48 protein-coding genes (1 of these 48 cut by a window edge) are annotated in these 47354 nt (G+C 65.1%); 33 read left to right on the forward strand and 15 right to left on the reverse strand.

Annotation, left to right across the window (positions count from 1 at the left end; all coding sequences use genetic code 11):
- Nucleotides 1-549 carry the 3' portion of a DMT family transporter gene (locus V8U06_RS20865; RefSeq protein ID WP_427142329.1) on the forward strand. 381 nt of this gene lie to the left of the window's left edge, so only the last 549 of its 930 coding nucleotides appear in the window; its start codon lies off the left edge, out of view; the stop codon is at nucleotides 547-549.
- Between the two features lie 256 nt (nucleotides 550-805).
- Here the strand turns inward: V8U06_RS20865 and hemW are convergent, their stop codons facing one another.
- Genes hemW through rph form a run of 4 tightly spaced genes read right to left on the reverse strand, consistent with a single transcriptional unit; the run spans nucleotide 806 to nucleotide 3804 of the window.
- A complete protein-coding gene (gene hemW / locus V8U06_RS20870; RefSeq protein ID WP_427142330.1) occupies nucleotides 806-1999 on the reverse strand; it encodes a radical SAM family heme chaperone HemW in 1194 nt (397 codons plus the stop codon).
- A 6-nt stretch (nucleotides 2000-2005) separates the two neighbouring features.
- Nucleotides 2006-2650 (reverse strand): RdgB/HAM1 family non-canonical purine NTP pyrophosphatase, encoded by a 645-nt coding sequence (gene rdgB, locus V8U06_RS20875; RefSeq protein WP_427142331.1) that lies wholly within the window; start codon nucleotides 2648-2650, stop codon nucleotides 2006-2008.
- A 7-nt stretch (nucleotides 2651-2657) separates the two neighbouring features.
- Complete coding sequence (locus V8U06_RS20880; protein WP_427142332.1) at nucleotides 2658-3074, reverse strand: VOC family protein; 417 nt, start codon at nucleotides 3072-3074, stop codon at nucleotides 2658-2660.
- A 13-nt stretch (nucleotides 3075-3087) separates the two neighbouring features.
- Complete coding sequence (gene rph, locus V8U06_RS20885; RefSeq protein ID WP_427142333.1) at nucleotides 3088-3804, reverse strand: ribonuclease PH; 717 nt, start codon at nucleotides 3802-3804, stop codon at nucleotides 3088-3090.
- Nucleotides 3805-3955: 151 nt separating this feature from the next.
- Here rph and hrcA point away from each other — a divergent pair, with 151 nt between their 5' ends.
- From hrcA to V8U06_RS20900, 3 genes are all read left to right on the forward strand, one after another.
- On the forward strand, nucleotides 3956-5038 hold the full coding sequence (gene hrcA, locus V8U06_RS20890; RefSeq protein WP_226920801.1) for a heat-inducible transcriptional repressor HrcA: 1083 nt from the start codon (nucleotides 3956-3958) through the stop codon (nucleotides 5036-5038).
- Between the two features lie 134 nt (nucleotides 5039-5172).
- Nucleotides 5173-5784: a nucleotide exchange factor GrpE gene (gene grpE / locus V8U06_RS20895; protein WP_427142334.1), complete on the forward strand. Its 612-nt coding sequence runs from the start codon at nucleotides 5173-5175 to the stop codon at nucleotides 5782-5784.
- 220 nt (nucleotides 5785-6004) lie between these two features.
- A complete protein-coding gene (locus V8U06_RS20900; protein ID WP_427142335.1) occupies nucleotides 6005-6751 on the forward strand; it encodes a sulfite exporter TauE/SafE family protein in 747 nt (248 codons plus the stop codon).
- A gap of 80 nt (nucleotides 6752-6831) precedes the next feature.
- Here V8U06_RS20900 and ptsN read toward each other — a convergent pair whose 3' ends face one another.
- The 6 genes from ptsN to lptC all read right to left on the reverse strand — a co-directional run bounded on the left by ptsN (nucleotide 6832) and on the right by lptC (nucleotide 11923).
- Nucleotides 6832-7296 (reverse strand): PTS IIA-like nitrogen regulatory protein PtsN, encoded by a 465-nt coding sequence (gene ptsN, locus V8U06_RS20905; protein ID WP_226920795.1) that lies wholly within the window; start codon nucleotides 7294-7296, stop codon nucleotides 6832-6834.
- A 73-nt stretch (nucleotides 7297-7369) separates the two neighbouring features.
- Nucleotides 7370-7945, reverse strand: a complete 576-nt coding sequence (gene hpf, locus V8U06_RS20910) for a ribosome hibernation-promoting factor, HPF/YfiA family (protein WP_226920793.1) — start codon at nucleotides 7943-7945, stop codon at nucleotides 7370-7372.
- A gap of 250 nt (nucleotides 7946-8195) precedes the next feature.
- Nucleotides 8196-9728, reverse strand: coding sequence for an RNA polymerase factor sigma-54 (gene rpoN, locus V8U06_RS20915; RefSeq protein WP_427142336.1), 1533 nt, complete (start codon nucleotides 9726-9728; stop codon nucleotides 8196-8198).
- A gap of 133 nt (nucleotides 9729-9861) precedes the next feature.
- Nucleotides 9862-10647 carry an LPS export ABC transporter ATP-binding protein gene (gene lptB, locus V8U06_RS20920; protein WP_427142366.1) on the reverse strand — a complete coding sequence of 262 codons (786 nt, stop codon included), beginning with the start codon at nucleotides 10645-10647 and terminating at the stop codon, nucleotides 9862-9864.
- Nucleotides 10648-10686: 39 nt separating this feature from the next.
- Nucleotides 10687-11247: an LptA/OstA family protein gene (locus tag V8U06_RS20925; RefSeq protein WP_427142337.1), complete on the reverse strand. Its 561-nt coding sequence runs from the start codon at nucleotides 11245-11247 to the stop codon at nucleotides 10687-10689.
- A 7-nt stretch (nucleotides 11248-11254) separates the two neighbouring features.
- Nucleotides 11255-11923, reverse strand: a complete 669-nt coding sequence (gene lptC / locus V8U06_RS20930) for an LPS export ABC transporter periplasmic protein LptC (protein WP_427142338.1) — start codon at nucleotides 11921-11923, stop codon at nucleotides 11255-11257.
- Nucleotides 11924-12133: 210 nt separating this feature from the next.
- On the opposite strand from lptC, the gene sppA reads away from it, so the two are divergent.
- The 3 genes from sppA to V8U06_RS20945 all read left to right on the forward strand — a co-directional run bounded on the left by sppA (nucleotide 12134) and on the right by V8U06_RS20945 (nucleotide 13820).
- On the forward strand, nucleotides 12134-13075 hold the full coding sequence (sppA, locus tag V8U06_RS20935; protein ID WP_427142339.1) for a signal peptide peptidase SppA: 942 nt from the start codon (nucleotides 12134-12136) through the stop codon (nucleotides 13073-13075).
- 9 nt (nucleotides 13076-13084) lie between these two features.
- Entirely contained in the window at nucleotides 13085-13402 is a 318-nt protein-coding gene (locus V8U06_RS20940) for an integration host factor subunit beta (RefSeq protein ID WP_158565422.1), read from the forward strand.
- A 73-nt stretch (nucleotides 13403-13475) separates the two neighbouring features.
- Entirely contained in the window at nucleotides 13476-13820 is a 345-nt protein-coding gene (locus V8U06_RS20945; RefSeq protein ID WP_226920783.1) for a hypothetical protein, read from the forward strand.
- Between the two features lie 23 nt (nucleotides 13821-13843).
- Here V8U06_RS20945 and V8U06_RS20950 read toward each other — a convergent pair.
- Both V8U06_RS20950 and V8U06_RS20955 read right to left on the reverse strand, forming a co-directional pair.
- A protein-coding gene (locus V8U06_RS20950) for an IS5 family transposase (protein ID WP_427142340.1) occupies nucleotides 13844-14604 on the reverse strand; the annotation gives its coding sequence in 2 pieces (ribosomal slippage) (nucleotides 13844-14277 and nucleotides 14277-14604; 762 coding nt in all).
- A 78-nt stretch (nucleotides 14605-14682) separates the two neighbouring features.
- The gene (locus V8U06_RS20955) at nucleotides 14683-15132 is read right to left on the reverse strand and encodes an SRPBCC family protein (RefSeq protein WP_226920781.1); all 450 of its coding nucleotides are present in this window, start codon (nucleotides 15130-15132) and stop codon (nucleotides 14683-14685) included.
- 132 nt (nucleotides 15133-15264) lie between these two features.
- Here V8U06_RS20955 and V8U06_RS20960 point away from each other — a divergent pair, with 132 nt between their 5' ends.
- The 5 genes from V8U06_RS20960 to V8U06_RS20980 all read left to right on the forward strand — a co-directional run bounded on the left by V8U06_RS20960 (nucleotide 15265) and on the right by V8U06_RS20980 (nucleotide 21004).
- Nucleotides 15265-16350, forward strand: a complete 1086-nt coding sequence (locus tag V8U06_RS20960; RefSeq protein ID WP_427142341.1) for a class I SAM-dependent methyltransferase — start codon at nucleotides 15265-15267, stop codon at nucleotides 16348-16350.
- Complete coding sequence (locus V8U06_RS20965; protein ID WP_427142342.1) at nucleotides 16347-17201, forward strand: TrmH family RNA methyltransferase; 855 nt, start codon at nucleotides 16347-16349, stop codon at nucleotides 17199-17201. Before V8U06_RS20960 ends, V8U06_RS20965 begins: the two co-directional genes overlap by 4 nt.
- Nucleotides 17198-17689: a signal peptidase II gene (gene lspA, locus V8U06_RS20970; RefSeq protein WP_226920776.1), complete on the forward strand. Its 492-nt coding sequence runs from the start codon at nucleotides 17198-17200 to the stop codon at nucleotides 17687-17689. The genes V8U06_RS20965 and lspA overlap by 4 nt, the downstream gene beginning before the upstream one ends.
- Nucleotides 17690-17745: 56 nt before the next feature.
- Nucleotides 17746-20031, forward strand: coding sequence for an ATP-binding response regulator (locus tag V8U06_RS20975; protein WP_427142343.1), 2286 nt, complete (start codon nucleotides 17746-17748; stop codon nucleotides 20029-20031).
- 94 nt (nucleotides 20032-20125) lie between these two features.
- Entirely contained in the window at nucleotides 20126-21004 is an 879-nt protein-coding gene (locus V8U06_RS20980) for a GNAT family N-acetyltransferase (protein ID WP_427142344.1), read from the forward strand.
- Nucleotides 21005-21157: 153 nt separating this feature from the next.
- Here V8U06_RS20980 and V8U06_RS20985 read toward each other — a convergent pair whose 3' ends face one another.
- Complete coding sequence (locus V8U06_RS20985; RefSeq protein ID WP_427142345.1) at nucleotides 21158-23443, reverse strand: NADP-dependent malic enzyme; 2286 nt, start codon at nucleotides 23441-23443, stop codon at nucleotides 21158-21160.
- Between the two features lie 138 nt (nucleotides 23444-23581).
- Between V8U06_RS20985 and mutS the strand changes: the two genes are divergently transcribed.
- The 19 genes from mutS to trmB all read left to right on the forward strand — a co-directional run bounded on the left by mutS (nucleotide 23582) and on the right by trmB (nucleotide 44882).
- Nucleotides 23582-26317: a DNA mismatch repair protein MutS gene (mutS, locus tag V8U06_RS20990; protein WP_427142346.1), complete on the forward strand. Its 2736-nt coding sequence runs from the start codon at nucleotides 23582-23584 to the stop codon at nucleotides 26315-26317.
- A 94-nt stretch (nucleotides 26318-26411) separates the two neighbouring features.
- Nucleotides 26412-29255: a [protein-PII] uridylyltransferase gene (locus V8U06_RS20995; RefSeq protein ID WP_226920767.1), complete on the forward strand. Its 2844-nt coding sequence runs from the start codon at nucleotides 26412-26414 to the stop codon at nucleotides 29253-29255.
- A complete protein-coding gene (gene murJ / locus V8U06_RS21000; RefSeq protein WP_226920764.1) occupies nucleotides 29252-30838 on the forward strand; it encodes a murein biosynthesis integral membrane protein MurJ in 1587 nt (528 codons plus the stop codon). The genes V8U06_RS20995 and murJ overlap by 4 nt, the downstream gene beginning before the upstream one ends.
- Nucleotides 30835-31227: a VOC family protein gene (locus V8U06_RS21005; protein ID WP_427142347.1), complete on the forward strand. Its 393-nt coding sequence runs from the start codon at nucleotides 30835-30837 to the stop codon at nucleotides 31225-31227. Before murJ ends, V8U06_RS21005 begins: the two co-directional genes overlap by 4 nt.
- 127 nt (nucleotides 31228-31354) lie before the next feature.
- Nucleotides 31355-32422: a tryptophan--tRNA ligase gene (gene trpS / locus V8U06_RS21010; protein ID WP_427142348.1), complete on the forward strand. Its 1068-nt coding sequence runs from the start codon at nucleotides 31355-31357 to the stop codon at nucleotides 32420-32422.
- Between the two features lie 39 nt (nucleotides 32423-32461).
- A complete protein-coding gene (locus V8U06_RS21015; RefSeq protein ID WP_427142349.1) occupies nucleotides 32462-32953 on the forward strand; it encodes a universal stress protein in 492 nt (163 codons plus the stop codon).
- Between the two features lie 141 nt (nucleotides 32954-33094).
- Nucleotides 33095-33664: a NifU family protein gene (locus V8U06_RS21020; RefSeq protein WP_427142350.1), complete on the forward strand. Its 570-nt coding sequence runs from the start codon at nucleotides 33095-33097 to the stop codon at nucleotides 33662-33664.
- A gap of 30 nt (nucleotides 33665-33694) precedes the next feature.
- Complete coding sequence (gene tsaB / locus V8U06_RS21025) at nucleotides 33695-34342, forward strand: tRNA (adenosine(37)-N6)-threonylcarbamoyltransferase complex dimerization subunit type 1 TsaB (protein ID WP_427142351.1); 648 nt, start codon at nucleotides 33695-33697, stop codon at nucleotides 34340-34342.
- A 1-nt stretch (nucleotide 34343) separates the two neighbouring features.
- On the forward strand, nucleotides 34344-34838 hold the full coding sequence (locus V8U06_RS21030) for a GNAT family N-acetyltransferase (protein ID WP_226920750.1): 495 nt from the start codon (nucleotides 34344-34346) through the stop codon (nucleotides 34836-34838).
- Nucleotides 34839-34876: 38 nt separating this feature from the next.
- Nucleotides 34877-35302, forward strand: coding sequence for a Fur family transcriptional regulator (locus tag V8U06_RS21035; protein ID WP_427142352.1), 426 nt, complete (start codon nucleotides 34877-34879; stop codon nucleotides 35300-35302).
- Nucleotides 35303-35342: 40 nt separating this feature from the next.
- Nucleotides 35343-36131 carry a lysophospholipid acyltransferase family protein gene (locus tag V8U06_RS21040; protein WP_226920746.1) on the forward strand — a complete coding sequence of 263 codons (789 nt, stop codon included), beginning with the start codon at nucleotides 35343-35345 and terminating at the stop codon, nucleotides 36129-36131.
- Nucleotides 36132-36176: 45 nt separating this feature from the next.
- Nucleotides 36177-37568, forward strand: a complete 1392-nt coding sequence (gene miaB, locus V8U06_RS21045; RefSeq protein ID WP_427142353.1) for a tRNA (N6-isopentenyl adenosine(37)-C2)-methylthiotransferase MiaB — start codon at nucleotides 36177-36179, stop codon at nucleotides 37566-37568.
- A gap of 27 nt (nucleotides 37569-37595) precedes the next feature.
- The gene (locus tag V8U06_RS21050) at nucleotides 37596-38648 is read left to right on the forward strand and encodes a PhoH family protein (protein WP_427142354.1); all 1053 of its coding nucleotides are present in this window, start codon (nucleotides 37596-37598) and stop codon (nucleotides 38646-38648) included.
- Nucleotides 38649-38664: 16 nt separating this feature from the next.
- A complete protein-coding gene (gene ybeY, locus V8U06_RS21055; protein ID WP_427142355.1) occupies nucleotides 38665-39174 on the forward strand; it encodes an rRNA maturation RNase YbeY in 510 nt (169 codons plus the stop codon).
- 9 nt (nucleotides 39175-39183) lie between these two features.
- The gene (locus tag V8U06_RS21060; RefSeq protein ID WP_427142356.1) at nucleotides 39184-40353 is read left to right on the forward strand and encodes a hemolysin family protein; all 1170 of its coding nucleotides are present in this window, start codon (nucleotides 39184-39186) and stop codon (nucleotides 40351-40353) included.
- Between the two features lie 231 nt (nucleotides 40354-40584).
- Complete coding sequence (gene lnt / locus V8U06_RS21065; protein WP_427142357.1) at nucleotides 40585-42165, forward strand: apolipoprotein N-acyltransferase; 1581 nt, start codon at nucleotides 40585-40587, stop codon at nucleotides 42163-42165.
- A gap of 144 nt (nucleotides 42166-42309) precedes the next feature.
- Entirely contained in the window at nucleotides 42310-42729 is a 420-nt protein-coding gene (locus V8U06_RS21070; protein WP_427142358.1) for a helix-turn-helix domain-containing protein, read from the forward strand.
- A gap of 205 nt (nucleotides 42730-42934) precedes the next feature.
- Nucleotides 42935-44173, forward strand: coding sequence for a methionine adenosyltransferase (metK, locus tag V8U06_RS21075; protein WP_427142359.1), 1239 nt, complete (start codon nucleotides 42935-42937; stop codon nucleotides 44171-44173).
- 7 nt (nucleotides 44174-44180) lie between these two features.
- The gene (trmB, locus tag V8U06_RS21080) at nucleotides 44181-44882 is read left to right on the forward strand and encodes a tRNA (guanosine(46)-N7)-methyltransferase TrmB (RefSeq protein WP_427142360.1); all 702 of its coding nucleotides are present in this window, start codon (nucleotides 44181-44183) and stop codon (nucleotides 44880-44882) included.
- 17 nt (nucleotides 44883-44899) lie between these two features.
- Here the strand turns inward: trmB and V8U06_RS21085 are convergent, their stop codons facing one another.
- Nucleotides 44900-45157 (reverse strand): DUF1150 family protein, encoded by a 258-nt coding sequence (locus tag V8U06_RS21085; protein ID WP_427142361.1) that lies wholly within the window; start codon nucleotides 45155-45157, stop codon nucleotides 44900-44902.
- 131 nt (nucleotides 45158-45288) lie between these two features.
- Nucleotides 45289-45720 carry an Hsp20 family protein gene (locus V8U06_RS21090; protein WP_427142362.1) on the reverse strand — a complete coding sequence of 144 codons (432 nt, stop codon included), beginning with the start codon at nucleotides 45718-45720 and terminating at the stop codon, nucleotides 45289-45291.
- 181 nt (nucleotides 45721-45901) lie between these two features.
- Between V8U06_RS21090 and V8U06_RS21095 the strand changes: the two genes are divergently transcribed.
- Both V8U06_RS21095 and V8U06_RS21100 read left to right on the forward strand, forming a co-directional pair.
- Nucleotides 45902-46843: a nucleoside hydrolase gene (locus V8U06_RS21095; RefSeq protein ID WP_427142363.1), complete on the forward strand. Its 942-nt coding sequence runs from the start codon at nucleotides 45902-45904 to the stop codon at nucleotides 46841-46843.
- Nucleotides 46843-47202 (forward strand): hypothetical protein, encoded by a 360-nt coding sequence (locus tag V8U06_RS21100; protein WP_427142364.1) that lies wholly within the window; start codon nucleotides 46843-46845, stop codon nucleotides 47200-47202. Before V8U06_RS21095 ends, V8U06_RS21100 begins: the two co-directional genes overlap by 1 nt.
- Nucleotides 47203-47354 lie beyond the last annotated feature (152 nt).

A 47354-nucleotide genomic window follows, 5' to 3' on the forward strand; every position in this document is an offset into this window, starting at 1 on the left:
CGGCTTGCCGGCGTGCTGGTCGGCTTCCTCGGCGTCGCCCTGATGATCGGCCCGTCGGTCCTTTCGGATCTCGGCACCGATGTGCTGGCGCAGCTCGCCGTGCTGGGCGCCGCCTTCTCCTATTCGCTCGCCGGCATCTTCGGCCGCCGCTTCCGCAGGATGGGCCTGCCGCCGCTGCTGCCGGCCGCGGGGCAGGTGACGGCCTCCGCATTGCTGATGCTGCCGGTGGCGCTTGTCGTCGACCGCCCCTGGACACTGGCCATGCCCTCGGCCGAGGCCTGGGCAGCGCTCCTCGGCCTTGCCCTTCTCGCGACGGCGCTCGCCTATGTCATCTTCTTCCGCATTCTGGCGACGGCGGGTGCGACGAACCTGATGCTCGTGACCTTCCTCATCCCCGTCAGCGCCATCCTGCTCGGCGCGCTGGTTCTGGGCGAGGTGCTGGCGCCCAAGCATTTTGCCGGCATGGCCCTGATCGCCCTCGGGCTGGCGGCCATTGACGGGCGTGTGCTGAGGATGTTTTCGGACAAGCGCCGGGCCGTGGATGCCTAGAGTTTGTCAGGGAGAAGTGGGAACCGGTTTTCCCGAAAAGACAAACGAAAACAAAAGGATTTAGAGCATTTCCAGCCGAAGCGGGATCGCTTCGGCGTCGGAGAATGCGGTAAAAACAAAAAGCTAGAGCATTTCCGGCGAACCGGATTTCACCGCAAATGCTCTAGCCGGATCCGCCGTAGAAATGCCGGGCGCTCCCGCGTCCGGCAGGCTGAGCCCGGGGAGCCGGGACGTTCTCGCGATTGAAGGCAATGTCCTAGCAGGCAAGGTCCGCGACGACGGCGTCGAGGATCAGCATGCCGGCCGGCGTGCAGCGCAGGCGCGAATTGCCGAGCCGTTCGATGAAGCCGTGTTCGATGAGGAAACGTTCGCGATCCGGGTCCGGGTCGCGGCCGGACAGCATCTGCCAGCGGGCAAGGTCCACGCCCTCCTTGAGGCGAAGCCCCATCAACAGCAGCTCGTCCGCCTGCGCCTCACGCTCCAGGATTTCCTGGTCGATCATGCCGTGGCCCTCTGCCTCGACGAGCTCCAGCCAGCCTTCCGGCTTGCGCTCCGTGGCGGTCGCGAGCTTCACGCCGCCCGTCGTCAGGCGGCCATGGGCGCCGGGGCCGATGCCGACATAGTCGCCATAGCGCCAATAGGTGAGGTTGTGGCGGCTTTCCGAACCGGGACGGGCATGGTTGGAGACCTCGTAGGCCGGCATGCCTTCCCGCTCGGTGATCTCCTGCGTCACCTCGTAGAGCACGGCGGACTGCTCGCCGTCGGGCACGATCAGCTTGCCGGCCTTGTGCAGGCCATAGAAGGGCGTGCCCTCCTCGATGGTGAGCTGGTACAGCGAAAGATGGTCGACCGCGTAGGACACGGCCTCCTTCAGTTCGCGGTCCCAGTCCTCCACCGTCTGGTTCGGACGGGCATAGATGAGGTCGAAGGACATGCGCGGGAAGATGTCGCGCGCCAGGCGGATCGCTTTCAGCGCATCGGCGACGTCATGCAATCGGCCGAGGAATTTGAGGTCGCGGTCGTTCAGCGCCTGCACGCCGAGCGAGACGCGGTTGACGCCGGCGGCGCGGTAGCCGCGGAAGCGCTCCGCCTCCACGCTGGAGGGGTTCGCCTCCATGGTGATCTCGATGCCGTCGGGCACATGCCAGTGACGGGCAATGCCATTGAGAATGGCGTCCACCGTCTCCGGCGCCATCAGCGAGGGCGTGCCGCCGCCCATGAAGATGCTGGTGACGCTGCGCGAGCCGGTCAGCCGGCGCATCGTCGCCATTTCCTTCAGGAAGGCCTGCACGAAGCGCGGCTGGTCGACCGGCTGGTGGCGCACATGGCTGTTGAAGTCGCAATAGGGGCATTTGGCGGCACAGAACGGCCAGTGCACATAGATGCCGAAGCCGGGATCGGAAAGGTCCGAACCCATGCTCGGCCGGATATCGAAGGGCACCGCCGTCATCGCGCCTCAGGCCTTCAGGCAGGTTTCGACGAAGATCTTGAAGGCGCGGGCGCGGTGCGACAACGCCGTCGCGTCGCCCGGCTTCCAGCCATGCTTTTCTTCCGCGCTCATCTCGCCGAAGGTCGTCTCGTAGCCCTCCGGCTGGAAGACGGGATCGTAGCCGAACCCCTTGTCGCCGCGCGGCGGCCAGACGACGTGGCCTTCCACCTCGCCGCGGAAGAGTTCGGTATGGCCGTCCGGCCAGGCGAGGCAGAGCACGGAGACGAAGCGCGCGGTCCGGTCCTTCGCGGCTGTCGCGCCCTTGTCGGCCAGCGCCGTCTCGACCTTCTCCATGGCCATCGCGAAGTCGCGCGTGCCGTCTTCCTTTTCCGCCCAGTTGGCGGTGTAGACGCCCGGCGCGCCGTCGAGCGCGTCGATCACGAGGCCGGAATCGTCCGAGAGGGCCGGCAGGCCCGAGGCTTTCGCCGAGGCGAGCGCCTTGATCGCGGCGTTTTCCTCGAAGGTCGTGCCCGTCTCGTCCGGTTCCGCGAATTTCAGTTCGGCGGCGGACCTGGCGGAAAAGCCGAAGGGGCCGATCAGGTCCTCGATCTCGCGGATCTTTCCGGCATTGTGGCTGGCGACGACGATCGTCTTGGTATCGAGCTTGCGCATAAGGGTCCTAAGCGATGTTCCAGAGGCCGGGCTCGGCACATTCGAGACTGTTGCCGGCGGGGTCGCGGAAATAGATGGAGCGGGCGCCGTTCGGCCAGCGAAAATCCGCTTCGATGGCGATGCCGGCTTCTTCCAGCTTTTTTACCCAGAAATCAAGCGCGGGGCCGGGAACGCGGAAACAGGCATGGCCGGGGCCGTTGGCGCCATGCACCGGTACGGGAAAGGCCTGTGGCGGTGGCGGAACGGCGGTCTCCGTCGCATTGAAGATCAGGAGAACGCCGGCGCCGCAGCGAAAGAAGACGTGGCGGTTGCCCTGCCGCGTGATCCTCTCAAGGCCGAGGATGCCGCCATAGAAGGCTTCCGCCGCGTCGAGGTCGTCCGCATAGAGCGCGGTTTCGAGAATGCCTTCGATCGCGGCGGTCATGGTTCTGCCCTTCTCAGGCGATCGCCTGCTTCTGCAGGGCGACGAGGTCGGCGATGCCGGCGCGGGCGAGCGCCATCAGGCTGGAGAACTCCTCCTCCGTGAACGGCTTGCCTTCCGCGGTGCCCTGGATTTCGACGATGCCGCCCGAACCGGTCATGACGAAGTTGGCATCGGTCTCGGCGGCTGAGTCTTCGAGATAGTCGAGGTCGATCACCGACTGGGCGGCGAAGATGCCGCAGGAGATCGCGGCGACATGGTCCTTCAGGACTTTCTCGACCTTGATCATGTTGCGCGCTTCCATCCACTTCAGGCAGTCGTGGAGGGCGATCCACGCGCCGGTGATGGAGGCGGTGCGGGTGCCGCCATCGGCCTGGATGACGTCGCAATCGACGGTGATCTGGCGTTCGCCCAGGGCTTCGAGGTCGACGATGGCGCGCAGCGAACGGCCGATGAGGCGCTGAATCTCCTGCGTGCGGCCGCCCTGCTTGCCGGCGGCGGCTTCACGCTTCATGCGGTCGCCGGTGGCGCGCGGCAGCATGCCGTATTCGGCCGTCACCCAGCCCTTGCCGCTGTTGCGCAGCCACGGCGGGGTCTTGTCCTCGAGGCTCGCCGTCACCAGCACATGTGTGTCGCCGAACTTGACGAGACAGGAGCCTTCGGCATGCTTGGAAACGTTGCGCTCGAAGGAAACCTTGCGCATCTGATCGGTTTTTCTGCCGGACGGCCGCATTGCGAACTCCTGTCTGAGATATGTGTGTGGCTGCTTTAGACCACTTCGCCGGGCGAGGGAATGGCGCAGGCCGGACGGCCGGGAAAATCCGTTTTGCGCTCGGCGGTGAAATCACTATATTCCCTGGAAATAATAGGGTTGCAGCGGAAAGATGGTTTTCAAGAAGTCTCCGGGTCCTGAAAGTCAGGCCGCGCTCGACGAGCGTTCGGGCGAAATCTTCCGCCGCATCGTGGAAAGCTATCTGGAAAGCGGCGAGCCGCTCGGCTCGCGCAACCTGTCGCGCATCCTTCCCATGTCGCTCTCGCCGGCTTCCGTGCGCAACGTGATGAGCGATCTGGAAGAACTCGGCCTCATCTATTCGCCCCATATCAGCGCCGGCCGCCTGCCGACGCAGCTTGGCCTGCGCTTCTTCGTCGATGCCTTCATGCAGGTCGGCAATATCTCCGCCGAAGACCGCGCCTCCATCGAGCGTCATGTGCGCCCGCATGGCCAGAAGCATACGGCGGTGGAGACCATGATGAACGAGGCGAGCCAGGCGCTGTCGGGCATGTCGCGCGGCGCGGGGCTCGTCATCACCACCAAGAACGACGCCGTTCTGAAGCATGTCGAGTTCATCCGGCTGGAGCCGACCAAGGCGCTGGTCGTGCTGGTCGGCGATCACGACCAGGTGGAAAACCGCATCATCGAATTGCCGGCCGGCGTCACCGGCTCGCAGCTCACCGAAGCGGCCAACTTCCTCAACGCGCATCTTGCCGGCAACACGCTGCTGGAAGCGCGCTCGCAGCTCGAGCGCCTGCGCGGCGAGATCAGCAGCGAGCTCGACAAACTGTCGCAGGACCTCGTCGAGCGCGGCCTTGCCGTCTGGTCCGGCGGTTTCGAGGAGGCAAAGCCGACACGGCTCATCGTGCGCGGCCGGGCAAACCTTCTCGAAGGTCTTGCGGGTGCCGACGATATCGACCGTCTGCGTATGCTCTTCGACGACCTGGAGCGCAAGGACAGCCTGATCGAACTCCTCAATCTCGCCGAGACGGGGCCGGGCGTGCGCATCTTCATCGGCTCGGAGAACAAGCTCTTCTCGCTCTCGGGTTCCTCGCTCATCGTCGCGCCCTACCGCGACAGCGACGACAAGATCGTCGGCGCCGTCGGCGTCATCGGGCCGACGCGGCTCAACTATTCCCGTATCGTGCCCATGGTGGATTATACGGCCCAGCTTATGTCGCGGCTTTCGCGCTAAAGCATGGTTGCGCAAGCGCGTGTGGCGTCGGCATGCCATTCATTGCGCCGTCAATCCGCCCTCGGCCCTTGATTTTTCAGGCCCAAAGCTCGATATCGGGCGCAACCCCTTAGAAATGCAATTCGGAGACCGTCATGACCGACGAGAACAAGAAACACGGACCTGACGAAGCGGTGGAAAACAACGTTGCCGCTGAAGCTGATGGTACGGTCGAGGCCGCAATCCCTGCCGAGCCCGATCCCGTCGACGCGCTGCGTGCTGAAAACGCCGATCTTCGCGACCGGTACCTGCGCCTCGCCGCCGAGATGGACAACCTGCGCCGCCGCACCGAGCGCGACGTGAAGGATGCCAAGTCCTATTCCGTCGCCGGCTTTGCGCGCGACATGCTGGCCGTGTCCGACAACCTGCGCCGTGCGCTGGATGCCATTCCGGCCGAAGCCAAGGAGACCGGCGATGCCGGCCTCACCGCGCTGGCCGAAGGCGTCGAGATGACCGAGCGCTCGATGCTTGCCGCGCTCGAGCGCCATGGCGTGCGCAAGATCGAGCCGATGGGCGAGAAGTTCGACCCGAACTTCCACCAGGCCATGTTCGAGGTGCCGAACGCCGAGATCGCCAACAACACGGTCGTTCAGGTCGTGCAGGCCGGCTTCGTCATCGGCGAGCGCGTGCTGCGTCCGGCCATGGTCGGCGTATCCAAGGGCGGCCCGAAGGCGTCCGCAGGCGAGACCAGCACCGCACAGGCCTGACCGGCCCGACAAGCCCATTCCCGCGCCCGTATCCGCAAGGATGCGGGCGTTTGATTGTCTGCAAACGTCTCCCGCCCGCCGCCATCTGCGGCTTCACCTCGGCGCGACGGGAGAAGCTCGCGCCTCGGCGTTCGTCTTGCCCGGCATTGCCTCTTGCGGCATTCTCCCGGCAACCCCACTGGCCGACCGTGTCGGCATTTCCCGTCCGAAAGGATTATCCTTGCCCGAAACCGTGTGGATCATTGCGCTCGGCGCAATCGTCGCGGGCTTCGTTCAGGGTCTCTCCGGCTTCGCCTTCGGGCTGGTTGCCATGTCCTTCTGGGCCTGGACGGTGGAGTCGCAACTGGCTGCGGTGCTGGTGGTCTTCGGGGCGCTGACGGGACAGGTGGTCGGGGCCTTTTCCGTCCGGCGCGGTTTCAGCCTGCCGCTGCTCCTGCCGTTCCTTCTTGGCGGCCTTGCCGGCATTCCCATCGGCACGGCGATCCTGCCCTTGCTGGACGCGCGGCTCTTCAAGATCCTGCTCGGCCTGCTGCTGGTCGTCTGGTGCCCCATCATGCTGTTTTCCCGGGCGCTGCCGCCCGTGCGCTTCGGCGGCCGGCTTGCCGATGGCGCGGCCGGGCTCATCGGCGGCGTCATGGCGGGCCTCGGCGGCTTTTCCGGTCCCGTGCCGACGCTCTGGTGCACCCTCAGGCAGATGGACAAGGACAGCCAGCGCACCGTCATCCAGAACTTCAACCTGGCGACGCTCGCCGTCACCATGGCGACCTATTGCGCCACGGGCGTGGTCACGGCGCAAATGGTGCCGATGTTCGCCGTCGTCGCCCCGGCCATGCTGCTGCCGACGCTCTTCGGCAGCCGGCTTTATATCGGCATCAGCGAGGCGGCGTTCCGCCGCATCGTGCTCGGCCTGCTCACCGTCTCGGGCGTTGCGATGCTCGCCGCCACGCTGCCGACGTTTCTCGCGTAAGTCCGGGCGAACGAAAACCGCCGCAGGACAGAAGGTCCGCGGCGGTTTTCGCAAGCAATCGATATCGGTATCGCGCGGCCTCAGGCCGCGTTGGACGCCTGTTCCTCGCTGAGGCAGGCGTAGATGGCGCTCTCGCTGTCGGAGGCGCGCAGCTTGGCGACCATTGCCGGATCGCGCAGCACGCGGGCGATCCGCGAGAGGGCTTTCAGATGATCCGCGCCGGCGCCTTCCGGCGCAAGCAGCAGGAAGACGAGGTCGACCGGCTGGTCGTCCAGGGCCTCGAAGTCGACGGGAGTTTCGAGCCTCGCAAAGAGGCCGGTGATCTGCGAAAGCTCCTTCAGCTTGCCGTGCGGAATGGCGATGCCATTGCCGACGCCGGTCGAACCGAGTCGCTCGCGCTGAAGGATGACGTCGAAGATCTCACGTTCCGGAATTCCGGTGATCTTGGCCGCTTTTACCGCCAGCTCCTGAAGCAACTGCTTCTTGGAATTGGCCTTCATCGCCGGAATAATCGCACTCTGCTGCAGTAGACCTGCCAATGCCATGCTCTTGTCCTCGTGCGCTGGGTGAAGGGATTGAAGAAGCGTGGTGCCCGTCCCGGCACCACGCTCCCGTCACTCAGCCTTTGATATTGGCCGCGTCTATCCAGCCAATATTTCCGTCGTTGCGTCGGTAGACGATATTGAGCTGCTCCGATCCGGCGCTGCGGAAGAGAAGAACCGGCTCGTCCGTCATGTCGAGCGCCATGACGGCGCTTGCGACGGACATCGTCCTGAGTTTCTTCGTGCTTTCCGCAACGATGGTCGGGGCGTAGTCCTCGGGAAGCTCGTCGTCTTCGTCGGGGACCGAATCCATCACCGTGTAGGCCACTTCTGCAAAGGCGTCGTGACCATTGCCATTGTGGTGTGCCTTGAGTTTGCGCTTGTACCGGCGAAGGCGTTTTTCGATCCGCTCCGAGGCTGCCTGGAAGGCTGCCAGCGGATCGTTTGCCTCGCCATTGGCCTGCAAGGCCATGCCCGTATCCAGGTGAAGCTTGCAGTCCGCACTGTACCGCGATCCCGCTTTTTCCACGGTGACCTGGCTCGAATATCCTCCGTCAAAATATTTGGTTACGGCTTCTCCGACCTGCTCTTCAATACGCTGGCGGAAGCTGTCGCCGATTTCCATATGTTTACCGGACACACGCACACTCATGGAGGTTACCTCTCTTTCATGATTTGCGCGCACCAGTCTATTCCAACCTCATCTGCGTTCCAAGCTTTTCACGCATGCGCTGTTTGCTGCATCGCACGCTCAAGAAAAGCGGGGATATGTTTGGAAGTCCGGTATGCCTTCCCTTCGGAAGTGGGGCGCGCATTAGCCCTTCCTGTTCGCGAAGTCAATTGGCGGATTCAGTGATCGTTAACGTCTTGAGGGCTGAAACGCCGCTTATCCCGGCTTTGTTTCAGCCGCCGGCCGCCTTTGCGAGCGCCCGCTTTTCGCGCCGGCGCTGGACGGAGGAGGGGATGTTCATCGCCTCGCGGTATTTCGCGACCGTCCGGCGGGCGAGATCCACGCCGCCCTTTCGCAGTGCATCGACGATATCGTCGTCGGACAGCACGGCTTCGGGGGCTTCCTGCGCGATCATGGTGCGGATGCGGTGACGCACGCTCTCGGCCGAGTGGGAATCACCGCCCTCGGCCGAACCGATGGAGACGGTGAAGAAATATTTCAGCTCGAACAGCCCGCGCGGCGTCAGCATGTACTTGTTCGAGGTGACGCGGCTCACCGTCGACTCGTGCATCTTGATCGCCTCGGCGATGGTTTTCAGGTTGAGCGGGCGCAGATGATCGACGCCGTGCAGCAGGAAGGCGTCCTGCTGCCGAACGATCTCCATTGCCACCTTCATGATGGTGCGGGCACGCTGGTCGAGACTGCGCGTCAGCCAGTTGGCCGTCTGCAGGCAATCGTTGAGGAAGGTGTAGTCGGCGCTGTCGCGGCTCGTGCGGCGGGAGACGGCGGCGTAGTAGTCGCGGTTGACGAGGACGCGCGGCAGCGTGTCGGCGTTGAGTTCGACATGCCAGGTGCCGTCGGGCGCGGCCCGCACGATGATGTCGGGCACCACGGCCTCCGAGGCGCTGGTCTCGTAGCGCGTGCCGGGCTTGGGATCGAGCTTGCGGATTTCCGCCAGCATGTCGAGCAGGTCTTCTTCGCCGACGCCGCAGAGCTTCTTCAGCGTCGCGAAGTCGCGCCGGGCGAGCAGTTCGAGATTGTCCAGCAGCACGGCCATGGCCGGGTCCAGCCGGTCGAGCGCCCGAAGCTGGATGGCGAGGCATTCGCTGAGCGTACGGGCGAAGACACCCGGCGGGTCCAGTTCCTGCAGGCGGGCGAGCACGCGCTCGATGTCGGCAGCGGGCTTGCCGAGCTTCAGCGCCGTCTCCGCCGTGCTGCCCTGCAGGTAGCCGGCCTCGTCGAGCTGGTCGACGAGGTGCTGGGCGATCAGCCGGTCGACGGGGTCGGCGAGCGCGAAGGGGATCTGTTCGTTCAGCACGTCGCGCAGCGTCTTGCGGCTCGCCACGAACGCGTCGAGGTCGTAGCCCTCGCCATCCTCGCCGCCGCCCGGCATGGATTTCCACTGGCCGAGAAGCTCCGGGGCATCCGCCGCGCGCGGACCGGCATCGTCGGGAAAGACATTGTCCAGCCCGCCATCCAGCGTCTCCGGCGCGCTGCCGGCGCTGCCCGCCGTCGCGGTCTCATAGAGGTCGGGCTGGGCGCCGTCGTCGCTTTCGCTGTAGGTTTCCCCTGTAAAGGGCTCGTCGGCGCCGCGCCCGTCCTCGCCGGCGGAGATTTCCAGCAGCGGGTTCTTCTCCACCTCCTGCTCGATGAACTGCGTCAGCTCGACATGCGTCATCTGCAGAAGCTGGATCGACTGCATGAGCTGCGGGGTCATGACCAGCGACTGGTTCTGGCGCAGGAAAAGGCTGGCGGCGAGGGCCATGCGGACGCTCTGTTCTCCGGCAAGGGCGGCCAGCGACCGTCACGGCCGAAGGCGGCAAAATCCAACTGGCCCGAAAATTGCTTTTTTGAGGGGTTTGGTCAAGTCGCAGCCGCGAACGTGGTGAAGAGCCGCCTCAGAGGCTGAAATTGTCGCCAAGATAGAGGCGGCGCACATCCGGGTTGCTGACGATGTCGTTCGCCCGGCCATGGGTCAGCACTTCACCGGCATGGATGATATAGGCACGGTCGATGAGGCCGAGCGTCTCGCGCACATTGTGGTCGGTGATGAGAACGCCGATGCCGCGCGAGGTGAGGTGGCGCACCAGCGCCTGGATGTCGGCGACCGAGATGGGGTCGACGCCCGCGAAGGGCTCGTCGAGCAGCATGAAGGTCGGATCGGTGGCCAGCGCGCGGGCGATTTCGAGGCGGCGGCGTTCGCCGCCCGACAGCGCCACGGCCGGTGACTTGCGCAGATGCGCGATGGAGAATTCGGCAAGCAGGCTGTCGAGCTTGGCTTCGCGCCGCGCCTTGTCCTTGTCGTGCACTTCCAGAACGGCGCGGATGTTCTCTTCCACCGTCAGGCCACGGAAGATCGAGGCTTCCTGCGGCAGGTAGCCGACGCCGAGGCGGGCGCGGCGATACATCGGCATGGTGGTGACGTCGTGGCCGTTGATCTCGATGGAGCCTTCGTCGACCGGCACGAGGCCGGTGATCATGTAGAAGCAGGTCGTCTTGCCGGCGCCGTTGGGGCCGAGCAGGCCGACGGCCTCGCCGCGGCGCACGACCAGCGACACGCCGTTGACGACGCGCCGGTCGCGATAGGTCTTCGTCAGCCCGCGGGCAATGAGCGTGCCTTCGTAGCGCGACAGATCGGCGCTGCGCTGCGGCTCCTGCGCAGCCTTCTTCGGGCGGCGCGTCAGTCGGGTGAGCAAGGAGGAAGACACGGGGGGAGCGCTATATCAGTTCGTTTGCTTGCGGGACTTCGGGTCGAGCTGGATCATGACGCGGCCGCCACAGGCGTCGAGCTTGGCTTCGCCGGTCTTCATGGTCACGGTCAGCTGGCAGCCGACGAACACGTTCTCGCCTTCGGAAAGCACGACCTTCTTGCCCTTGAGCAGCAGCGTCTCGTTGACCATGTTGAAGGTGCCGGTGTCGGCCGTCGCTTCCTGGGTCTGGGACTTCAGGTAGACCTTGTCGAAGACGTCGATCTTCTCGATGTCGGCGTCGCCGCTGGCGACCGAGCCACCGCCGGACTTGTAATAGACGATCATGCGGCCGGCCTGCAGCGTCGTCGAACCCTGCACGACCTTCACATTGCCGGCAAATTCCGCCTTGCGCTCCTGGTCGCGGATCTCGAGCTTGTCGCTCTGGATCTGGATGGGCTGGTCGTTCGACAGCTTCATGCCCTGCATGCGGCTCGACGTCTGCTGGGCGCCGGCGGAACCTGCGGCAAGCGTGACGCCTGCGGCAAGAACGAAAAGGCTGGCGGCCCGGAGGGGGGCGGAGAGACTGGCGAACATGGCGCTCTTACTTTTCTCGGTTGCGGATGGCGACAGGGTCGACGTCGACGACGACCTTGCCTTCAAAGACGACGACCCGGCCTTTATCCGTCATTCGCAGCGACTGCGCAACAATGGATGCGGCGGAGGAATGGATTGAAACGGGCTTCTCCGTCGACATGCTCCCGCCGTTGATATCGAGATGCGCCGAACGGAACGCGGCCTCAAGGCCGGTGTTCAGCGTGATGGTGAAGGGGGCGAGCATGTCGAGCAGGTTCTTGCCGCGGTCGTAGACGCCCTTTTCCGCCACGACTTCGGCGACGGTCTTCTCGTTGACCGGCATCTTGGCGGTGATGTTTTCCAGCGTGATGACGTCGGGCTGCTTCATGTCCTGCAGCGCGCGCTCGGCCTTCATGGAATAGCTGATGCCGTCATTGTTGCGGCCGGCGATGGCCGGATAGCGCATGACGATCTTGCCGTCCTCGATCGTCGCGCTCTCGACGCTGAGGTCGGACGGGATATAGGTGCGGATGATCGAGACGACGGCGAAGATCGCGGCGATGACGAGGGCGATGACCGGCAGGGCGATCTTGAGGACGCGCACGCGCGCGGAATGGCGCGTCGCGAGGCGGTAAGCCTCGGCGGAAACGCCCATGCCCGGTGCACCCGTCGGTGCTTCTGTCACGCTGTCCAGCATTCTGCCCGCTTGAATAGTGCTTCTGGCCTTCGCCGCGCCGAGGGACGGGCCGCATGCATAACGGCCCCCATATGGCGATTATTCCTGAACAAACAATGGATGTCCAAGAAAGTTCGGCGACGATTTGCCATTTGTGCGGGGAATGCCATATCGATAGGGCCTTCGGCAAGTCACCTCGAACGCGGTGGCCACCAGCATCAAGGACAGGACATGGATCAATCCGCCATCGCCGACCGCCGGCAACTGCGCCGCAAGCTCACCTTCTGGCGCGTCGCGGCCATCCTGATCGCGCTCATCGCGCTCTTTGCCGCGGCAAGCTGGAAGTGGTCCGGCAGCCAGCCCGTCGACCATATCGCCCGGGTGAAGATCTCGGGGATCATCCAGGACGACAGCGAACTTCTGGAGCGCCTCGACCGCATCGCGCGCAACGACCGGGTGAAGGCGCTCGTGGTGACGATCTCCTCGCCCGGCGGCACCACCTATGGCGGGGAAGTCCTCTTCAAGGCGCTGCGCAAGGTGGCGGAAAAGAAGCCCGTCGTCTCGGACGTGCGCACGCTCGCCGCCTCCGCCGGCTACATGATCGCCACCGCCGGCGATACGATCATCGCGGGCGAAAGCTCCATCACCGGCTCCATCGGCGTCATCTTCCAGTATCCGCAGATGAAGGACCTCATGGACAAGCTCGGCGTCTCGCTGGAGGAGATCAAGTCCGCCCCGTTGAAGGCCGAGCCGTCGCCCTTCCATCCGGCGAGCGAGGAGGCCAAGACGATGATCCGCTCCATGGTGATGGACAGCTACGACTGGTTCGTCGATCTCGTCGCCGAGCGCCGCAAGCTGCCGCGTGACGAGGTGCTGCGCCTTGCCGACGGCAGCATCTTCACCGGTCGCCAGGCGCTTGCCGTCAAGCTGGTCGACCGGCTTGGCGGGCCGGAGGCGATCCGCGCCTATCTCGACGAGCGCAAGGTGGCGGCGGACCTGCCCTTTGTCGACTACGAGCCGACGAACCGCTCCGGCTTCCCCTTCTTCGGCAGCGCACAGGAGCTCGCCCGCTCCCTTCTCGGTCTCGACCTTGCCCCGACGCTCGAAAAACTGGCCGGCCAAAAGTTGTTTCTTGACGGTCTGGTCTCGGTTTGGCAGGTTGATCGCGATTGAAAAACAAGAATTTTTGAGGGGGATACAGTGATCAAGTCGGAACTGGTTCAGATTGTCGCCGCGCGCAATCCCCACCTCTATCACCGCGATGTCGAGAACATCGTCAACGCGGTGCTCGACGAGATCACCGATGCGCTGGCTGCCGGAAACCGCGTCGAGTTGCGCGGCTTCGGCGCCTTCTCGGTCAAGAATCGCCCCTCCCGCTCCGGCCGCAACCCGCGCACGGGCGATGCGGTCTTCGTCGAGGAAAAGTGGGTGCCCTTCTTCAAGACGGGCAAGGAACTGCGCGAGCGCCTCAATCCGGGTCAGGCCGACCAGGACGATTGATGCAATTGCGGCAAGAGCGTGAAGCGGTTTTGCTGGAATTGCGGTAAGAGGCCCCGCGCTTCAGTGAGGTGAGATGATCAAGCGAATAGTCAACGTCCTCGTGCTCATCCCGGTCGGCATCGTGCTGATCGTGCTGTCGGTGGCGAACCGCCAGTCCGTGACCCTGGCGCTGAACCCGTTCCGGCCGGAAGATAGCGTGCTCTCCGTCACCGCGCCCTTCTTCGTCTACCTCTTCCTCGCGACGATCTTCGGCCTTGTGCTCGGCGCGCTGATCACCTGGTTTGCCCAGGGCAAGTACCGCAAGCGCGCTCGCACCGAGGCGAACGAAGCGGTGAAATGGCATACGGAAGCCGAAAAGCACCGCACCCGCGCCGAGGCGATCGCCTCGCAGGCGATCGTACCCGTCTCCGGAAAATAGCCTAGGCTGTAGTGACGATTTAACTATCTGAGCCAGATGGTTATAGCCGCGATGATGACGAAGCCCCTGAAGTTTACGAGGAGTTTGTCGTAGCGTGTGGCAACGCGGCGGAATTGCTTGAGCTTTGCAAAGAAGCGCTCAACGAGATTGCGCTCCTTATAAAGCCGCCAGTTACAGGCATGTGGACGTCGTCGCTTGGGTCGTGGCGGAATAACCGGGACTGCGCCAGCGTCCAGAATAGTATCGTGGAAGTGCTCTGCATCATAGGCTCTGTCGGCGATGACGTGGCCTGGATTGAGGCCATGGAGCAATTGCTTGCCATAGATCACATCGCCACGATGTCCCGGTGCGAGCACGAAGCGCACCGGCAGCCCCAAGGCATCGACGACAGCGTGGATCTTTGTACCTAGCCCGCCACGTGAGCGGCCAAGACCTTGGGCGTCCGCTCCCCCCTTTTTTGCCGCGCACCGGCGGCTTGAGGCTGAGCACGGATGGAGGTGGAATCAATCGAAACCCAATCAAGGTCCGCTTCGCGCGCCAACGCCTCGAATAAGCTTTCCAGGACGCCCATCTCGATCCAGCGATAATAGCGTCGTTTGACCGTCTGATAGTCGCCGTAGAGTGCGGGAAGATCACGCCAGCGCCCACCAGAGCGGGCCATCCAGATCAGTGCTTCGACAAATCGGCGATTGTTGGAACGTGGTCCCCGCCGCCCTTTGCGTCCTCCCGGGACAAAGGGCTCGATCCGAGACCATTGCTCAGAACTGAGCCTATCCATATCCATGACCAACCTCCAAAAGTCAGTCTTGAATCTGATTTGCTCTCGGTTGGAAACCGTCAAACGTTAAATCGTCACTACAGCCTAGGCAGCCCCGCCGTTCAGCCTTGCGCCGAGATCGGAGAAGAACTGCGCCGCCAGTTTCTTCGAGGTGGAATCGATGAGGCGTGAGCCGAGCTGGGCAAGCTTGCCGCCGATCTGCGCCTTCACGTCATAGGCGAGGATCGTGCCCTCGGCGTCTTCGGTAAGGCGCACGTCCGCGCCGCCCTTGGCAAAGCCGGCAATGCCACCCTTGCCTTCGCCCGAGATGGTGTAGCTCTCCGGCGGGTTGAGATTGGAGAGCGTCACTTCGCCGCTGAACGTGGCCGAGACCGGGCCGATCTTGATCTTCACGGTCGCTTCCAGCTCCGTCGGCGATTTCATCGTCAGCGACTGACAGCCCGGAATACAGGCCTTCAGCACCTCGGGATCGTTGAGCGCCGCCCAGACGGCGTCGCGCGGAGCGGCAATGCGTTCTTCGCCGGACATGTCCATGATCGATCCTCCTCACCGGTTGGGAATTTATCGCAATCGGAAAGCGCTTTGCCAAGTGGGGGAGGGATGGTATGGGAGCCGCTTGTTTTCCGGCGCTGCCGGCAAGTTTCAACCGACGACGGACGAGCCACCGTGAAGGACAGACATCGCCGGCCCAAGAGTGGCCCCGCCGCGCCCGCCAAGGCGCATGCGCCCCTGAAGGCACAGGCGCAGAGGGCGCCGGCCGAAAGGACGCCGGCCCCGAAGAAGGAGCAGCGCCCGGCCCCCGAGGCGCCCGCCCGCCCGCTGATGCGCCGCGAAGGCGACAAGCCCGCCGAGCGCGTGCCCGTGATCCTCGAGACCGCCGGTTCCGACCAGTACCGCCTGATCGACAGCGGTGCCGGCGAGAAGCTGGAGCAGTACGGCCCCTACCGCATCGTGCGCCCGGAGGCACAGGCGCTGTGGCAACGCAGCCTGCCGGCCGCCACCTGGGGCAAGGCGGATGCGCTCTTCACCGGCGATACGGACGAGGACGGCATGGGGCGCTGGAAGTTCCCCCAGGCGGCGCTGGGCGAGACCTGGCCCATGCAGCTCCTCGGCGTCGATTTCCACGGCCGTTTCACCGCCTTCCGCCATGTCGGCGTCTTCCCCGAACAGCTCGCCCACTGGAGCTGGATGAAGGAGAAGGTCGAGACGGCGGGCCGTCCGGTCAAGGTGCTGAACCTCTTCGGCTATACCGGCGTCGCCTCGCTGGTCGCCGCCAGCGCCGGCGCGGAAGTGACCCATGTCGACGCCTCGAAGAAGGCGATCGGCTGGGCGCGCGAGAACCAGGCGCTCGGCCGCATGGAGAAGCTGCCGATCCGCTGGATCTGCGAGGATGCGATGAAGTTCATCCAGCGCGAGGAACGCCGCGGCAGCAAATACGACATCATTCTCACCGACCCGCCGAAATTCGGCCGCGGCCCGAACGGCGAGGTCTGGCACCTCTTCGACCATCTTCCGCTGATGCTCGACATCTGCCGGGAAATCCTGTCGCCCAAGGCCATCGGCCTGGTGCTGACGGCCTATTCGATCCGCGCGAGCTTCTATTCCATCCACGAGCTGATGCGCGAGACGATGCGTGGGGCCGGCGGCACGGTGGAATCGGGCGAGCTCGTCATCCGCGAGAGCGGCCCGGACGGCGGAAACGCCGGCCGCGCGCTCTCCACCTCCCTCTTCAGCCGATGGATCAGCGCATGAGCCAGGAACATCACGGGAGCCGCCGCGTCGGTCAGGTGAAGGAGGTCACGAGCCTTTCCAACCCGATCGTCAAGGACATCAAGGCGCTCACCAACAAGAAGGACCGCGACGAGACGAAGAGCTTCATGGCGGAAGGCCTGAAGCTCGTCATCGACGCACTTGAGCTTGGCTTCGAGATCCGCACGCTGGTCTATGCCAAGAACGTCAAGGACAAGCCGCAGGTCGTGCAGGTCGCGACGAAGACCGTGGCGCGCGGTGGACTGGTGCTGGAGGTCAGCGAGAAGGTGCTTGCCTCGATCACCCGGCGCGACAATCCGCAGATGGTCGTTGGCATCTTCACCCAGCGCTGGACGAACCTGCGGGACCTGAAGCCGAAGACCGGCGAGACCTATGTGGCGCTCGACCGGGTGCGCGATCCCGGCAATCTCGGCACGATCGTCCGCACCGCCGATGCGGCGGGCGCCAGCGGCGTCATCCTTGTCGGCGAAAGCACCGATCCGTTCTCGATGGAGACCGTGCGGGCCACCATGGGCTCGGTCTTCGCCGTGCCGCTGGTGAAGGCGAGCGCGGCCGATTTTCTCGCCTGGAAGAAGGGGGCGGGCGTTTCCGTCGTCGCGACCCATCTTGCCGGCGCGGTGGACTACCGCACCATCGATTACAAGAAGAAACCCGTCGTGCTGCTGATGGGCAACGAGCAGTCCGGCCTGCCGGAAGAGCTTGCCCGCGAGGCCGATGCGCTTGCCCGCATCCCGCAGGTCGGCCTTGCCGATTCACTGAACCTTGCCATCGCCACGGGCGTCATGCTCTTCGAGGCGCGCCGCCATCTCCTGACGCTGGATGCGCGCGCATGAGCGAACGCGTTCCCCTGATGTCCCGGCCGGTGCCGGTGATCGTCTTCATCCTGCTGGCGCTGCTGCTCGACCAGGCGGTGAAGTTCGCCGTCGAGGCTTTCCTGCCTTTCCAGGAGGCGGTGCATGTGGTGCCGATGCTGGCGCTCTACCGTACCTATAACTACGGCGTCGCCTTCTCCATGCTGTCGGGCATGGAGGGCTGGTTCATCGTCACGCTCCGCCTTCTCGTCGTCGCCTTCGTCATCTGGCTGTGGCGTCAGACGCCGAAGGCCCGCGGCCTTGCCCATGCCGGCTATGCCTTCATCATCGCCGGCGCTTTCGGCAACCTGATCGACCGCGCGCTGTTCGGCTATGTGATCGACTATGTCCTCTTCTACACCGAGACCTGGTCCTTCGCCGTCTTCAATCTCGCCGACAGTTTCATCACCATCGGCGCCGGTCTCGTCATTCTCGACGAGCTGCTTCTCCTGCGCCGCCGGGATGCGTAAAATTTTAGCGGCTTGCTGAAGCCGATTTGAACGGACCGCGTGCTATGCGGTTCGTCATGAGCGAACCCGTCAAGCTACAGAACCGGCTCAAGGCCGAATTTGCCGAAGCGCCGCGCCGTTCCGCCCGCGTCCGTTCCCGCGTGGAAACGGCGCCCGCCGTTCCCGATATCGACGTCGCGCCGCCCGCGCCGGAAAACCATGCGACGCTGCGCAGCGCCATTGCCGGCGTCGGCCTTCTCATGGCGGCGCTCGTGCTGGCGACGGGCATGGCGGCCGGATTCTACATCGCCGCCCTCGGCCTCGGCCTTGCCGGCATCGCGGGCGCGGCTTTCCTCTTCCGTTCGGCCCGGCCGGTCGCCGAAACGGCCGACGACCGGAGCTGGGAACGCAGCGAGACCTCGGAAATCCTCTCGGCCATCCATGACGTGCTCGGCGATATCGTCGTCATGCGCACGCTCGACGGCCGCATTCTCAAGGCCAATGCCGTTCTCGGCGACCTTACCGGCATCGCCGACGCCGAGGGCAAGACCTGCGAGATGCTCGGTCTCACCTTCCGCTCGCAGGGCACCGCCCATCGCTACGACGTCGACGTTAGCGGCCCCGCCGGCAAGCGCATCTATTCCTGGCACGATGTCACCGTACGTAATCCCGCCTCGGGCGACCTCGTCGTGCATTCCATCGCCCGCGACGTGACGGAGGAGCGCCGCGCCGAAGGCGAGCGCGAGCGCGCCCGCCAGCGTGCCGAGGAGGCGAGCGCCGCCAAGTCGCGCCTGCTTGCCACCGTCAGCCACGAGATCCGCACGCCGCTGTCGGGCATTCTCGGCATGTCGCATCTGATCGGCCAGACGCGCCTGACGGCCGAGCAGAAGAACTATCTAGCCGGCATGCGCCAGTCCGGCCACGCGCTCGTCCAGCTCGTCGACGACCTGCTCGATTTCTCGATCATCGAGGCCGGCCGCTTCCAGCTGCGTCCGTCGGAAGAGCCGGTGCGGCCGATGCTGGAAAGCGTAGTCGAGATGCTTTCGCCGCGCGCCCATGAAAAGGGCATCGAGATCGGCTCCTTCGTTGCGCCCGACGTGCCAGGTCTTCTCCTTTACGATGCACCGCGTCTGCGCCAGGTGCTCTACAATGTCGTCGGCAATGCCGTGAAGTTCACCCATACGGGTGGGGTCTCGCTGGAAACCACGCTGGACCGTGGCGCCGTCGTCATCCGCGTCACCGATACCGGCCCCGGCATGAATGCCGAGGAGCAGGCCCGTATCTTCGAGGAGTTCGAGCAGACAGGCAGCGCCGCCCAGCGTAGCGGCGGCACCGGCCTCGGGCTTGCCATTTCCGCTCGCATCCTGCGTGAGGCCGGTGGCGCACTGACGCTGGAAAGCGCGCCCGGCAAGGGCAGCACCTTCACCATTCGCATGCCGGTCGAGATGCAGCGTCTGCCGACCGCCGGCACCGGCCGAAAGGGCGTCTTGAAGGGCAGCCGCGTGTTCCTCCTCGCGCCGGACGGCCCCGCCTCCAGGGCGCTGGTGCGAACCGTGGATTCGCTCGGGGGCGCATGCCATCTCGCGACCTCCATCGAGGAGGCGCTGGACCTCCTCCAGTTGCTTTCCGGCCGTAAGGCGGAACTGACCGATATCATCGTCGACAACCGTCTCGCCGGCGTCTTCCGCCGCGAGCTTGCCGACATCGCCTTCCTGCGGGACAGCCGCGCCCGCCGCGTCTATCTCGTCAATCCGGAAGAGCGTGGCGGCCGGGCGATCGGCAATGGCGAGGGCTACGATTCCTGGCTCATCCGCCCGCTGCGCGAGCGCTCGCTGGTCGAGGTGCTGCGCGGCCGCATGAAGGGCATCGAGGTGCGCGACGCCATCAACGACAATCGCCCGATCCTGAAGGATCTGCCGCAGGCCGCGCCGGAACCGGACGCGAAACCGATCCCGGCGCCGTCCACCGGCGCCCGCATCCTGCTCGCCGAGGACGATCCGGTGAACGCCATGCTGGTGCGCTCCGTTCTGGAGCGGGCAGGGCACACGGTGCGCCATGTGCCGGATTATCCGGCGCTGGTGTCCGCCCTTGCCGGTGCGACGGAGGCTGGCCCCTTTGTGGCCGATCTTCTCCTCACCGATCTCGGCATGCCCGGGGGAGACGGCAAGGACATGATCGCCCGCATCGTGCAGCGCGACTATGGCAACGCCCGCCTGCCGGTCATCGTGCTGACCGCGGACAGTCGCCCCGCCCTCAAGGGCGAGCTTCTGGCCATCGGCGCCGATGCGGTCCTGGCAAAGCCTGCCGATCCGGCCGCACTCCTTGCGGAAATCGCCCGGCTCGCGCATCGCGTCGCGGGCTAGGACGGCTTTTCGCTATCCAAGCCGGCCTTGCGTCATTATCCTGTTGCAGAATCGTGGTTAAAACCACGCAGTTTCGCTTAACGGGTAGACTGCCATGACGCTCGACCTCGCCCAGACCATTGCTCCGGCGGAGATCGCCCAGAAGCCGGCCCCCATTGCCGGCCGCTCGGGAACGGATGTGCTCGGCCGCATCGGCAATCTGGAGACGCGCATCGCCCGCTCCGTCACGGAGATCGACGCCGCCCAGGCCGTGCGCTACCGCGTCTTCGCCGAAGAGATGAACGCCAAGCTTTCGCCCGATGCGGTGCGCCGCAAGCGCGACATCGACGCCTGGGACATGGTCTGCGATCACCTGCTGGTGCTTGACACGTCCATCGAGGGTGACGCGGAAGAGCAGATCGTCGGCACCTACCGCCTGCTGCGGCAGGATGTGGCGGCCGTTTCCGGCGGCTTCTATTCGCAGTCGGAATTCGACGTCGACGCGCTGATCGCCAGCCATCCGGACAAGCGCTTCATGGAGCTTGGCCGCTCCTGCGTGCTGCCGGCCTATCGCACCAAGCGCACGGTGGAACTGCTCTGGCAGGGCAACTGGGCCTATTCGCTGAAGCACGGCATCGACGTCATGTTCGGCTGCGCCTCCTTCCACGGCGTCGTGCCGGAAGAGCATGCGCTGGCGCTGTCCTTCTTGCACCACAATGTGCAGGCGAAGGACGAATGGAGCGTTTCGGCCCGGCCGGAACTCTTCCGCACCATGGACCTGATGCCGCAGGAGGCGATCGACGCCCGCCGCGCGCTCTCGGCCATGCCGCCGCTGATCAAGGGCTATCTTCGCCTCGGCGCGACGGTCGGCAACGGCGCGGTCGTCGACCACGGTTTCAACACGACGGACGTGCTGATCGTCCTGCCGATCGGCAAGATCTCCGGCCGCTACCTCAATTATTACGGCGCAGACGCGGGGCGTTTCGCCAGCTAATTATTTCCATCAAGGTCAGCATAGTCTGATTTCGCCGCCCGTTCCCGACCTCCGGGGCGGGCGGTTTTTTATCGTCCGCTGGAAGGGCAAAAGACGAGGGGCGTTTCCGCGGTCTGCGGAAACGCCCCTTTCGTCAGGCGATGACGCTTGTGGTCAGACGCCGGAATTATAGGCGGCCAGCGTCGCCATATTGACGATGTCGCTGTCCTTGGCGCCCATGGAGACGATCTGCACCGACTTGTCGAGACCGACCAGCAGCGGGCCGATGACCGTCGCGCCGCCCAGTTCCTGCAGCATCTTCGTCGAGATCGACGCCGAGTGGAAGGCGGGCATGACGAGCACGTTGCCCGGACCGGAGAGACGGCAAAATGGATACTGTTCCATGATGCGCGGGTTGAGCGCCACGTCGGCCGACATTTCGCCGTCATATTCGAAATCGACGCGGCGACGGTCGAGGATCTTCACCGCTTCGCGCACCCGTTCGGACCGCTCGCCCGAGGGATGACCGAAGGTCGAATAGGCGAGCATGGCGACGCGCGGGTCGTAGCCGAGGCGGCGCGCAAGGCCGGCCGCTTCTTCCGCGATGTCGGCCAGTTCCTCCGAGGAGGGCATGTCATGCACGGCCGTATCGGCGACCAGCACGGCGCGGCCGCGGCAGAGCGCCAGCGTGGCGCCGATGACCCGGTGGCCGGGCTTGGCGTCGATGCAGCGGCGCACGTCTTCCAGCGCGGTGGAGTAGTTGCGGGTCAGGCCCGTCACCATGCCATCGGCATCGCCGAGCGCCACCATGCAGGCCGCGAAGTGGTTGCGGTCGTTATGGATCAGGCGCTGGGCGTCGCGGTAGAGGAAACCGTTCCGCTGCAGGCGCGCATAGAGATAGTCGATATAGACGTTGTTGCGCTTGGAGATGCGGGCATTGACGAGCTCGATGCCGGCGCGGTCGAGGTCGATACCGGCCTTTTCCGCGGTCTCGCGCATCTGTTCCTCACGGCCGAGCAGGATGGCGGTGCCGAGATCCTGGTTCACGTAGGACACGGCGGCGCGCATCATCTGCTCTTCTTCGCCCTCGGCGAAGACCACGCGCTTCGGCTGGCGGCGAACGCGGGCATAGATCTGCTGCAGCGTCGAGGCGATCGGGTCGCGGCGGGCGCGCAGGTCGCGGGCATAGGCGTCGAGATCGGGGATGTTCTTGCGTGCGACGCCGGTTTCCATCGCGGCCTTGGCGACGGCGACGGGGATTGCCGAGATGAGGCGCGGATCGAACGGCACGGGGATGATGTACTGCGCGCCGAAGCGCGGGCGTACGCCCTGATAGGCGGCCGCCACGTCATCCGGCACATCTTCCTTGGCAAGCTTGGCGAGCGCCTCGGCCGCCGCGATCTTCATCGCGTCGTTGATCGTGGAGGCCCGCACGTCGAGCGCGCCGCGGAAGATGTAGGGGAAGCCGAGCACGTTGTTGACCTGGTTCGGATAGTCCGAACGGCCGGTGGCGACGATGGCGTCATCGCGGATGCGGGCGACTTCTTCCGGGGTGATTTCCGGGTCGGGATTGGCCATGGCGAAGATGATCGGCCGCGGCGCCATGGAGCGGATCATGTCTTCCGAGAAGGCGCCCTTGGCGGAAAGGCCGAACACCACGTCGGCGCCCACCAGCGCTTCGGCGAGCGAACGGCGGTCGGTCTTGACCGCATGGGCCGACTTCCACTGGTTCATGCCGTCTTCGCGGCCCTGGTAGATGACGCCCTTGGTGTCGCAGAGAATGACGTTGTCAGGCGCAAAGCCCATCGACTTGATGAGTTCGATACAGGCGATGGCGGCTGCGCCCGCGCCGTTGCAGACGAGCTTGGTCGTCTTGAAGTCGCGGCCGGTCAGCGCCAGCGCGTTGATGAGGCCGGCGGCGGCGATGATGGCGGTGCCGTGCTGGTCGTCATGGAAGACCGGGATATCCATCAGTTCGCGCAGGCGCTGCTCGATGATGAAGCAGTCCGGCGCCTTGATGTCTTCGAGATTGATGCCGCCGAAGGAAGGGCCGAGGTAGCGCACGCAGTTGATGAATTCGTCGACATTCTCGGTATCGACTTCAAGGTCGATGGAGTCCACGTCGGCGAAGCGCTTGAAGAGGACGGACTTGCCTTCCATGACCGGCTTGGAGGCAAGCGCCCCGAGATTGCCGAGGCCGAGGATGGCGGTGCCGTTGGAGATGACGGCAACCATGTTGCCGCGCGTCGTGTAGTCATAGGCGGTCGCCGGATCTTCGGCGATGGCCTTTACCGGAACGGCGACACCCGGCGAATAGGCGAGCGAGAGGTCCCGCTGCGTCGCCATCGGCTTGGTCGGCGTGATTTCCAGTTTTCCGGGACGGCCGGACGAATGGAAGTCCAGGGCTTCCTTGTCCGTAACGGTTGCCCTCTGGCGATCTGTTTTGTCGGTTCCCGGCATGTTCCCCCCTTCACACTCCTGTGGGCGATAGGCCCGTAGCTGCTGAACAGCAGTTGTTTTCTATATCGCTGCGCGGCTAGGGTGGCACCTCTTTTTTGGGAAGAACAGACCCTCCATTTTAGAAGAAACAGAATCTCCGTGAACGATCAGATCGCCCGCCCGAACGATATCCTGTCGACGGCGGAACTCGCCAGCGACGAAAGCCGCGCATCGGCAACGCCGATGATGGAACAGTATATCGAGATCAAGGCGGCCAACCCGGACAGCATGCTGTTCTATCGCATGGGCGACTTCTACGAGCTGTTCTTTCAGGACGCGGTGGATGCGTCCCGCGCGCTCGGCATCACGCTGACCAAGCGTGGCCAGCATATGGGCCTCGACATTCCCATGTGCGGCGTGCCGGTCCATGCGGCGGACGATTACCTCCAGAAGCTGATCTCCGTCGGCTTCCGCGTCGCAGTCTGCGAACAGGTGGAAGACCCGGCCGAGGCCAAGAAGCGCGGTTCGAAATCGGTGGTGCGCCGCGATGTCGTGCGCCTCGTCACGCCCGGCACGCTGACCGAGGAAAAGCTGCTCTCGCCCTCCGATGCCAACTACCTGATGGCCGTCGCGCGCATCCGCGGCGGGGCGGAACCGGCCATGGCGCTCGCCTGGATCGACATTTCCACCGGCATCTTCCGCCTGTCGGAAACGGCGCAAGGCCAGCTTCTCGCCGATATCCTGCGCATCGATCCGCGCGAATTGATCGTGCCGGACACACTGTTCCACGATCCCGATTTCCGCCCGGTTCTCGACGTCATCGGCCGCGTCGCCGTCCCGCAGCCGGCGGTGCTGTTCGACAGCGCGACGGCCGAGGGCCGCATCGCCCGCTATTTCGGCGTCTCGACGCTCGACGGTTTCGGCACCTTCTCCCGTGCGGAGCTCGCGGCGGCCTCCGCGGCGATCTCCTATGTCGAGAAGACGCAGATCGCCGAGCGCCCGCCGCTCGGCCGGCCGGAGCGCGAAAGCTCGGCCTCCACGCTCTTCATCGATCCGGCGACACGCGGCAATCTCGAACTGGTGCGCACCCAGTCCGGCGACCGCGCCGGCACGCTGCTCAAGGCCATCGACCGCACCGTCACCAGTGGCGGCGCGCGCCTGCTGGCCGAACGGCTGATGTCGCCGCTGACCGATCCCGATGCGATCAATATCAGGCTCGATTCCATCGCGACGCTCGCCGACCGCCCGTCCTTCTGCGAGGACCTGCGTCGTGCCTTGCGCCAACTCCCCGACATGCCACGTGCGCTGTCGCGCATCGCGCTCGGCCGCGGCGGCCCGCGCGATCTCGGCGCGATCCTGCAGGGCCTTACGGCCTCTGCGCAGATCGTCCGGCTGATGGCGGCGGAAGACCTTGGCGGCGAGCTGGCGGCCGCCCGTACGGCCATCGCCGCACTGCCGGTCGACCTCGCGCACCGCCTTGCCGTGATGCTGGCCGACGAGCTGCCGCTGCTCAAGCGCGACGGCGGGTTCATTCGCGAGGCGGCGAATGGCGAACTGGACGAGATGCGGGCGCTGCGCGACCAGTCCCGCCGCGTCATCGCAGGCCTCCAGCTGCAATATGCCGAGGAAACGGGCGTCAAGTCGCTGAAGATCAAGCACAACAACGTGCTCGGCTACTTCATCGAGGTCTCCGCCGGCAATGCCTCCGCGCTGACCGACGGCGACGAGGCGAAGGCCCGCTTCATCCACCGCCAGACCATGGCCGGCGCGATGCGCTTCACGACCACGGTGCTTTCCGAGCTCGAAACCAAGATCGCCAACGCGGCCGACCGGGCGCTCGCCATCGAGTTCTCGGCCTTCGACGGGCTTGTCGCGGCGGTCGTGGCGGAGGCGGAGGCCATCAAGGCGGCGGCGCGCGCCCTGGCTGTCGTCGACGTCTCCGTCGGGCTCTCGGCGCTCGCCGAGGAGCAGGCCTATTGCCGCCCCATCGTTGACGGTTCCACCATGTTCGCCATCGTCGGCGGGCGGCATCCCGTCGTGGAACAGGCGCTGCGGCGCCAGCAGGCGGCCGCCTTCGTCGCCAATTCCTGCGATCTTTCGCCGGAGGGTGGCAAGGGCCATGGCGCGATCTGGCTGCTGACTGGTCCCAACATGGGCGGTAAGTCGACCTTCCTGCGCCAGAACGCCCTCATCGCCATCCTCGCGCAGATGGGCGCCTATGTGCCGGCCGAAAGCGCCCATATCGGCATCGTCGACCGCCTGTTCTCGCGCGTCGGCGCATCGGACGATCTTGCCCGCGGCCGCTCCACCTTCATGGTCGAGATGGTCGAGACGGCAGCGATCCTCAACCAGGCGACCGACCGCTCGCTGGTCATCCTGGATGAGATCGGCCGCGGCACCGCGACCTTCGACGGCCTCTCCATCGCCTGGGCCGCCGTCGAGCACCTGCATGAGGGAAACCGCTGCCGCGGCCTCTTCGCCACCCATTTCCACGAGCTGACGGTTCTGTCGGAAAAGCTCGCCCGCCTTTCCAACGCCACGATGCGCGTCAAGGAATGGGACGGCGACGTGATCTTCCTGCACGAGGTCGGCCCCGGCGCTGCGGACCGCTCCTACGGCATCCAGGTGGCGCGCCTTGCCGGCCTGCCGCCATCCGTCGTGGCGCGCGCGAAGGACGTGCTGGCCAAGCTGGAGGACGCCGATCGCAAGAACCCGGCAAGCCAGCTCATCGACGACCTGCCGCTCTTCCAGGTGGCCGTGCGCCGCGAGGAGGCCAAGCGTTCCGGTCCGTCGAAGGTGGAGGAACTGGTCAAGGGCCTCAACCCTGACGACATGACACCGCGCGAGGCGCTGGATGCGCTCTATGCGCTGAAGAAAGAACTTGGCAAAGCTTAGCGGCTCGGATCATTGTCCTCGCATGCTGAAAGGGTCTATAGGCATGCGAACCGAACGGGCGATGGACGACAAGCGGGACGCAGGCCGGAATCCGATGGAAAACAAGCTTCTGGCGCCGGCCGAGTCCGGCCTTCTCGACGTGCCGGCGCTGCGCGCGCGCTGCGAATTCATCGCCAGCACCAATGCCGACTATCGCGACCGCATGCGCCGCGAGCTTCTTGCCGAGTTCAAGGCGGTCAACGCCGCCGGCCGCGCCCGTGCCCGCGAACTGCTCTTCGCCGATGGCAGCGGCCTGCAATGCGCCGCCCGCATTTCCTGGCTGCAGGACCAGCTGATCGCGGTCCTGCACGACTTCGCCCTCAACCACGTCTTCAGCGCCGGCCAGGTGCCGCCGGCCTCCCGCATCACCGTCACGGCCGTCGGCGGTTACGGGCGCGGCACGCTGGCGCCCGGCTCGGATATCGACCTGCTCTTCCTGCTCCCGGCCAAGCCTGCCGCCTGGAGCGAGCCGGCCATCGAGTTCATGCTCTATATCCTGTGGGATCTCGGCTTCAAGGTCGGCCACGCCACGCGCAATCTTGAGGAATGCGTCCAGCTCTCCAAGGGCGACATGACGATCCGCACGGCGATCCTCGAGGCGCGCTACATCTGCGGCTCGGTCGCGTTGTTCGACGAGCTGGCGGTGCGCTTCGACCGCGAGATCGTGCGCGGCACCGGCCCGGAATTCATCGCCGCCAAGCTTGCCGAGCGCGACGAGCGTCACCGCAAGGCCGGCGACACGCGCTATCTGGTCGAGCCGAACGTCAAGGAAGGCAAGGGCGGGCTGCGCGACCTGCACACGCTGTTCTGGATCGCCAAGTACTTCTACCACATCAAGGACCCCGCCGAACTGGTCAAGCTCGGCGTGCTCTCCCGGCAGGAATACAAGCTCTTCCAGAAGGCGGACGATTTCCTCTGGGCCGTGCGCTGCCACATGCATTTCCTGACGGGCAAGGCGGAGGAGCGCCTGTCCTTCGACATCCAGCGCGAAATCGCCGAATGCCTCGGCTACCAGCCGCATCCCGGCCTTTCCGCCGTCGAGCGCTTCATGAAGCACTACTTTCTCGTCGCCAAGGACGTGGGGGACCTCACGCGCATCTTCTGCGCGACGCTCGAGGACCAGCAGGCCAAGGAAGCGCCCGGCATCACCGCCGTCATCAGCCGCTTCACCCGCCGCACCCGCAAGATCGCCGGCACGCTGGATTTCCTCGAGGACCGCGGCCGCATCACCATCGCCGACCCCGACGTCTTCAAGCGCGACCCGGTCAACCTCATCCGTCTCTTCCACATCGCCGACATCAACGGGCTGGAATTCCATCCCGACGCGCTGAAGCAGATGACGCGTTCGCTGACGCTCATCAACGGGGCGCTGCGCGAGAGCGAGGAGGCGAACCGCCTCTTCCTGTCGATCCTCACCTCGCCGCGCGACCCGGCGCTGATCCTGCGCCGCATGAACGAGGCCGGCGTGCTCGGCCGCTTCATCCCGGATTTCGGCAAGATCGTCGCGATGATGCAGTTCAACATGTATCATCACTATACGGTCGACGAGCACCTCATCCGCGCCGTCGGCGTGCTCGCCAGCATCGACCAGGGGCGCGAAAAGGAAGCCCATCCGCTCAGCTATCAGGTCATGCCGAGCATCGAGGACCGCATTCCGCTCTATGTGGCGGTGCTGCTGCACGATATCGCCAAGGGGCGTCCGGAGGACCATTCGGAAGCCGGCGCCAAGGTCGCGCGCAAGCTCTGCCCGCGCTTCGGCCTCACGCCCAAGCAGACGGAACTGGTCGTCTGGCTGATCGAGGAACACCTCACCATGTCCATGGTCGCGCAGACCCGCGACCTCAACGACCGCAAGACCATCGTCGACTTTGCCGACAAGGTGCAGTCGATGGAACGGCTGAAGATGCTGCTGGTGCTGACGGTCTGCGACATCCGCGCCGTCGGCCCGGGCGTGTGGAACGGCTGGAAGGGCCAGCTGCTGCGCACCCTCTATTATGAAACCGAACTCCTGATCTCCGGCGGCTTTTCCGAACTGTCGCGCAAGGAGCGGGCGCAGGCCGCCCGCGAAATCCTTTCCGAGACGCTGCCGGCCGACTGGAGCCAGAAGGACCGCAAGACCTATACGCGCCTCCACTACGATCCCTATCTCCTGACGGTGTCGCTGGAGGACCAGGTGCGCCACGCCGCCTTCATCCGCGAGGCGGACAAGAGCGGGCAGACGCTCGCCACCATGGTGCGCACCCATTCCTTCCACGCCATCACCGAGATCACGGTGCTCTCGCCGGACCATCCGCGCCTGCTGACGGTGATCGCCGGCGCCTGCGCGGCGGCGGGCGCGAACATCGTCGACGCCCAGATCTTCACGACATCGGACGGTCGCGCGCTCGACACCATTCTCGTCAACCGCGAATTCCCCAACGATGCGGACGAGATGCGCCGCGCCGGCACGATCGGCCGCATGATTGAGGACGTGCTGTCCGGCCGCAAGCGCCTGCCGGAGGTGATCGCGACGCGCACGAAGAGTCGCCGGCGCACCCGCACCTTCACCGTCTCGCCGACCGTCACCATCTCCAACACGCTGTCGAACAAGTTCACCGTCATCGAGATCGAGTGCCTCGACCGGCCGGGCCTCCTGTCGGAAGTGACGGCCGTGCTGTCCGACCTTTCGCTCGACATCGCCTCGGCGCATATCACGACCTTCGGCGAGAAGGTCATCGACACCTTCTATGTCACCGACCTCGTCGGCCAGAAGGTCAGCAACGACAACCGGCAGGCCAATATCGTCGGGCGGCTGAAGGCCGTCATGGCGGACGAAGCGGACGAGGCGCGCGATCGCATGCCACCCGGCATGATCGCGCCGGCTTCCGCCACGCCGAAAAGGATCAGGGCAGAACAATGAGTCTCGTCAAGAAATTCGCGACCGTCGGCGGCGCGACGCTCGGCAGCCGCGTGCTCGGTTTTGCCCGCGAAACGCTGATGGCCGCCGCCCTCGGCACGGGGCCGATGGCCGACGCCTTCTACGCCGCCTTCCGCTTCCCCAACCTCTTCCGCCGCCTTTTTGCCGAAGGCGCCTTCAACGCTGCCTTCGTGCCGCTCTTTGCCAAGGAGATCGAGGCCGGCGGCATCGACGGGGCCAAGCGCTTCTCCGAAGAGGTCTTCGGCGTGCTCTTCACCGTGCTCCTGATGCTGACCATCGCGATGGAGCTGCTGATGCCGCTGCTCGTCGCCTGGGTCATCGCGCCGGGCTTCGTCGACGATGCGGAAAAGTTCGACCTGACGGTCAAGCTCGCCGTCGTCATGTTCCCCTATCTCATGTGCATGTCGCTGACGGCCATGCTGTCGGGCATGCTGAATTCGCTGCATCACTATTTCGCCGCCGCCATCGCGCCGGTTTTCCTTAATGTCGTCCTCATCGGCGCGCTTGCCTACGGCCTCTGGCAGGGCGCGACGCCGCTGGAAACGGCCTGGTATCTCTCCTGGGGCGTGCTTGCCGCCGGCCTTCTCCAGATGGCGGTACTCTATGCGGGCGTGCGCCATGCCGGCATGAAGATCGGCTTCCGTCGCCCGCGCATGACGCCCAACGTCAAGCGCCTGCTCTGGCTCGCCCTGCCGGCGGCGGTGACGGGCGGCATCACCCAGATCAACCAGCTCATCGGCCAGATGATCGCCTCCACCAAGGACGGCGCGATCTCGGCCCTGCAATATGCCGACCGCGTCTACCAGCTGCCGCTCGGCGTGGTCGGCATCGCCGTCGGCGTGGTGATGCTGCCGGAACTGGCGCGGGCGCTGAAGGGCGGCCAGGAGCGGGAGGCGGGCCACCTGCAGAACCGCTCGATGGAATTCGTGCTCTTCCTCACCCTGCCGGCCGCCGGCGCGCTCTGGGTCATTTCCGACGAGATCGTGCGCGTGCTCTACGAGCGCGGCGCCTTCAGCCCGGAGACGACCTCCATCGTCGCCGGCACGCTCGCCATCTACGGCCTCGGCCTGCCCGGCTTCGTGATGATCAAGGCGCTCAATCCCGGCTTCTTCGCCCGGGAGGACACCAAGACGCCGATGCGCATCACCATGCTGTCGGTGGTCATCAACTGCGTGCTGGCGGTGTCGCTCTTCCCGCTGTTTTACGAGCGCGGCATCGCGACCGCCGAGGCCGTTTCCGGCTGGCTGACGGCGCTCCTGCTCTTCGTCACGCTGGTGCGCCGCGGCCACTGGCCGCTGGAAAAGGCGCTCGCCGTGCGCGTCGCAAAGCTGCTCGTCGCCACGGTGGTCATGGCGGTCTCGCTCGAATACGCTTCCGGCTATCTCGCCGATCATCTCGGCTCGGCCGCGCCGCTCTACGAGCAGGTGGCGGCGCTCGGCCTCCTCGTCGGCCTCGCCATGGTCGTCTATTTCTCGCTCGCCTTCCTCATCGGCGGCGCGGACCCGGGCATGATCCGCCGCAACCTGAAGCGCGGGCGCGGCAAGCCGCAGGCCGGCGCGGAATGAGGCAGCGGATCGCCCTCGTCTCGCTGCTCGTGCCGGACTACGATGTGGGCATCGCCTTTTATTGCGGCAGGCTCGGCTTCGGTCTTGTCGAGGATACGGCGCTCGGCGACGGCAAGCGCTGGGTGATCGTCCGTCCGCCGGGCGCGGGCGAGAGCGGCCTTCTCCTTGCCGTCGCCGATGGCGCGCGCCAGCAGGCGGCGATCGGCAACCAGACGGGCGGCCGTGTCGGCTTCTTCCTGCACACGGACGATTTCGGACGGGACCATGCCGCCTTCCTTGCGGCCGGCGTGCATTTCCACGAAGCGCCCCGGCACGAGCCCTACGGCACGGTCGCCGTCTTCGAGGATGCCTTCGGCAACCTCTGGGACCTTATCGAGCCGCGTGGCTGACGCCCCTTGATCGGCGGCCCGTCGCCGTGCATAAGCGCGACGGGTTTACGCAAGTCCGGGCGCATACCTGTCCCGGATCTTCCTCTTCAACAGGATCAGGCCTTCCACCCGCCTGAAGGATACCGCCATGAGCGCATTCAAGCCTCTCGTCTTCTCCGGCGTCCAGCCGACCGGCAATCTTCACCTCGGCAACTATCTCGGCGCGATCCGCAAGTTCGTCGCCCTGCAGGACGACAATGACTGCATCTACTGCGTCGTCGACCTGCACGCGCTGACCGCGCAGCTGGTGCATGAGGACATGCGCAACCAGATCCGCTCCATCGCGGCTGCCTTCATCGCCTCCGGCATCGACCCGAAGAAGCATATCGTCTTCAACCAGTCCGCCGTGCCGCAGCATTCCGAGCTCGCCTGGATCTTCAACTGCGTGGCGCGCATCGGCTGGATGGAGCGCATGACACAGTTCAAGGACAAGGCCGGCGGCAAGAATGCCGAGCAGGTCTCGCTGGGCCTGCTTGCCTATCCGAGCCTGATGGCTGCCGACATCCTCGTCTACCGCGCGACCCATGTTCCGGTTGGCGATGACCAGAAGCAGCATCTGGAACTGACCCGCGACATCGCCCAGAAGTTCAACATCGACTTCGGCAGCCATATCCGCAAGACCGGCACGGGCGTCGACATCGTCGTCGGCGAGGAGCCGGTGCACGCCTATTTCCCGATGGTCGAACCGCTGATCGGCGGCCCGGCGCCGCGCGTCATGTCGCTGCGCGATGGCACGAAGAAGATGTCGAAGTCGGACGCGTCCGATCTTTCGCGCGTCAACCTGCTCGACGATGCCGAGACGATCTCCAAGAAGATCCGCAAGGCCAAGACCGATCCGGATGGCTTGCCGAGCGAGGTCGAGGGTCTGAAGGGCCGCCCCGAGGCGGAAAACCTCGTCGGCATCTATGCCGCGCTCTCCGACAAGACGAAGGCCGAGGTTCTCGCCGAATTCGGCGGTCAGCAGTTCTCCGTCTTCAAGCCGGCGCTGGTCGACCTTTCGGTCAATGTTCTCTCTCCGATCACCGGCGAGATGCGCCGCCTGATGGACGACACCAGCCATATCGACGCGATCCTTCGGGACGGCGGCGAAAGGGCGCGGGCGCGGGCCGAAAAAACCATGAAGGAAGTCCGCGACATCATCGGTTTTGTGCAGTAAGGTCGCCGCGAAACGCAGGAACCGAAGCAAGGGGGCCGCATGGTTTCTCGACGACTTTCTCGCATGGAAGGCCACCGCCGCAAATTCCTGGCGGTCATAGACGACACGCCGGAATGCCAGCGCGCCGTCCACTATGCGGGAATGCGGGCGAAGAATTCCAATGGCGGCGTGGTCCTGCTCTATGTGATCGCCAACGGCGATTTCCAGCAATGGCTGGGGGTCGAGGAGATCATGCGGGCGGAAGCGCGCGAGGAGGCGGAAGCCGTGCTCGCGAAAGCCGCGCAGGCCCTGCGCGAATCGGTCGGCATCGAGCCGGAGCCGGTGATCCGCGAGGGCGTCGCCAGCGAAGAGATCAACGGCCTCATCGAGGAGGATCGCGACATCGCGATCCTCGTTCTGGCCGCCGGCTCCGCCAAGGAAGGGCCGGGGCCGCTGGTTTCCTCGCTCGCAAGTCGCGGTCAGGCTTTCCCGATCCCCGTGACCGTCATTCCGGATTCCCTGAGCGACGAGGAACTGGACGCGCTGAGCTAGGGCAGGCGCGGCGATTTGGTGCGGGATTGCGCAGCAGAAAGAATCCCGCGCTCTTGAAGAGAGGTGCGGAAGCGCCTATCTTCTTTTGAATTATTCTAAATACTTTGGCGGGCGGACGCGCCCGGCCGCATGGAGACGAAGATGTTCATCCAGACCGAAGCGACGCCGAACCCGGCGACCCTCAAGTTCCTGCCGGGCAAGGTGGTGCTGGAAACGGGTACGGCCGAGTTCCGCGACGAGACGGAAGCGCGCGCCGCGTCGCCGCTCGCCGCCCGCCTCTTCGCCATTCCCGGCGTCAAAAGCGTGTTCCTCGGTTACGATTTCATCACCGTCACCAAGGACGGCGCGGACTGGCAGCATATGAAGCCCGCCATCCTCGGCAACATCATGGAACACTTCATGTCCGGCCAGCCGGTCATCGCCAGCGGCGCCCTCGGCGGCAGCGCTGACGAGGAGGGCGAGTTCTTCAACGAGGGCGACGAGACCATCGTCGCCACCATCAAGGAACTGCTCGACACGCGCGTGCGCCCGGCCGTGGCGCAGGACGGCGGCGACATCACCTTCAAGGGCTTCCGCGACGGCGTTGTCTATCTCAACATGAAGGGCGCCTGCTCGGGCTGCCCGTCCTCCACGGCAACGCTCAAGCACGGCGTGCAGAACCTTCTTCGCCATTTCGTACCGGAAGTGCAGGAAGTTGAAGCCGTCGCCTGAGGCCTTCGCCGCACGGAAAGGGCTGCCGGCATGATCGTTCTTGCGATCGATACGGCGGGCACCGGCTGCTACGCGGCGCTTTATGATTCCGACCAGGATACGGTTCTCGGTGCCGCCGGCGCCGAGATTGGTCGTGGCCATGCCGAACGGCTGATGGAATTCGTCGATGCGGCGCTGGACGCGGCCGGCATGGATTTGCCGGCCGTGGAGCGTATCGCCGTCACGATCGGTCCGGGGTCCTTCACCGGCATCCGCGTCGGCGTCGCCGCTGCGCGCGGCCTGGCGCTGGCGCTCGGCGTTCCCGCGGTCGGCGTCTCCACGCTTTCCGCGCTTGCCGCTGAACATCAGACCGGCGCACCGCTGCTCGTCGCCGTTGATGCCAAGCGCGACGAAATCTACTGGCAGCGCTTTGCCGCCGATGGCGCTGCGGCTTCGCCGCCCGCCATCGCGGCCATTGCCGAGGCACGGGAGATCGCGGCAGGCCATGACGGTGCGATTGTGGGTTCGGCTGCCGCGCTGCTGCGCGAGGGGGCATCGCCGGGAACGGACGGCGTTTCCATCGCCATCGTCGCGCGGCTGGGCGCCCGCCTCGATCCGCAGGCGCACCTGCCGAGGCCGCTCTATCTGCGCGGTCCCGATGCCAAGCCGCAGGCGGGTTTCGCGATCCGGAGGGCATGACATGTCCCTGACCGACTACTTCACCCGCAAGCCGGCCTTCGAGATCTTCCCGCTCGAAACGACGGATGCCGCCATCGCCGCGACGCTCCACCGCGCGCGCTTTCCCCAGCCGTGGAACGACGGCGAGTTTCATTCGCTGCTGTCGCAGGATCCGGTCTTCGGCTTCCTGGCGCTGAAGGAGAACGTGCTCGGTCGCACGGCCGGCGGCTTCGTGCTGGCCCGCGCCACGGCCGGCGAGGCGGAAATCCTGACCATCGGCGTCGACGAGCGCTTCGCACGCGCCGGCCTCGGCTGGCGACTGATGCTGGCGGCCCTGCGCGAAGCCAGGATGCGCGGCGCAGAGGATATTTTCCTTGAGGTCGACGAGGTCAACGCCGCCGCCCGCGGTCTCTATGCCAAGCTTGGCTTCATCAAGGTCGGCGAGCGCAAGGCCTACTATGCGGCCGCGGATGGCAGCCGGTCCACGGCGCTTGTCTTGCGGCGCGATCTTCGCTAGTCCCCTATCGGGAGGCGAAACGAACAAGGGCGGGTCGCATGACGGAAGTCGAAAAATCGCTGGAAGAGCTTTGCGTCGAGCGCGGCATGCGCATGACCGAGCAGCGCCGCGTCATCGCGCGCGTGCTGGAAGCCTCCGCCGACCATCCGGATGTCGAAGAACTCTACCGCCGCTCTTCGGCCGTCGACGCGCGCATTTCCATCTCCACCGTCTACCGCACCGTCAAACTTTTCGAGGATGCCGGCATCATCGAGCGGCACGATTTCCGCGACGGTCGCTCACGCTACGAGACGGTGCCGGACGAGCACCACGATCACCTGATCGACCTGAAGAACGGGCAGGTGATCGAGTTCCATTCGCCGGAGATCGAGGCTCTGCAGGAGCGCATCGCCCGCGAGCATGGCTTCAAGCTGGTCGATCATCGCCTGGAACTCTACGGCATCCCTCTCAAGGAGGGCGAGTGAGGCTGCGCCTTGCATCGCCTGACCTTCGGCCGGTGATGCCGTGATCGCCTGGCTTCGCATCGTCGTCGGCCTTGTCGTCCTCGTCGCGGCGACGGTGGTGCTGCTGCCGGTCCAGCTCGTCGGCCTGCGTTTCAACCTGAAGATCCGCCGCCGCATACCGCGCCTCTGGCATCGCGTCGCCTGCCGGGTTCTCGGCATCCGGGTGCGGGTGCATGGCGCGCTGGAGCAGCAAAGGCCACTGCTGATCGCCGCCAACCATGCTTCCTGGAAGGACATCATGGTGCTCGGCTCCATCGCCGATGTCGTCTATATCGCCAAGGCCGAGGTGCGGGGCTGGCCGGTCTTCGGCATCCTCGCCCGTCTGCAGGCGACGATCTTCGTGGTGCGCGAACAGCGTCAGAAGACCGGCGACCAGGTAGACGAAATCGCAAGGCGCCTGACCGACGGCGAGATCGTCGTGCTCTTCCCCGAGGGAACGACCTCGGACGGCAACCGCCTCCTCGAGATCAAGACCTCGCTTTTCGGCGCCGCAGCCTCCGCCGTGCCTCATGCGCCGCACGGCGTCGTGCATATCCAGCCGGTTTCCATCGCCTATACCGGCGTGCACGGCATGGCGATGGGGCGCTACCACAGGCCGATTGCCGCCTGGCCGGGCGATATCGAACTCCTGCCGCATCTTCTCGGCGTCGCGCGGGAAGGCGCCGTCGATGTCGATGTCGATTTCGGCGAGCGGGTCGATTATTCCCGCGCCAGCAACCGCAAGCAGGTGAGCCGCGAAGTCGAGGCGCGCATCCGCGCCATGCTGGGCGCGCGATTGCGCGGCCGATAGCGTCGGGGCTTCAAATTCCGGGGCTTTTCCACTATGGAAACGGCCATGAGCGAACGATCCCTCTCCCTGCCCGAAATGCCTGCCGCCACGGCGAACACCCGCAAGGTCTTCGTGAAGACCTACGGCTGTCAGATGAACGTCTATGACAGCGAGCGCATGACGGACGCCCTGTCGAAGGACGGCTATCAGGCGACGGAGGTACTGGAAGAGGCCGACCTCGTTCTCCTCAACACCTGTCACATCCGCGAAAAGGCGGCGGAAAAGGTCTATTCGGAACTCGGCCGTCTGCGCGAGATGAAGAAGGCCCGCGCCAGGAACGGCCGCGAGATGGTGATCGGCGTCACCGGCTGCGTCGCCCAGGCGGAAGGCAAGGAAATCCTGCGCCGCGCGCCGGCCGTGGACCTCGTCATCGGCCCGCAGACCTATCATCGCCTGCCCGAGGCGCTGCGCCGCGCCAAGGGCGGCGAGCGCGTGGTCGAGACGGACTATGCCATCGAGGACAAGTTCGAGCATCTGCCTGCGCCGGAAAAGGCGAAGACCCGCGCCCGCGGCGTCACCGCCTTCCTCACCGTGCAGGAAGGGTGCGACAAGTTCTGCACCTTCTGTGTGGTGCCCTATACGCGCGGTTCCGAAGTCTCCCGCCCCGTTTCGCAGATCGTCTCCGAAGCCGAGCGCCTCGTCGAAGGCGGCGTGCGCGAGATCACCCTGCTCGGCCAGAACGTCAACGCCTGGCACGGCCTCGGCCCTGATGGCACCGAATGGGGTCTCGGCGACCTGCTCTACCGCCTTGCCGAGATCGAAGGCCTCGCGCGCCTGCGCTATACGACCAGCCATCCGCGCGACATGGACGACCGCCTGATCGAGGCGCACCGCGACCTGCCGAAGCTGATGCCCTATCTGCATCTGCCGGTGCAGGCCGGTTCCGACCGCATTCTGAAGGCCATGAACCGCCGGCACACGGCGGCCGACTATGTCGCCCTCATCGAGCGCATCCGTGCCGTCCAGCCCGACCTTGCCATATCGGGCGATTTCATCGTCGGCTTCCCCGGCGAGACCGACGAAGACTTCGAGGACACGATGCGCCTCGTCGAGACGGTCGGTTATGCACAGGCATTTTCGTTCAAATATTCCACCCGTCCCGGCACGCCCGGCGCGGAAATGGACGGCCATGTCGAAGAGCGTGTTAAGGCCGAACGCCTTGAAAGATTGCAGGCTTTGCTGTTCCAGCAGCAAAAGGACTTCGCCCGCGGCTGCGTCGGCAAGGAGATAGACCTGCTTCTGGAGAAGCCCGGACGCCGTCCCGGCCAGCTCGTCGGCCGCTCACCCTGGCTGCAGCCTGTGAATGTTGATGCAAAAGGTTCCGAAATCGGTGACATTATCCGGGTACGAATCATCGATGCCGGGCCCAACAGCCTTTTCGCCGAAGCGATCGGGTAACGGGCGGATCGCAAGGAGCTTGACCGCTTGAACGGACACGAACTGATGACGTCATCGCCGCGCCAGTCGAAGAATGAGACCGACGCCAATCAATTCGTGCTCACTTTCGAGAACAATCGATACGCAAGCGAGCTCTTCGGCCAGTTCGACCAGAACCTGAAGCTCATCGAACAGCGCCTCCATATCGACGCCCGCGCCCGCGGCAATTCCGTTTCCATTTCCGGCGACGTGGTGGCCACCGGCCAGGCCCGCCGCGCGCTCGATTATCTCTACGATCGCCTCCAGAAGGGCGGCTCCATCGAGCTGTCCGATGTCGAGGGCGCCATCCGCATGGCGATTGCCGCGGACGACCAGCTTTCGCTGCCCACCATGGAGCGCAAGGCCAAGCTCACCATGGCGCAGATTTCCACCCGCAAGAAGACGATTGCGGCCCGCACGCCGACGCAGGATACCTATATCCGCGCGATGGAACGGTCCGAACTCGTCTTCGGCGTCGGCCCCGCCGGCACGGGCAAGACCTATCTCGCCGTCGCCTATGCCGCCCAGCTTCTGGAGCGCGGCGCGGTGGACCGCATCATCCTCTCCCGTCCGGCCGTCGAAGCCGGCGAGCGCCTCGGCTTCCTGCCGGGCGACATGAAGGAAAAGGTCGATCCCTATCTGCGCCCGCTCTATGACGCGCTCTACGACATGATGCCGGGCGACAAGGTCGAACGCGCCATCACCGCCGGCGTCATCGAAATCGCGCCGCTCGCCTTCATGCGCGGTCGTACGCTCGCCAATGCCGCCGTCATCCTCGACGAGGCACAGAACACGACGTCGATGCAGATGAAGATGTTCCTGACGCGCCTCGGTGAAAACGGCCGCATGATCGTCACGGGCGACCCGAGCCAGGTCGACCTGCCGCGCGGCGTCAAGTCCGGCCTCGTCGAAGCGCTGCAGATCCTCAAGGGCGTCGAGGGCGTCTCGGTCGTACGTTTCAAGGACGTCGACGTGGTGCGCCATCCGATGGTCGCACGCATCGTGCGGGCCTATGAGGCCCAGACGGCCGTGCAGGACGAAAGCGAGCAGCTGGATCGCTGACCGATCCCGGTATCCGATGAGCGAACTCGACATCCAGATTTCCATCGAGGAGGGCGCGTGGCCCTCCGAAGAGCGCTTGCTCGAGATGAGCGGGCGCGTGCTGGGCGCGGCGGCGGAGCATCTTCGCGGGAAGGAAAAGCAGCCCTTCCCGAAGACCGGCGCGCCGGAAGTCTCTCTCGTCTTCACCAACGATGAAAGCATCCGTGGCATCAACGCGGAATGGCGTGGACAGGACAAGCCGACCAATGTGCTCTCCTTCCCCGCCTTCCCGCTGACACCCGGCAAGATGCCGGGTCCGATGCTCGGCGACATCATCTTCGCCGAGGAAACATTGACCCGCGAGGCGGCCGATCTCGGCAAGTCCTTCGACGAACATCTCACGCATCTGATGGTGCATGGATTTCTGCATCTCTTCGGCTATGATCACATGGACGATGAGGAAGCGGAAAAAATGGAGGGGCTGGAGACTCGCATTCTTGCCGAGCTTGGCCTATCTGACCCCTACGGGGATGGCCCCGAAGAATAGTTTGGACCAATGAGCGACTTCAAGAACCAGTCGGTAGCGACGGAAAAGAGCGAGGCGGACGCCTCAAGTCAGGACGAGGCGGGCAGTAGTAGCAGCGCGCCGAAGCTGGAAAGCGGGGGCCGGTCATCCTTCTGGTCCCGTGCGACGCGGCTTTGGCGCATGACCGGCGCCTCCAGCCTCCGCAAGGACCTTGCCGAGGCCCTGATGACGGAGGAGAACGGCGAGCCCACCTTCTCGCCCGAAGAGCGGGCGATGCTGCACAACATTCTCCGCTTCCGCGAGGTGCGCGTCGAGGACGTCATGGTGCCGCGTGCCGATATCGAGGCCGTCGACCAGGACATCACGATCGCCGAACTGATGGTGATCTTCGAGGATTCCGGCCGCTCGCGCATGCCGGTCTATAACGAAAGCCTCGACGATCCGCGCGGCATGGTCCATATCCGCGACCTGCTCGCCTATGTCACCAAGCAGGCCCGCAACAAGCGCCGCACCGGCGCCAAGCCTTTAACCGCCAAAGCCGGGACCGCCAAATCCGCGGCAACGGCCGGCGAGAAACCGGTCCGCACGCCGAAGGCCGAATTCGACCTCGGCCGTGTCGATCTTTCCACCACCGTCGCCGAAGCCGGCATTATCCGCCAGGTCCTCTTCGTCCCGCCGTCCATGCTCGCCGCTGACCTGATGGCGCGCATGCAGGCCGACCGCACGCAGATGGCGCTCGTCATCGACGAATATGGCGGCACCGACGGCCTCGCCTCGCTGGAGGACATCGTCGAGATGGTCGTCGGCGACATCGAGGACGAGCACGACGACGACGAGGTGATGATCCAGCGCGTCAGCGACGACGTCTTCATCGCCGATGCGCGCGTCGAACTGGAAGAGCTGGCCGAAGCCATCGGCCCGGATTTCGACATTCGCGAACAGCTGGAAGACGCCGATACACTCGGCGGCCTCATCTTCGCCTCGCTCGGGCGCATTCCCGTGCGCGGCGAAGTGGTGCAGGCCGTGCCCGGCTTCGAGTTCCACGTGCTCGACGCCGATCCGCGCCGCGTCAAGCGGGTGCGCGTCACCCGCAAGCGCGCCAGCGCCGTCCGCCGCCGCGACCGCCGTCCGGAAGGCGAGGGCCTTGTCGACCGCAACAAGCCGGCCGAACAGCAGGCGGGTGAGGCGAACGCCGAATAAGGCGGGTGCCTCTTCCCGATCGGAACAGCTCTCGCCTGGTGACTTGTCCTCATCCTGTCCTTCGCCTCGCTTGCGGGGCGAGGGCAGCCGGCATCCCCCTCCGAAGGGGAAATCCCGACAAGGCAAGGTCGGAGTGCCCGATGCAATTAACGGCAGGGACCTGAGGACAACGCGCCGGTTTTTTGAAAGACTGGCGCGGCTGATTCGGGGATATCAAGACTAGGGGACGGGATGGAGCGGCTTGCGGGCAAGGTCATGCTCCTGTCTGGTACGAGACGGGCGCTGACGGCATTTCTTGCGGGCCTCGTCGGCGTGCTGGCGCTGCCACCGTTCGGGTTCCTCGCCGCGCTCTTCGTGTCCTTCACCCTGCTCGTCTGGTTACTCGATGGCGCGAGCGCCGCGCCGGAGGCCGGTTTCCTGCGCCGTCTCGCGCCGGCCTTCCGCATCGGCTGGACCTTCGGCTTCGGCTATTTCGTCGGCGGCCTCTGGTGGCTCGGCAATGCCCTGCTCGTGGAGGCGGATGCTTTCGCCTGGGCGCTGCCGCTCGCCGTCTTCGGCCTTCCGGCCTTCCTTGCCCTGTATTATGGCTTCGCCGCTGCGCTCGCCCGGCTCCTCTGGTCGGACGGCATGGGTCGCATCGCCGCACTCGCCTTCGCCTTCGGTGTGGGGGAGTGGCTGCGCAGCACACTCTTCACCGGCTTCCCCTGGAACGCCGTCGGCTATGGCGCCATGCCCGTGCCGCTCCTGATGCAATCCTCCGGCCTTGTCGGCCTTGCCGGCATGAACGCACTTGCCGTATTCGTCTTCGCCGCGCCGGCCCTGCTTGGAACGCGCCGTGGGCGCGTGCCGGGCCTTGGCCTCGCCGCGCTCCTCTTCGCTGCCCATGTCGGTTATGGCTACTACGCGCTGAACGTCGTGCCGACGCCGGAAAGCGCCGCCACCGTCGTCCGCCTCGTCCAGCCGGTCATCGACCAGGCGATGAAGCTCGACGATTCGGCGCGGGCGGACATCTTCGAGCGGCACCTCGCCCTCAGCGCCGCCGCGCCGGAAGGCGGCAAGAGGCCCGACGTCATCGTCTGGCCGGAAACTTCCATTCCCTTCATCCTCACGGACAATCCCGATGCCCTCGTGCGCATCGCCGATGTACTGGAGGACGATCAGGTGCTGATCGCCGGCGCGGTGCGCACGGAAAGCGCCGGCTCCGGCAAGGCGCCGCGTTATTACAATTCCATCTACGCCATCGACGGCAAGGGGCAGATCGTTGCCGCCGCCGACAAGGTGCACCTCGTCCCCTTCGGCGAATACATGCCCTTTGCTGATCTCTTCGAGAGCCTGGGCGTCGATGCCGTCGCCATGCCCGGCGGCTTCTCCGCCGCCCGGGCGCCGCAGCTTCTGACCGCGTCGGGCAAGGGATTCTATCCGCTGGTCTGCTACGAGGCGATCTTCCCCGAGGAGATGGCTTCGGTGGCCGACGATGCGGTTGCCCTGCTGAATGTCACCAACGACGCCTGGTTCGGCAATACGCCTGGTCCCTACCAGCATTTCCTCCAGGCGCGCCTTCGCGCCGTCGAGCGCGGCGCGCCACTGATTCGCGCCGCCAATAACGGTATTTCTGCCGTCATCGATGCCAAGGGCAGGGTGGTCGCAGGGCTGTCCTACGACGTTCCGGGCTTCGTGGATGCAACCCTCCCGGGAAAGCTTACGTCAGGTGAGGCGGGCAAGTGGCGGAACTGGGCGTTTCCGGTGACCCTCGCCCTGCTCTTGGCGATGGCGGGCATTTCTCGCGCTGGTTTTAGAAACAGGGTGAATTGACCCAAAACCCCTAAAATAGCATAGTGCACGCCGCCGGCGGTTCTCCTGTATTGTAGCGACCTTCAGAGTCTGCGCATACAACGTGACGTTAGGTTTTCGTTAACGTAGCCGGTAGGGGCCATTTCCGCGTTAGGACTTAAAGTGATGATGGAAAACAAGAAGAAGCCGAATCCGATCGATATCCATGTCGGCAGCCGGATAAGACTTCGCAGGACCATGCTCGGCATGAGCCAGGAAAAGCTGGGTGAAAGCCTCGGCATCACCTTCCAGCAGATCCAGAAATACGAGAAGGGCACGAATCGCGTCGGCGCCAGCCGCCTGCAGAACATTTCGAGCATTCTCAATGTGCCGGTCTCGTTCTTCTTCGAAGATGCGCCGGGCGAGCAGACGGACGTTCAGGCCGGCCTCGCCGAAGCTTCGAGCTCTAACTACGTCGTCGACTTCCTGTCCTCCTCTGAAGGCCTGCAGCTCAACCGCGCCTTCGTGAAGATCGGCGATCCCAAGGTGCGCCGCAAGCTGGTCGATCTCGTCAAGGCGCTCGCCGCCGAGGCCGAGGTCGAGTAACCGGCCTTCCCGAACCGCATGAAAGAACGGCCCTTCGGGGCCGTTTTTCATTGGGCGCGCATCTGTGTCGCCGCGGCGCGACACTCGCGGCAAATCGTCTGGAAGCGGGAGACATAAAGATATTCTTATGTCCTTGTGTGCTTGTCTTTGCGCGGCGAACTGAATAACAACGTCGAAGTCCATTTTCTTTGAGGGGAATTCCCGCATGCGCAGCAGCTATCTCTTCACCAGCGAGTCCGTCGCCGAAGGCCATCCGGACAAGGTGTGCGACCGTATCTCCGACGAAATCGTCGATCTCGTCTATCGCGAAGCCGTGAAGTCGAAGGTCGACCCGTGGTCGGTCCGGATTGCCTGCGAGACGCTTGCCACGACCAACCGCGTCGTCATTGCCGGTGAAGTCCGCCTGCCGCCGAGCCTCCTGAAGAAGGACAAGAACGGCCACGACGTCATCAATCCCGCCAAGTTCAAGTCGGCTGCCCGCAAGGCGATCCGCGACATCGGCTACGAGCAGGACGGTTTCCACTGGAAGACGGCCAAGATCGACGTGCTCCTGCACTCGCAGTCCGCCGATATCGCCCAGGGCGTCGACAACGCCGCCGACAAGCAGGGTGACGAAGGCGCCGGCGACCAGGGCATCATGTTCGGCTACGCCTGCCGCGAAACCGCCGAGCTCATGCCGGCGCCGCTCTATTATTCGCACCGCATCCTCGCCCTCCTCGCCGAAGCCCGCAAGAAGGGCGAAGGCGACGCCGGCAAGCTCGGCCCGGACGCCAAGAGCCAGGTCACCGTGCGCTACGTCGACGGCAAGCCGGCCGACGTCGCCTCCATCGTGCTGTCCACGCAGCATCTCGATGCCAGCTGGGATTCCAAGAAGGTCCGCGCCGTCGTCGAACCCTATATCCGCGAAGCGCTGGCCGACCTGAAGATCGCCGACGATTGCTCCTGGTACATCAACCCGACGGGCAAGTTCGTCATCGGCGGCCCGGACGGCGACGCCGGCCTCACCGGCCGCAAGATCATCGTCGACACCTATGGTGGCGCGGCTCCGCATGGCGGCGGCGCCTTCTCCGGCAAGGACACGACCAAGGTCGACCGTTCGGCCGCCTATGCCGCGCGCTACCTCGCCAAGAACGTCGTTGCCGCGGGTCTTGCCGAGCGCTGCACGATCCAGCTCTCCTACGCCATCGGCGTCGCCCAGCCGCTGTCGATCTATGTCGACCTGCATGGTACCGGCAAGGTGAGCGAAGACGAAGTCGAAGCCGCGATCCGCAAGGTCATGGACCTGTCGCCGTCGGGCATCCGCCGTCACCTCGACCTCAACAAGCCGATCTACGCCAAGACCGCCGCCTATGGCCATTTTGGCCGCAAGGCCGGTCGTGACGGCTCCTTCTCCTGGGAACGCCTCGACCTCGTCAAGGCGCTCAAGGAAGCGCTGAAGAACTGAGGCCAAGATGACCGATGCAGAGCGCCGCAGCCGAGCGACCGAAGCCTTCTTCGGTCGCCGCAAGGGAAAACCGCTGCGTGAGCGGCAGGTGCAGCATCTCGAAACGCTGCTGCCGGAACTGAAGGTCGATCTTTCGGCCGAGGCTCCGGCAGACATTGCATCGCTCTACGGCTTCAAGCCGGCCCGCATCCGCCTCGAAATCGGCTTCGGCGGCGGCGAGCACCTCATCCATCGCGCGCTGGAGCAGCCCGAGACCGCCTTTATCGGCGTCGAACCCTTCGTCAATTCCATGGCGAAGCTGGTCGGCCGCGTGGAGGAAACGGGCGCGAAGAATATCCGGCTCTATGATGACGATGCGACGGAACTTCTGGATTGGCTGCCGGCCGGCTCGATCGATCAGATCGATCTGCTCTATCCCGACCCCTGGCCGAAGAAGAAGCACTGGAAGAGACGGTTCGTGTCTCAGGTCAACCTGGACCGCTTTGCCCGGGTGCTGAAGCCCGGCGGGCTGTTCTGCTTCGCGTCCGATATCGACACCTATGTCAACTGGACGCTGATGCATTGCGGAGAGCATTCCGCTTTTGCGTGGACCGCGGAAAACGCGGTCGATTGGCTGACGCCGTTTGCCGGCTGGCCGGGCACGCGCTACGAGGCGAAGGCCAAGCGCGAGGGCCGCAAGTCGGCCTATCTCACCTTCCGCCGTCTCTGACGGACGGGTTTCCTCGTTCAGTGCAGGCTGACGGTGCGCAGATCGTCTTCGGCAGCCTTGAAGAAGGTGCTGGAACGGTTGTCGGTCAGCAGGATCGGCGTGCCGTCCGCGCCGAACAGCGCCCACAGGTCGAGGCTCGGGTCGATTTCCGGTGCTTCCGGGAAGACGCGCGACACTTCGTCGGCCTTCATCTTCCTGATATAGCCGACTTCGCCGGCGCCCAGATGCGCAAGATCCGCCTTCGATACGGTGGGGGTGATTGTTTTCAGGCCCATTTTTGCCTCCATGGCAATGCCGGACTTGCCGGCCACCGGACGCCAACGGCCACCATGGCCCATCGGTCGTTCGGCGATCAGGTTATGCGCGAAACGGTCCGGCGGGTGTTCCCGCAGGAACGGCTCATGATCTAGTCTGATACGGAAATGTTAATTTTCTTTACCATCCGCACCGGCTCCGGCCGGACGAGATCGACCGAGAGGAGGCCGTTCTTCAGCTCGGCGCCCGAAACGCGCATGCCGTCGGCAAGCACGAAGGTGCGCTGGAACTGGCGCGCGGCGATGCCGCGGTAAAGATAGTCCCGTTCGCCGCTCTCGGCCTGGCGGCCGCGGATGACGAGCTGGTTTTCCTCCGTCGTCACGTCGAGTTCCTCCTCTGAGAAACCCGCGACGGCAAGCGTGATGCGCAGGCGTTCGGGTGCGCCCGTCTCGCCGTTCGGCCGCAGCCGCTCGATATTATAGGGAGGATAGCCGTCATTGCCCTTGGCGATGCGCTCAAGGGTCTTCTCCATGGCGTCGAAACCCAGGAGAAGCGGGCTCGTGAATGGGGTCATGCGTGTCATCGTCCAGTCCTTGGCTTCAAGCGACCTTGGCGGGACCCGGCTTCGGCATCCCGACGGCTGCAATATGGTGATTGCGCCGTCCCGGCGCAAGACGCTTGCGAAAGGCGGCTTTGCAAATATAGTCGCCGCTTCGCCTGCGCGGCGCAGGCCACAGCACGAGAATCGAAGGAACGGTAAGGGCATGTCTGAGCCACGGAAAATCATCATCGACACGGATCCCGGCCAGGACGATGCGGCCGCGATCATGCTGGCGCTCGGCAGCCCGGAACTCGATATCCTCGGCATCACCACGGTCGCCGGCAACGTGCCGCTGTCGCGCACGTCCACCAATGCCCGCATCATCCTGGAATTCTGCGCCCGGCCCGAGGTGAAGGTCTTTGCCGGCGCCGACAAGCCCGTTGCCCGCCCGCTGGTCACCGCCGAGCATGTGCATGGCAAGACCGGTCTCGACGGTCCGGACCTGCACGAGCCGCAAATGCCGCTGCAGGCGCAGCTTGCCGTCGACTTCATCATCGAGACGCTGAAGCGCGAGCCTGCCGGCACGGTGACGCTCTGCACGCTCGGTCCGCTGACGAACATCGCGCTCGCGCTCGAAAAGGCGCCCGAGATTGCCGGCCGCGTGCGCGAACTGGTCATGATGGGTGGCGGTTTCTTCGAGGGCGGCAACATCACGCCGGCCGCCGAGTTCAACATCTATGTCGACCCGGAAGCGGCCGCGGCCGTCTTCCGGTCCGGTATCCCCATCGTCATGATGCCGCTCGATGTCACCCACAAGGTGCTGACGCTGAAAAGCCGCGTCGCCCGCCTGCGCGAAATCGGCAGCCGTCCGGCCACCGCGCTTGTACAGATGCTCGACTTCTTCGAGCGCTTCGACGTGGAGAAATACGGCTCCGACGGTGGTCCGCTGCACGATCCGACGGTCATCGCCTACCTTCTGAAGCCGGAACTCTTCTCCGGCCGCGATTGCAATGTCGAGGTAGAGACGGCCTCGCCCCTGACGGTCGGCATGACGGTCGTCGACTGGTGGCAGGTCACGGGGCGCAAGCACAATGCCCGCGTCATGAAGGACGTCGATGCCGACGGTTTCTTCGCTCTTCTCACCGAGCGCGTCGGCCGCCTGTGATGCGCGGACCACGCCAGGCGGCGTCCGGCGCCGAGGCCCGCTTCCACAAGGAGATGATGGGCCTCTACGACCGCTTCGCAACGCTCGGCTTCCGCCCCGTCTTGCTGCGCCGCTTCGTTCTCCTGAAGGGCGGCGTGGCGACGGCGAAGGAGCTTATCTTCAATCCCGGCACCACCGGCCTCGAACGCCTGCTTGACGCCGGCAAGCCGGAGCTTTCGATGGAAGCCCTGATGCTGCATCCCGACTATCGGGACCTCTTCACGGACCTGGAGCTGAAGGAAGCGACCCAGCGCCTCGAAAACGCGCCCCGCCGCCGCTCCCGCGGCCGGCTTGAGGCAAAGCCGACGGAGCGGAAGTAGACGTCCCCCAAATCGATCCGCGCTCAAGACGGAAAGAGAGAGACCACCAACGAAAAAAGCCGGCGGAAACGCCGGCTTTTCCTTTTCCTATTGTCGATTGTGCAGCGTCTCAGAACTCTTCCCAGTCGTCCTGGGCAAGCGCGGTGTTGCCG

Source organism: Shinella sp. G-2 (assembly GCF_050172695.1).
In the GTDB taxonomy this organism is placed as follows: Bacteria; Pseudomonadota; Alphaproteobacteria; order Rhizobiales; family Rhizobiaceae; genus Shinella.

Coding starts and splice junctions, on each gene's coding strand:
- hemW (WP_427142330.1), bottom strand. CDS start 1,999: ATGACGGCGGTGCCCTTCGATATCCGGCCGAGCATGGGTTCGGACCTT.
- rdgB (WP_427142331.1), bottom strand. CDS start 2,650: ATGCGCAAGCTCGATACCAAGACGATCGTCGTCGCCAGCCACAATGCC.
- V8U06_RS20880 (WP_427142332.1), bottom strand. CDS start 3,074: ATGACCGCCGCGATCGAAGGCATTCTCGAAACCGCGCTCTATGCGGAC.
- rph (WP_427142333.1), bottom strand. CDS start 3,804: ATGCGGCCGTCCGGCAGAAAAACCGATCAGATGCGCAAGGTTTCCTTC.
- hrcA (WP_226920801.1), top strand. CDS start 3,956: ATGGTTTTCAAGAAGTCTCCGGGTCCTGAAAGTCAGGCCGCGCTCGAC.
- grpE (WP_427142334.1), top strand. CDS start 5,173: ATGACCGACGAGAACAAGAAACACGGACCTGACGAAGCGGTGGAAAAC.
- ptsN (WP_226920795.1), bottom strand. CDS start 7,296: ATGGCATTGGCAGGTCTACTGCAGCAGAGTGCGATTATTCCGGCGATG.
- hpf (WP_226920793.1), bottom strand. CDS start 7,945: ATGAGTGTGCGTGTGTCCGGTAAACATATGGAAATCGGCGACAGCTTC.
- rpoN (WP_427142336.1), bottom strand. CDS start 9,728: ATGGCCCTCGCCGCCAGCCTTTTCCTGCGCCAGAACCAGTCGCTGGTC.
- V8U06_RS20925 (WP_427142337.1), bottom strand. CDS start 11,247: ATGTTCGCCAGTCTCTCCGCCCCCCTCCGGGCCGCCAGCCTTTTCGTT.
- lptC (WP_427142338.1), bottom strand. CDS start 11,923: ATGCTGGACAGCGTGACAGAAGCACCGACGGGTGCACCGGGCATGGGC.
- sppA (WP_427142339.1), top strand. CDS start 12,134: ATGGATCAATCCGCCATCGCCGACCGCCGGCAACTGCGCCGCAAGCTC.
- V8U06_RS20945 (WP_226920783.1), top strand. CDS start 13,476: ATGATCAAGCGAATAGTCAACGTCCTCGTGCTCATCCCGGTCGGCATC.
- V8U06_RS20955 (WP_226920781.1), bottom strand. CDS start 15,132: ATGGACATGTCCGGCGAAGAACGCATTGCCGCTCCGCGCGACGCCGTC.
- V8U06_RS20965 (WP_427142342.1), top strand. CDS start 16,347: ATGAGCCAGGAACATCACGGGAGCCGCCGCGTCGGTCAGGTGAAGGAG.
- lspA (WP_226920776.1), top strand. CDS start 17,198: ATGAGCGAACGCGTTCCCCTGATGTCCCGGCCGGTGCCGGTGATCGTC.
- V8U06_RS20975 (WP_427142343.1), top strand. CDS start 17,746: ATGAGCGAACCCGTCAAGCTACAGAACCGGCTCAAGGCCGAATTTGCC.
- V8U06_RS20980 (WP_427142344.1), top strand. CDS start 20,126: ATGACGCTCGACCTCGCCCAGACCATTGCTCCGGCGGAGATCGCCCAG.
- V8U06_RS20985 (WP_427142345.1), bottom strand. CDS start 23,443: ATGCCGGGAACCGACAAAACAGATCGCCAGAGGGCAACCGTTACGGAC.
- V8U06_RS20995 (WP_226920767.1), top strand. CDS start 26,412: ATGGAAAACAAGCTTCTGGCGCCGGCCGAGTCCGGCCTTCTCGACGTG.
- murJ (WP_226920764.1), top strand. CDS start 29,252: ATGAGTCTCGTCAAGAAATTCGCGACCGTCGGCGGCGCGACGCTCGGC.
- V8U06_RS21005 (WP_427142347.1), top strand. CDS start 30,835: ATGAGGCAGCGGATCGCCCTCGTCTCGCTGCTCGTGCCGGACTACGAT.
- trpS (WP_427142348.1), top strand. CDS start 31,355: ATGAGCGCATTCAAGCCTCTCGTCTTCTCCGGCGTCCAGCCGACCGGC.
- V8U06_RS21015 (WP_427142349.1), top strand. CDS start 32,462: ATGGTTTCTCGACGACTTTCTCGCATGGAAGGCCACCGCCGCAAATTC.
- V8U06_RS21020 (WP_427142350.1), top strand. CDS start 33,095: ATGTTCATCCAGACCGAAGCGACGCCGAACCCGGCGACCCTCAAGTTC.
- tsaB (WP_427142351.1), top strand. CDS start 33,695: ATGATCGTTCTTGCGATCGATACGGCGGGCACCGGCTGCTACGCGGCG.
- V8U06_RS21030 (WP_226920750.1), top strand. CDS start 34,344: ATGTCCCTGACCGACTACTTCACCCGCAAGCCGGCCTTCGAGATCTTC.
- V8U06_RS21035 (WP_427142352.1), top strand. CDS start 34,877: ATGACGGAAGTCGAAAAATCGCTGGAAGAGCTTTGCGTCGAGCGCGGC.
- miaB (WP_427142353.1), top strand. CDS start 36,177: ATGAGCGAACGATCCCTCTCCCTGCCCGAAATGCCTGCCGCCACGGCG.
- ybeY (WP_427142355.1), top strand. CDS start 38,665: ATGAGCGAACTCGACATCCAGATTTCCATCGAGGAGGGCGCGTGGCCC.
- V8U06_RS21060 (WP_427142356.1), top strand. CDS start 39,184: ATGAGCGACTTCAAGAACCAGTCGGTAGCGACGGAAAAGAGCGAGGCG.
- lnt (WP_427142357.1), top strand. CDS start 40,585: ATGGAGCGGCTTGCGGGCAAGGTCATGCTCCTGTCTGGTACGAGACGG.
- V8U06_RS21070 (WP_427142358.1), top strand. CDS start 42,310: ATGATGGAAAACAAGAAGAAGCCGAATCCGATCGATATCCATGTCGGC.
- metK (WP_427142359.1), top strand. CDS start 42,935: ATGCGCAGCAGCTATCTCTTCACCAGCGAGTCCGTCGCCGAAGGCCAT.
- trmB (WP_427142360.1), top strand. CDS start 44,181: ATGACCGATGCAGAGCGCCGCAGCCGAGCGACCGAAGCCTTCTTCGGT.
- V8U06_RS21085 (WP_427142361.1), bottom strand. CDS start 45,157: ATGGGCCTGAAAACAATCACCCCCACCGTATCGAAGGCGGATCTTGCG.
- V8U06_RS21090 (WP_427142362.1), bottom strand. CDS start 45,720: ATGACACGCATGACCCCATTCACGAGCCCGCTTCTCCTGGGTTTCGAC.
- V8U06_RS21095 (WP_427142363.1), top strand. CDS start 45,902: ATGTCTGAGCCACGGAAAATCATCATCGACACGGATCCCGGCCAGGAC.
- V8U06_RS21100 (WP_427142364.1), top strand. CDS start 46,843: ATGCGCGGACCACGCCAGGCGGCGTCCGGCGCCGAGGCCCGCTTCCAC.